Origin of the sequence: Streptomyces sp. NPDC087440 (assembly GCF_044744005.1) — a bacterium.
Classification (GTDB): domain Bacteria; phylum Actinomycetota; class Actinomycetes; order Streptomycetales; family Streptomycetaceae; genus Streptomyces.
Genome location: NZ_JBIUXN010000035.1, coordinates 14947 through 68264 on the forward strand (window position 1 = coordinate 14947; position 53318 = coordinate 68264).

The following is a 53318-nucleotide window of genomic DNA, read 5'->3' on the forward strand; positions in this document are numbered from 1 at the left end:
GTACGGGGGGGGGGGGGGGGGGGGGGGGGGGTTGGGGGGGGGGGGGGGGGGGGGGGGGGGGGGGGGGGGGGGGGGGGGGGGGGGGCCGGTTGGGGGGGGGGGGGGGGGGGGGGTCCGGGCGGGGGGCGCGCCCCCGGCCCCCCCGGATTTCGCCCCGGTCCCGCCCCTTCACCTAAAGCGCTTGCCGCGCGGCTTGTGTGTGGCTGCTCGCGCAGTTCCCCGCGCCCCTGAAGGGGCGCTCCTGAGGGGAGCGGGATTCTTGCGGGACGGTTCGTATCGTCTCGTGGGGGGATAGGTTGGGGGGATGGTGAACCAGAAGAGTCCTGATTCCTCGCGGCGCAGTGAGCGGTCGCGGCGGGCCATTTTTGAGGCCGCCCTCGGGCTCGTGGGGGAGGTGGGGTACCAGAAGACCACCATCGAGGGGATCGCCGCCCGGGCGGGGGTGGGGAAGCAGACCATCTACCGGTGGTGGCCCTCCAGGGCCGCCGTCCTGCTCGACGCCTACTCCGACCTCGCCGATCAGGCCGCGGCCGCCGTCGGCGAGGTCGGTGCGGCCATCCCCGACACCGGTGACCTCGCCGCCGACCTCCGCCTCGTCCTGCGGGCGACCGTGGACGAACTCGTCGACCCCACGTACGACATCCCCACCCGCGCCCTCACGGCGGAGGGCGTCGTCGACGCCGAGCTGTGCGCGCAGTACGTCGACCGGCTGCTGCGCCCTTCGCTGAAGCTGTACGTCGACCGGCTCGCCGCCTCCCGGGAGCGCGGCGAGGTGCGGGCCGACCTGGATCTGGACACCGCCGTGGAGATGTTCACCGGGCCGCTGTCGGGGCGGTGGCTGATGCGCACGGGGCCGCTCACCCACGCGTACGCCGACCGGCTCGTCGACTACGCCCTGAATGGTCTGGCACCCCGGTGAAGGACCGCTGAAATCCCGCGGAGCACCCGTCCCGGCGACCCCGGATGCGGACACCGGCCACCCGGGGCGCAGGATGGTGCGAGCATGGTGGGGTCCCCAGGGGCCGAGGCGTGAGGGTGAGGAGCCAGATGGGCGCGGAGTTCAACAGCGGTGCCGACGGCGGTCGTGGCAGCGGTGCCGGAGCGAAAGCCGGAGCGGGCGGCCGGATCGCCCAGTGGCTGCGCCGCCGCGCCCAGGGCAGGTCGGCCGGGGTCCCGGACGCCGCCGTCGAGCGCCTCGCGCTGCTGCGCGCCGCCGCGGGGGCCGGACTGCCGCTCGCCCCGGCCGCGTATCCGAACGGGTACCGATGTTCCTGCGAGCGGGTCGGCTGTCCGACGCCCGCCCGCCACCCCGTCTCCTTCGCCTGGCAGACGCAGTCGACCACCGACCGCGGCCAGATCGAGCGGTGGGCCACCGCCCAGCCGCAGGCCAACTTCATCACCGCGACCGGCATGGTCCACGACGTGCTGGACGTGCCGCTGGACGCCGGTGTCGAGGCCCTGGAGCGGCTGATCGACGCGGGCATCGAGGTCGGCCCGGTCGCCGTGTTCGGCGAGGGCGGCAGCGGCGCGGACGCCCGCATGCTGTTCTTCACCGCGACCCGGGGCACTCCCGAGGACGAGGACGAGTGGTGGCCCTGCGAGCTGGACTGCCACCCCGAGACCATGGACGAGCATCCGGGCCTGCGCTGGCACTGCCGGGGCAGCTACGTCCTCGTACCGCCCGCGAAGCTGCCCGGTGAGCTGGACGTGCACTGGGTGCGCGGTCTTGAGCACTCCCTGCCCGACCCGCTGACCCTCCTGGAGACCCTCACCGACGCCTGCGCCCGGTACGCCGCCGCGGCCGACGAGGCGGGCGCGGACACCGACCCGCACGCGGTGGCCTGGCCGATCGGACGCTGAACCCCTACAAGGGGGCTACGACCCCGTCGCCGCCACCAGGCCCTGCACCCGCGAGGCCACCCGTACCGTCCCCGCGCCCTTCTTCGGGACCAGCGCCAACTGGCTGGAGACCCGCTCCTTCAGCAGCGAGGTCTTCGGTGTGCCCGTCATCAGCGCCCGCACGTCCGGGTTGATGTCCAGCAGCGGCACGCCCGGTGCCGCCGTCTGCTTCTCGAAGTGCCGGGAGGCGAAGAACACGAGTGCCCCGCCGTCCTTCGTCGCCAGTCCCACCGGCGCGAACGCGTCCGCCACCAGCTCCTGGTCGACGTACTGCATCGACCGCCCCACCCGCTGCGCGGCCCGCGTGCGCTGGGCCAGCCACAGCGTGGTGTCCTGCCCGGGGGCGAACACCGGGGGCCTGCCCCTGTTCTGGAGGTACGAGGCGTAGTCGGCGCTCAGCCGGCGGGGCGCGACCGCGAGGCTCGCGTCGTCCTCGGCGACCGGCTTCGCGAAGCCCTCGCCGTCGAGGGCGAGGGCGGGGACCTGGTTCGCCTGGAGCGTCAACAGGTGGGAGGCTTCCCAGAGTTGGTTCGGACCGCCGCGCACGAACACCAGCAGCCAGCGCGAGTCGGCCCGGCCGCCGTCGTCGGTGTCCCGGTTGCTGTCGGCGTCCGCCACGAACCAGCGCGGCCAGCCCGCCTTCTTGGGTATGAGGAAGCGCGCGTCCGTCAACTCCAGTGGAGTGAAGGCGGGATTGCCGCCCGGACGCTGTTTCTGACGGGCCTTCAGGCCGCCCTGGTTGATCGCGGCGAGCGCGCCGGTGACCCGGCCCGCGACGGCGGCCGGATCGTACGCCTTGTCCGCCTTGTTGGACGCCTCCGTGAAGTCCTTCAGCGCCCGCGCGGCCTCAGCCTTCGTCGCCGTCGGTACGATCTCCAGCTCGCCGTGCACCGTCACGCACCCGCTCGCCGTCAGCGCCAGGGCCGTCGCCGCCGCCAGGGACGCCGTCAGGCGCCGCAGTCTCCGTGTGCGCGTTGCCATCAGCAGCCCTTGCCGTCCCTGTCGTCCCCGCCGTCACCGACGACCGGAACCCTACCGGGGCGAAGAAGAGCACGAGCATGGGGACCAGATACAGCGCCCACACCGTGACCTGGAGGACGGTCGGGTCCGGCTGGAAGTTGAAGACGCCCTTGAGGAGGGTGCCGTACCAACTGTCCGGCGGGATCTGCTCGCTGATGTCGAAGGCCTTGTTGGAGAGGCCGCCGAGGAAGCGGGCCTCCTGGAGGTCGTGGACGCCGTACGCGAGCACGCCCGCCGCGACGACCAGCAGCATCGCGCCGGTCCAGGTGAAGAACTTCGCCAGGTTGATGCGGACCGCGCCCTTGTAGAACAGCCAGCCCAGCGCCACCGCCGTCAGCAGGCCCAGCGTCACGCCGATCACCGGGCCGTGGGTGCCGTCGCTCAGCGCCCGTACCGACGACCACACGAACAGCGCGGTCTCCAGCCCCTCCCGGCCCACCGCCAGGAACGCCGTCGCCACCAGCGCGAACGTGCCCATCTGGAGCGCCGCGTCCAGCTTTCCGGTCAGCTCCGCCTTCAGGTGCCGGGCGGTGCGCCGCATCCAGAACACCATCCACGACACCAGGCCCACCGCGACGATCGACAGCGAACCGCCGAGCGCCTCCTGCGCCTCGAAGGTCAGCTCCTGCGAGCCGTAGGTGAGCGCCGCGCCGAAGCCCAGCGCGAGCAGCACCGCCACCGCGATGCCGATCCACACCGGCTTCAGGGCGTCCCTGCGGCCGGTCTTGACCAGGTAGGCGACCAGGATGCAGACGACGAGGCTGGCTTCGAGGCCCTCGCGCAGGCCGGTCAGGTAGTTCGCGAACACGTCGGTTCCCTTCGGTGAAGCTTTACGAGAACAGCGCCCGGCCCCACCAGTCGTCCTTGTCGCGGACGCCCGGCGGGACGGCGAAGTGCGCCGAACCCACGTGCTGGATGTATTCGTTGAGCGCGTCGGAGCGTGCGAGAGAGCGCTGTACGGGAATGAAGGCGTCCCGTGCGTCGCGCTGGTAGGCCAGGAAGAACAGTCCCGCGTCCAGGCGGCCCAGCCCGTCCGTGCCGTCGGTGAAGGAGTAGCCCCGACGCAGCATCCGGGCACCGGAGTTGGCGTCCGGGTGGGCCAGGCGCACGTGCGAGGTCGGCAGCATCGCCTTCAGCAGCGGCTCGTCGTGCTCCTTGGACTTGCCGACCGCGGCGCCCTCGCCCTTGTCGCGGCCGAAGACGTCCTCCTGCTCCTGGAGCGAGGTGCGGTCCCAGGTCTCGATGTTCATCCGGATGCGCCGGGCCACCAGGTAGGAGCCGCCCGCCATCCACGCGGACCCGTCCTTCTCCGCCGCCCACACGTGCTTGTCGAGCGAGGCCGTGTCGGTGCCCGCGATGTTGCGGGTGCCGTCCTTGAAGCCGAAGAGGTTACGAGGGGTCTGCGCGTCCGGCGTCGTCGAGGACGTCTTGCCGAAGCCCAGCTGCGACCAGCGCACGGCGACCTTGCCGAAGCCGATGCGGGCCAGGTTGCGGATCGCGTGCACGGCGACCTGGGGGTCGTCCGCACAGGCCTGCACGCACAGGTCGCCGCCGCTGCGCGCCGCGTCGAGGTTGTCGCCCGGGAACTTCGGCAGGTCGACCAGGGCGGCGGGGCGCTTGTCCTTCAGCCCGAAGCGGCCGTCGAAGAGGGCGGGCCCGAAGCCGACGGTCAGGGTCAGCCGGGACGGCTTGAGGCCGAGCGCCTCACCGGTGTCGTCCGGCGGGGCCTCCGGCAGACCGCCGTACGCGCCCGCGCCGACGGCGTGGCCCGCCGTCAGCAGGGCGGCCGCCGCCGTCCAGTCCTTCAGCAGCCGGACGAGGTCCGCCCGGTCCTTGGTCGTCACGTCGAACGCGGCGAAGTGCAGCCGGTCCGGGACGGCCGTGGCGATGCCCGCCTGGTGCGGGCCGTGGAAGGGCACGGCCGCACCGCCGGACGCGGCGGGCGCCGGGTCCTCGTCGCGGTTCAGCACGACGGCGGCCCCGCCCGCCGCGACGGCGCCGAGCGCGAGCCCGGCCCCGCCCCAGCCGATCACCGAACGGCGGGACGGGGAGGGGGAGTTCACTTCGTCCGGCATGGGGGACGCCTTCTCTCCGGGGCTTGCTTCGACTTACTTCGTGACGGCTGCGGCGAGCTTCGACAGCGGCTCCGCGAGCGCGTTGACGCCGTCGGAGAGCTCCTTGCGGTCCGCCGTGGAGACCTTGTCGTACGAGGTGAACTCGTACGAGGAGGTGTTCGGGCGGTGCTTGTCGAGCAGCTTGTTCAGCGCGGCGAACTGCCTGTCCAGGTCCCCGGTGAGCTTCGGGTCGGTCTTCGCGGTGATCGGCTTGAGCAGCGTGTACGCCTTCTCCGCGCCCTCGACGTTCGCCTTGAAGTCGACCAGGTCGGTGTGGCTGTAGCGCTCCTCCTCACCGGTGACCTTGCCGGTGGCGACCTCGTCGAGGAGCTCCTTGGCACCGTTGGCCATCGAGGAGGGGGTGATCTCGGCGGTACCGACCTTCTTCACCCAGGTGTTGAGGTCCTTCATCAGGGTGTCGGCGAGCTTCTTCTCCTCGTCGCCGATCTTCTTGTCCTGCCACAGCGCCTTCTCCAGGCGGTGCCAGCCGGTCCACGGCTTGCCGGACTCCTCGACGCCGTCCTCGCGCAGGTCGACCATCGGGTCGATGTCGCCGAAGGACTCCGCGACGGGCTCCGTGCGCTCCCAGCCGATGCGCGAGGGCGCGTACGCCTTCTTCGCGGCCTCCAGGTCGCCCGCCTTCACCGCGTCGGCGAACACCTGCGCCTTGGGAAGGGTCTGCTCGGCCTGCTCGCGCACATAGGTGCGGTACGCGGCGACCGCCGCGTCCTTCTCCGGGCTGCGCTTGGCGGCCGCGCCGCCGCCGGTCACGGTGACCTTCTGGCGGATGCCGTCGCCCTTCATGCCGGGCTTGCAGGCGATCTCGTACGCACCGGCCTTGATCTCGGCGGTGAGGTCGGCCTTGGTGCCCGGGCCGATGTTCTCGCGCTCGGTGACGATCCGGTCGTCGGGGAACAGCACGTACACCTCGGTGACCTTGGAGCCCTTGTTCTCCACGGCCAGTTCGACCTTGCCGGCCGGGAACTCCTTCTTCGACACCTCGCAGGAGTCGTCCTTGGCGATCACCTGGATCGCGCCGCCGCTCGCGTCGCCCTTCGTGTCCTTGCTCTTCTGGGTGCAGCCGGTCATGGCGGTGACGGCGGTCGCGACGGCGATCGCGGACAGGGCGGTGAGACGGAGGGGACGCATAAGGGGACTCCACGCGGGGTGAAAGATCTACGAGGCCCACAGGTCTACTGAGGCTTACCTAAGTTAAGCGCGCCTTACCCCGGACATAACCACCCGGGAGGTGATTCAGATCTCACTCCCGCCCCACGAGTACGGGGCGGTCACGGGAGCCCCATGACCGCCCCTGCGCAGGGTCAAATCCAGGTCAAGCGCCGGGGTGCGCCGCCCTCTTGGGGATCACCAGCGGGGCGCCCGTGCGCGGGTGCGGCAGCACCTCGACCGGCTGCCGGTAGACCCGGGACAGCAGGTCCTCGCCGAACACCTCGGCGGGCGGGCCGCAGACGGCGATCCGGCCGTCGTGCAGCACGGCCGCCCGGTCCGCGTACGCCGCCGCCAGGCCCAGGTCGTGCAGGACGACCACGACCGCGTCCCCGGCCGCCGCCCGCTCCCGGCAGATCCGCAGGACCAGTTCCTGGTGGCGCAGGTCCAGCGCGGCGGTCGGCTCGTCGAGCAGGAGTACGGGTGCGCGCTGGGCCAGTACGCGGGCGAGCGCGACCCGGGCGCGCTCGCCGCCGGACAGCGCGGAGAAGGGGCGCGGCCCGAAATCGGTGACCTCGGTGGCGGCCATCGCCTCGGCCACCGCGAGGTCGTCCTCGTCCTCCTGCTCGGTGCCCGCCCAGGGCGCGCGGCCCATCCGTACGACGTCCTCGACCGGGAAGGGGAAGGACAGCGCGGCGGACTGCGGGAGCACGGAGCGGCGCACGGCCAGTTCGGCGGCGGTCCACGCGCCGACGGGGCGGCCGTCGATCCGTACCGTCCCGTGCGTCGCGGCCAGATCGGCGGCGACGGCGGCCAGCAGGGTGGACTTGCCCGCGCCGTTGGGCCCGACCAGGGCGAGCACCTCACCGGCCCGGGCGGTCAGGTCGATGCCGGACAGCACCTCGCGCTGCCCCAGCCGCACATGCAGCCCGTCGACCTCGACGGCGGCGGCGCCCCGGCGGAGGGGAGCGGGGAACGTACGGGAACGGCCGGACGAGAACAGTGACTTCAGGGCGCTCATGCCCCACCACCTTGCTGAGGACGGGGCGTGCGGGCCGGGCGGTGACGGGGGAGGGTCGTCATGCCCAGCCTCCCTGCTTGCGGCGGGTCCGGCGCAGCAGCCAACTGTGCTTTCCCGGGGGACGACCCCCGGACCCCCGGCCGGACGGACGGGGTGTGCGGGCCGGGCGGTGACGGGAGAGGGGCGTCATGCCCAGCCTCCCTGCTTGCGGCGGGTCCGGCGCAGCAGCCAGAAGAAGAACGGGCTGCCGAAGAGGGCGGTGAGGACGCCGAGGGGGAGTTCGGCGGGGTTGGCGACCGTGCGGGCCGCGAGGTCGCCCGCGAGCAGGACGATCGCGCCGCCCAGCGCGCTGCCGGGGACCAGGAAGCGGTGGCCGGGGCCGTTCGCCATGCGCAGCAGGTGCGGGACGAGCAGCCCGACGAAGGTGATGATGCCTGCGACGGCCACGGCGGCGGCCGTCAGCAGCGCCACCACCAGCACCAGTGCCATCCGCATCTTCTCGACGTCCACGCCCAGGTGCCGGGCCGGGCGCTCGCCGAGCGCGAGGAGGTCCAGCTTGCGGGCGTAGAAGGGGGCGACGAGCAGGCCGAGCAGCGCGCAGGGCAGCACGGCGAGGACCTTCGGCCAGGTGGCCCCGGCGAGGGAGCCGAGCTGCCAGAAGGTGATCTGGGTGATCTGCGCGTTGTCCGCGAAGAAGATCGCCAGGCCGATCAGCGCTCCGGCGAAGGCGTTCACCGCGATGCCGGTGAGGATCAGCGTGACCACTTCGGTCTTGCCGCCGGAGCGGGACAGGACGTACACGAGCAGCACGGTGACCAGGCCCGCGACGAACGCGCAGAACGTCACCGTCCAGTTGCCGAAGAAGCTCAGCCCCAACGCGATCGAGGCGACCGCGCCGACCGCCGCACCGGCGGAGATGCCGATGACGCCGGGCTCGGCGAGGGGGTTGCCGAACACGCCCTGCATGAGCGCGCCCGCGCAGCCCAGCGAGGCGCCGACCAGGAGGGCGAGGACGACCCGGGGCAGCCGGATGTTCCACAGCACGCTCTCGCCGACCCGGTCCAGCGGCGCGCCACCGAGCCCGAGCCGGTTCTGCACGGAGGCCAGGACGTCGCCGGGCGAGATGTGGTACGTCCCGAGCCCGGCCGAAACCAGGGCCAGCACGAGCAGGGCGACGGCGAGGCCGACGGTGAGCGTGAAGGTGGTGCCGCGGCGGCCCTTGGCGGGGGGCTTCCCGGCGGATTCCCTTGCGGGGGAGGCGGGTTGGGACGCGGGCTCCGCCCCGCCCGTGGGGGCCTGCGACCCGGCTGCCGGGACCTCTGCACCGGGGGCGCTGCGCGGTGCGTCGGCCGGTCCGGTGGTGGGGGAGCGGACCGGTTCGGGTGCCGGGGGCGTGGGCCGGAGGCCCGCCACCGGGGAGGGCGCGGGGGCGTGCGCGCCACCGGTGTCGGCGGGCACGGGGGCCCGAGGCGGGGCTTCGGTGGTCGCGGCGGTCCGGCCAGGGGTGTCGGCCGTGCCGCCGGGTGAGGGTGCGGCGTCCGCCGGGACGGCGAGGGCGGCGGCCTCGGTCGTGGGAAGCGTGAGGCCGGCGGGGCGGGGCGGGTGGCCCGTGTCCGGGGCGGGGGTGTCTGCGTGCTTCGTGTCCGGGGCGGGGATGCCTGCGCGCTCCGTGTCCGGTGCGGGGGTGTCTGCGTGCTCCGTGCCCGGGGCGGTGAAACCTGCGCGCTCGGTGTCCGGGGCGGGGGTGTTTGCGGGTTCCTTGTCCGATGCGGGGATGCCTGCGCGCTCCGTGCCCGGGGCGGGGAAACCTGCGCGCTCCGTGTCCGGTGCGGGGGTGCCTGCGTGTTCCGTGTCCGGCGCCCGGACGTCTGCGTGCTCCGTGCCGGAGGCTCTCGTGGCGGTCACCGGGTCACTTGTCCTTCGGGTAGAGCTGGTCGACCAGGGACGTGAGCACCTGGTCCGTGCGGGGGCCGTAGTTGAGCAGCACGCCGTCCGGGATCGAGACGATGCGGCGGTCCAGGCCCGCCGGGGTCTCGGCGACGCCCGGGACCTTGAGGAGGCCGTCGATTCCGTTGACGGACTCCAGGCCCTTGGACATGACGAGGATCGCGTCGGGGGCCGCCTTGACCAGGGCCTCGCTGGTGATCGCGGTGAAGTCCTTGGCCAGGCCCGAGTCCTTGCCCGCGTCGATCGCGCCCGCCGCCTCCAGCAGCGAACTCGCCCCGGAGTCCCGGCCGCCCAGCAGGTAGACCGAGGCCGAGCCGCGCAGGTAGAGGAAGCTCACCCGGGGCTTCTTGCCGTCCGCGGGCTTCGGGATGTCCTTCTGGACGGCGGCCAGGCGCGCCTGCGTGCGCTGCTTCAGCTCCGCGCCCGCGGGCTGCACGCCCAGCGCCGAGGCCACCGCGTCGATCCGCCTGTCGACGTCGGCGAGTTCCTTGGCCGGGTTCACCACGACCAGCGGGATGCCCGCGTCGCGGATCTGCTCGATGGCCTCGACCGGGCCGGTGGTGGTGTCGGCGAGGACGACCGTCGGCTTCAGGGACAGGACGCTCTCCGCCGACACGTCGTGAGCACGTGTCACCACGGGGAGGTCCTTGGCCTGTTCGAAGGTGGCGGTGATGTCACGGGCGACGACGTTCTTCCCCAGGCCGAGCGTGAAGACGATCTCGTTGAGGCTGCCGGTGAGCGGCACGATCCGGTCGGTCGACGTGACCTTCACCTCCTTGCCGTCGGCGGAGGCGGCCGTCACCGGAAGGACCGGCTTCGGGGTCGCGGCGAGCGGCTCGACGCGGTCGGCGGCCTGCTGGGCCCCGGCCTTCACGCCGCCGCCCGAGGAGGGGGCCGCGCCCGTCGTCGTACCGCCGCAGCCCGTGGCGGCGACGGCGAGGGCGAGCACGGACACCAGGGCGCCTGCCAGGCGTGAGGAGCGCGGGGACACGGCTGGCGTTCGCACGGAGCGCACCGTCCTGTTCGTTTCCGGGCGGCCGAAGTGGCCGGGGTGATGGGGGAGTTCCGCCCGTCCGGGTCCTCCGTGAGGGTGCGAAGGGTTCCGAACGAGGTCAGGCATACCTTAGGTTAGCCTTACCTTGCTCGCTAGACCTCGGAGGGGTCCTCATGCTGTCGTCCACCACGGCCCGGTCGTCCAGACCGGCCCGCGCGTATGCCGTCGCGCTCATCGCGGCCGTGCTGGGAGCGCTGCTCCCGGCCTCGACCGCCAGTGCGGCACCGCGCACCGTCCAGGGCGGCAGGCTCGACTGGGGGATCAAGTCCTCCTTCCAGAGTTACGTCACCGGGCCCATCGCCCAGGGCACCTTCACCCTCCAGGGCGGCGCCGCGACCGTCGGCGGCAGCCAGTTCCGCTTCCACTCGGCCAGCGGTTCGTACGACCCGGACAGCGGGGCCCTCAACTCCGGCTTCTCCGGCGGGGTGCGCTTCACCGGCCACAAGAAGCCGGACGGTTCGTTCGACCTCGACCTCGTCATCAGCCGGCCCACCGTCCGCATATCCGGCGGTACGGGAACGCTCTTCGCCGATGTGACGAGCAAGGCCAAGGGCACCGGCAAGGTGACCCGCTCCAGCCAGATCGCGCTCGCCGCACTGGCCGTCGGCGGCATCAACATGAAGGGCGGCGGCAGCCCGGTCGCCCTCAACAACGTTCCCGCGACGCTGACTTCGCAGGGCGCGAGCGCCTTCGCCGGGTACTACACGGCGGGCACCCGGCTCGACCCGGTCAGCCTGTCGGCGGACGTGGCGGCGGGCGAGAAGGCGCCGCAGAAGCAGCCGGACGCGCAGCAGCCCGCGGAGAAGGCGCCCGAGGAGAAGGGCAAGGGCGACGAAAAGGGCAAGGGCGACGAGAAGGCGTCCGGCGCCTTCCAGGACGCGGCCGTCGACTGGGGCGTGCGGCGCACCTTCCGCGAGTACGTCACCGGCCCCATCTCCAAGGGCAAGTGGGACCTGGCCGAGGGCGCGCTGGACGGCGGGGCGCTGTTCCGCTTCCCGCAGGGCAAGGGCGCGTACGACAGCGGGAAGAAGACCCTCGACGCCACCTTCGCGGGCAGCGTCCGCTTCTCCGGAGCCCACCTCGACCTGACCCTCGCCAAGGTGGGCGTGAAGGTCGCCGACGGCAAGGGCACCCTCGTCGCGGACGTCACGAGCAAGGACCCGGCCACGAAGAAGGACGTGCGGACGACCGCCGTCCCGCTGGTCACCTTCGAGGCAAAGACGCTGGACGCCAAGGACGGCCTGGTCAACCTGACCGAGGCCCCGGCCACCCTCACCGAGGACGGCGCGAAGGCGTTCGGCTCGATGTACAAGGCGGGCACCGAGATGGACCCGGTGTCGCTCGCCGTCGCCGTCGACGCCAAGGCGAAGCTGCCCGCGCTGCCCGACCTGGGCAGTGACGCCAAGTCCTCCGCGACGCCCGCCCCGGCGGCGGACAAGAAGACCTCCGCGGAGCCGAAGACGGCGAAGACCGCCGCGGCCTCCGACTCCTCCCACACCGTGATGTACGTCGCCGCGGGCGCCGTCGTCCTGGTGCTCGCCGGGGCCGCGTTCTTCGTGGTCCGCAGGCGGGGAAGCGGCGCGCAGGGCTGAGGCCCGCGCCTCCTGGCACTGCTTCTGTACGTCCGTGCCGCTGCCCGTGAGGGAGCGGCGGCGCGGGTCCCCTCCCCTCCCTCGCACGTGTCACCCCCCCCGTTCCTCGCTGTTCCTTCCGACAGGAGTCCCCCGACCATGGCAGCAACCCGCCGCCGCATCTCGCTCGTCGCGGCAGCCGCGACCGCGGCCGCACTCGGTACGACCGTCCTCGCGCTTCCGGCCTTCGCCGCCGGTGAGCCCGCGGCGGCCAAGCCGCTCGACCTGAAGAACGCCACCCTGGAGTGGGGCGTCAAGGAGTCCCTGCGGACGCACATCGCGGGCGGCGCGGGCAAGCCCGCCGCCGGTTCGATCGTCGCCGCCGACGGCGCGTCGCAGGCCGACCCCAACGGTGTCTTCACCTTCACCGGGGGCAAGGGTTCCTACGCCGAGAAGGGCGCGGTGGACGCGGCGTTCACCGGGTCGGTGCTCTTCGACGCCACCAAGTACGGCTACGCCTACAAGTTCTCCGACCTGAAGGTGCGGTCGACGGACGGGGCCAAGGGCTCGCTGGTGGCCGACGTCGACTTCACGATGGCGGGCAAGACCACCAAGGCCGACGACATCGAGTTCGCCACGCTCGACCTCGCGAAGGCGGAGACCGGCAAGGACGCCGCGGGCAAGACCGTCGTCAAGGCGGTTCCGGCCGCGATCACGGCGGCGGGCCTCCAGGCGCTCGGCGGGCGGGGGTACGAGGTCGGCGACGCCTTCGACACGCTCACGCTGAACACGGGTGCGGAGGCCGCGAAGCCCGACCCGGACCCGAAGCCCGACCCGAAGCCCGATCCCAAGCCGGACCCGAAGCCCGACCCGGACCCCAAGCCCAACCCGGACCCGAAGCCGGACCCCAAGCCCGACCCGAAGCCGCCGGTCGAGGACGTCAAGGGCGCCATCGTGGACGGCAACCTCGACTGGGGCGTCCACGAGCGCTTCCTGAAGTACGTCAACGGGCCCATCGCCCACGGCAAGTCCGAGCTGTCCGGCGGCGCGGTCAAGGCCGGCGACGGCTTCCGCTTCCCGAAGGGCAAGGGCACCCTCGACGCCGAGAAGCAGAACCTCTCCGCGGCCTTCGACGGCAAGGTCCGCTTCGTGGGCCACGAGACGAACGGCGTCTACGCCCTCGACCTCAGCTTCTCCGCGTTCAAGGTGGAGGTGAAGGGCGGCAAGGCCGGTCTGGTCGCCGACGTCGCGACCAAGGAGCGCAACGCGGACAACTCGCCCGGCAAGGACGTCGCGTACAAGGGCGTGACCATCGCCGAGCTGTCGCCCCAGGGCAAGCTGAACGTGGTCGACGGCGTCGTCAAGCTGACCGGGGTCCCGGCGAAGCTGACGGCGGACGGGTCGAAGGCGTTCGGCGGGATGTACCCGGCGGGTGAGCAGATGGCTCCGCTGACGGTGGCGGTCTCGGTGGACAAGGGTGCGCAGCTGCCGGAGCCGGGTGGCTCGGGCGGTACGGGGTCCACCGGGTCCACGGGCTCCACCGGCTCCACGGGTTCCACGGGTGGCGAGGGTGGTACGACCGGTGGCGGTGACACCACCGGTGGCGCGGGCAGTGTGGGCGGTGCGGGCGCCACGGGCGGTGCCTCGGCCGGTTCGGTCGGCGGTGGGGCGGCTGCGGGCAACTTGGCCGCGACCGGGGCGTCGACGCCGACGGGGGCGCTGCTGGGTGCAGCGGGGGCGCTGGCGGTGGCCGGTGGCGCGGTGGTCTTCGCGGCGCGTCGCCGCAAGGCGGGCTCCGAGGCCTGATCCCTCTCGACCTTCCGTAGGGCCGCACCCCCGTGTTCGGGGTGCGGCCCTACGGGGCTTTCCGGGCCCAGCCCCTCAACATCCGCCCCCGGCACCAAACTTGTTCCCGCCCCAGCCCCACCCCTTCACCTAAAGCGCTCGCCGCGCGGCTTTGTGGTGGGTTGCTCGCGCAGTTCCCCGCGCCCCTCAAGGGGCGCGGGGAACTGCGCAAAACGCCAGCCACACTCCACCCGCACGAACCCGTTCACAGCCCCGCAGGGTTACGGGAAGGGGCGGGTAGGGGAAGAACCCGCCCCGGCACCGGGTGCCGACACCCCACCGGCTCCGCGCAGCGCCCCGGCACCGGGTGCCGACACCCCACCGGCTCCGCGCAGCGCCCCCGCACCGGGTGCCGACACCCCACCGGCTCCGCGCAGCGCCCCCGCCCCGCACAGCACCCCCGCCCCGCACCGTCCCCACACCCCCCCCGGAGGGACCCGGCAGAATGCCCGGCGTGAATAGCCTCGACCTTGTGCACGTGTTCTGCGGCCCCACCGGCCACCACGGCAACCCCCTCGCCGTCGTCCGCGACGCCCCCCGCACCCACCCCACCCCCTCCTCCCGTCAGGCCCTCGCCCGCGAACTCGGCCTCAGCGAGACCGTGTTCGTCGACGACCCCGAGCGCGGGGTGCTCGACATCTACACCCCCACCACCCGGCTCCCCTTCGCCGGGCACCCCCTCGTCGGCGCCGCCTGGCTCCTCGACATCGAGGTGCTGGAGCTGTCCGTGGGCGACGTCGTCGCCCGCCAGGACGGGGAGTTCACCTGGATCACCGCCCGCGCCGACTGGGCCCCGCCGCGCACGCTCCGGCAGTACGCGACCGTGCGGGAGGTCGACGCCCTGCCCGCGCCCCCGCCCGGCGAGGGCTGGCTCTACGCGTGGGCCTGGGAGGACGAGGCCGCGGGCCGGGTGCGGGCCCGTGCCTTCCCGCGCCGGGACGACGGCATCGCCGAGGACGAGGCGACCGGGGCCGCCGCCCTCCTCCTCACCGCCGAACTCGGCCGCGCCCTCAACATCCGCCAGGGCAAGGGGTCCCAGCTCCTCACCGCGCCCGGCCCCGGCGGCCTGATCGAGATCGGCGGCCGCGTCCGCTTCGCCGAGCACCCCCGCCCCTGAGGGAACGCGCGCGGGCCCGCACCGTACCCGGCGCGGGCCCACATCACGAACGTACCGTCAAGAACTACGCACTCAGCGGGAATTCGCCGCCCAGCTCGCGGAAGACCGACCCGTTGAAGTCGAAGGCCTTCTTGCACTCCTCGATGATGCGCTTCTTCTCCAGCTCGTCCGCCGGGATCGCGTCCAGCAGCTCGCGGTAGTTGCGCTTGAACGCGGCCGGGTTGGAGACGCCCTCGAAGACGTAGAAGCGCACGCCGTCGCCCTTGCGCTCGAAGCCCCAGGTCTTCTCCGCCTTGTCGCGGATGATCTGGCCGCCGGAGAGGTCGCCGAGGTAGCGGGTGTAGTGGTGGGCCACGTAACCGCCGGGCCAGGTGGCCGCGCACTCGGTGACACGTGCCGCGTATGCCGCTGTCGAGGGGAGGGCGACGAGGCCGTCGCGCCAGTTCTCGCCGCGCAGGTGCGCCAGGTCGCGCTCCAGCTCCGCGGTGCGCATCAGCTCGGACTGTATGAAGGGGCCCGCGACCGGGTCGGCGGCGAGCGAAGGCGCCGCGTCCTCAAGGGCCTTGTAGACGAACCACAGCTGCTCGGTGTAGCGCGTGTACGCGTCCACGCCGAGCTTGCCGCCGAGGAGGTCGCTCATGAACGTCGAGGTCTCCGCCTCCGTGTGCTGCTCGTGCGAGGCGACACGGATCTGGGTGGAGAAGAGGGTGTCCAAAGCGGACCTCCGGGGACAGATGGGACAAGGGCGACAGTAAAAGGGGAGCGGTGGTGGCAGCAATGGCACCCGCCACCACCGATCTTCGCTGCTTAGGCTTACCTAAGTCAACTGGTTCCCGACGACCTGTCGGTAAAAAATCCCGGACCCGGCCCGGGGGTCAGGGCAGCGTCAGGATGTCCGCGCCGGTCTCCGTCACCACCAGCGTGTGCTCGAACTGGGCAGTGCGCTTGCGGTCCTTGGTGACGACCGTCCAGCCGTCCTCCCACATGTCGTACTCGTGCGTGCCGAGCGTGAGCATCGGCTCGATGGTGAAGGTCATGCCGGGCTGCATCACGGTCGTCGCGTGCGGGCTGTCGTAGTGCGGGACGATGAGCCCGGAGTGGAAGGACGTCGAGATGCCGTGACCGGTGAAGTCCCGGACGACGCCGTAGCCGAAGCGCTTGGCGTACGACTCGATGACACGCCCGATCACGTTGATCTGGCGGCCCGGCTTGACCGCCTTGATGGCCCGGTTGAGGGACTCGCGGGTGCGCTCCACGAGCAGCTTCGACTCCTCGTCGACGTCGCCGCAGAGGTAGGTGGCGTTGTTGTCGCCGTGCACGCCGTTGAGGTACGCGGTCACGTCGAGGTTCACGATGTCGCCGTCGTTGAGGACGGTCGAGTCGGGGATGCCGTGGCAGATGACCTCGTTGACCGAGCTGCACAGCGACTTGGGGAAGCCCCGGTAGCCGAGGGTCGAGGGGTACGCCCCGTGGTCGAGCATGAACTCGTGCGCGACCCGGTCGAGCTCGTCGGTGGTCACGCCGGGAGCGATGTGCCGGGCGGCCTCCTCCATCGCCTGCGCGGCGATACGGCCCGCGATGCGCATGCGCTCGATCGTGTCGGAGTCCTGGACCTCGGGCCCTGTGTACGGGGTCGGCGCGGGTTTCCCGACGTACTCGGGGCGCCGGATGTTGCCGGGGACGGAACGGACGGGAGTGAGCTCGCCTGGTACGAGCAGCGACTGGCCAGACATGCGGACGAGTGTAGTCAGCGCTCCGGGGGCACTATGGCGGCAGAAACGAGTGCGCGAACGCCGCGCGCCGGAGCGAGGAGTACAAGGTCATGGCCCTGTTCAAGCGACGTACCACCGGCAAGCCCGGCGAGTGGTTCTACTGCCTGGAGCACAAGACCGTCGAGGAGGGCCCCCAGTGCCCGTCCAAGGACCGCTTCGGCCCGTACGCGACCCGCGAGGAGGCCCAGCACGCAATGGAGACGGCCCGCGAGCGGAACCTGGACTGGGAGAACGACCCGAAGTGGCACGACAAGGGGGGCTCCGCGGGCACGCCGGAGAACTGACCGGGGGCCGTCCGGGGGCGCTGTCCGGGGACGGCCCGGACCGACCGGGAGCCGACCCGACGGCCGGGGGAGGGCCGAGCCCTCCCCCGGCCCCCTGGCCTCTCGGGCCCAGGCCATGCGCCCGGCCCCTGGCCCGGTTCCTGGCCCCGGCCCCGGCCTCGGCCCTCGGCCCCCGGCCCCGGTCCCTGGCCCCGGTCCCTGGCCCTGGCCTCGGCCCCTGGCCCCCGGCCCCGGCCCCTGGCCCCGGACCCGGCCGCTGGTCCTGGCTCCCGGCCCCCGTAGCCACGGGGTCGGGCACCTCCGGTTCCTCCGGCCTTCGGCTGTCCGCACCTGCGTCTACGCCGCCGCGGGTGCGCTCTCGCCCTCGTCCGGCACGGGCGTCGGCTTCGCCCCAGCTCCAGCCCCCGCTTCCGCCTCGCGCTGGGCGCGGCGGCGCACCGCGTCCTCGTCCGTCTCCGCGTCGTACGACATGAGCTTGGGCAGTACGGCCGCCAGCAGCCCCACCGCCACCACGCACGCCGCGCCGCCGCTCCACACCGCGCCCCGCACGCCCGTCCAGCTCGCCACCGCGCCCGCGCGGACCTGGCCGAGCTGGGGGCCGCAGCTGTAGGAGAGGATCTCTATCCCGGCGAGCCTGCCGCGCAGCTCCTCCGGAATGGTCTGGTTCCAGATGGTGGAGCGGGCGAGCCCGCTGATCATGTCGCCGCCGCCGGCCGCCGCGATGAGCAGCAGCACCAGCCAGATGTTGCTGGTCAGCCCGATGGCGGCCATCGAGAGGCCCCATCCCATGGCGCCCAGCACGACCATTCGCCCGTGCCGGCGAACCTTCGACGCCCAGCCGCTGGTGAGGCCGACCAGGCACGCGCCGAGCGGCATCGCCGCGTACATCAGCCCGAGCGCCCACTCGGCCCCGAGGTCCTTCGCCAGGAAGGGGAAGATCGCGTTCGGGAACGCCAGCAGCATCGCGGCCAGGTCGATTCCGTACGTTCCGAGCAGGACCGGCTTGCTCCAGGCGTAGCGCGCGCCCTCCGCGATGCCGCGCAGCGAGGGCTTCTCGGCGTTCTCGGCGGCGGGTGCGGGGGACAGCCGCAGACACATCAGGACGGACGCGGCGAAGCCGACGACGGTGACGGAGTACGCGGTCGGGGTGCCCGCGTACGCGACGACGACGCCCGCGAGCGCCGGGCCCGCGATGGCCCCGATCTGCCAGCGCAGCGCGTTGAGCGCGGCGGCGGCGGTGAGCTGGTCGTGCGGGACGATGCGGGCCATCAGGGAGTCGAGGGCGGGCCGCTGGAGCCCGGACAGTGCGGCGACGCCCGCCGCGACGACGTACAGCGGCCAGAGCATCGGCTGCGGCAGCAGCGCGTTCACCAGCAGCACCACGGCCAGCACCCCGAGCCCGACCTCGGTCAGCAGGATGATCCGCTTGCGGTCGACGGCGTCGGCCAGCGCCCCTCCGTACAGCCCGAAGACGATCAGCGGCACCAGCTCGACGGCCCCGATCGCGCCGACGGCGAGCGGCGAGTCGGTGAGGTGGGCGATCTGGAGCGGCATGGCGACCAGCGCCATGGAACTGCCGAAGAAGGCGACGATCCCCTGCACCCACAGCAGCCGGAAATCGGCCGAGGAGCGCCAGGGGGAGAGATCGGGAAGGAGGGCGGAGAGCTTTCGGGACACGAGGTGCCATATTCCGTGCCCGCACGGCGGGAGGCAACTCCATTTCCCCGCCGTCAGGGAGCGCCCCGTCAGGGGCGCGGGGAACTGCGCGAGCAACCCCCCACCCACCCGCACGGAACCGTCCACAGCCCCGCGGGTTTAGGTGAAGGGGCGGGGCTGGGGACCCCCTGCCCAGGCAGCCCGGGGCCGCACGTACTCCGCACCGGAGTACCCCGCCCCCGCCCCCGAACGGGAGGCCCCTCGGCCCCGGCGGGCCAGGGCCGCACCCCCGGCGCCGGATGCGGGGGACCCGGCGAGGGAACCCCCGTGCCGGGTCCGGGCGTTCTACCCCGTACACGGGTACGGTCGACGCCCCGCACCACCCCCCGCCCCCCCCCAGGAGCCGCCCCCATGACCACCGCCATCAGCCGCCAGGACCGCCGGATCTCCCCGGTCTTCCTCGGCATCGTCGCCGTCATGGCGGCCTCCGGCTGGGCCGTCTGGACGGGCTTCGCGGCCTCCACGGGCTTCGCCGTGTTCCTCTTCGTGACGGCGGCCTGGATCGTCTCCCTCTGCCTGCACGAGTACGCACACGCCCGCACCGCCCTGCACAGCGGCGACATCACCATCGGCGCGAAGGGCTACCTCACCCTCAACCCGCTCAAGTACACGCACGTCCTGCTCAGCATCGTGCTGCCGCTGGTCTTCGTGATCATGGGCGGCATCGGCCTGCCCGGCGGCGCGGTCTTCATCGAGCGGGGCCGCATCCAGGGCCGCTGGAAGCACAGCCTGATCTCGGCGGCGGGCCCGCTCACGAACGTCCTGTTCGCGATCGTGTGCACCGCGCCGTTCTGGCTGGGCGCGCTGGACGGCGTCCCGACGCCCTTCCGGTACGCGCTGGCGTTCCTCGCCCTGCTCCAGGTCTCGGCGGCGCTGCTGAACTTCCTGCCCGTCCCCGGGCTCGACGGGTACGGCGTGCTGGAGCCCTGGCTCTCGTACAAGATCCGTCGCCAGATCGAGCCGTACGCGCCGTTCGGCCTGTTCTTCGTCTTCGCGCTGCTGTGGGTGCCGGAGGTCAACCGGGTCTTCTTCGACGTGATCTACGCGATCACGGGCGGCCTCGGCGTGAACGAGCTGGAGTCGTACTGCGGCCGCGACCTGTTCCAGTTCTGGCAGACCGGAGCCCCGATCTGCACCGCGCCCTGAGAAGCCGAGACCTAGGAGGCCGCGGCCTCCTTCTCGACCTTGGCCTTGCGCAGGTAGTACCAGGCCATGTTCGAGGAGACGCCCGCGAGCAGAATCCACACGATCCCGAGCAGGTTGCCCTCCACGAAGGAGACCACGGCCGCGACGACCGAGAGGACGCAGACGACCAGGGCGTACAGAGCGAGGCGGGGCATGGGGGACGACTCCTGTCGGAACGGACGGCGTGCGAGTACAACCCGTCCAGTGTCCCCCATGCCCGGATCGCCTTATACGTCGGTCACGCGCAGCCCGGCGTGGGCCTTGTAGCGGCGGTTCACCGAGATCAGGTTGGCCACCAGGGACTCCACCTGGTGGGCGTTGCGCAGCCGGCCCGCGAAGACGCCGCGCATGCCCGGGATGCGGGCGGCCAGCGCCTGCACCAGGTCGGTGTCGGCGCGGGCCTCGCCCAGCACCATCACGTCGGTGTCGATCTCCTCGACCGCCGGGTCCTGGAGCAGGACGGCGGACAGGTGGTGGAAGGCGGCGGTCACCCGCGAGTCGGGCAGCAGGGCGGCGGCCTGCTCGGCGGCGCTGCCCTCTTCCGGCTTCAGCGCGTACGCGCCCTTCTTGTCGAAGCCGAGCGGGTTGACGCAGTCGATGACGAGCTTCCCCGCCAGCTCCTCCCGCAGCGACTCCAGCGTCTTGGCGTGCCCGTCCCAGGGCACGGCCACGATCACGACGTCGCTGCGCCGCGCGCACTCGGCGTTGTCGGCGCCCTCGACGCCCAGCCCGAGCTCCCCGGCGGCCGCCTCGGCCCGCTCGGCCGCACGGGAACCGATGATCACCTTCTGCCCGGCCCGCGCCAGCCGGTACGCGAGGCCGCGGCCCTGGTCGCCGGTGCCGCCGAGGACGCCGACGACGAGCCCGGAGACGTCGGGCAGGTCCCACGGGTCCTTGAGGGGCTTCTTCGGGGCCTCGGTCTGCGGAGTGTCTGAAGTGGAAGTCATGGCCCGACCCTACTTGCAGGTAGTCCGCTCGTCCGGGTGAGCCGGGGCCTTCTCCGGTACGGGATCCGCCCCGGGCGGCGAGGATCGCGCGCATGGATGCCGTGAGGGTCGCACTGCTGCGAGAGGTCCTGGCCGGTACGGAGTGGCTGGGCGCCACGAGACGCTTCGCCGGGGTGCTGCGCGCCTCGGTCTCGCCGCCGGGCAGCGGCGGCCTCCTCCTGGTCGGCACCAAGGCGTACGAACCCTGGCACCTGGCCGCCCACCTCATGGACGAGGCGGCCTGGGCCGGACTGCCGACCCTGGCCCCCACGCTCGTACGGCACGAGGTGGGCCCGCACGACCCCGCGCACCTCTCGGTGGGCCTGGGGCGGCTGGCGGCGGCGGGCCGCGGCGAGACGCTGCTGGTGGTGTCCGGCCCCACCGGCCCGGACGCGGACCTGCTGGAACGCGTCCACGACGTCCGCCGCGCCGGAACCACGGTCCTCGCCCTTTCCGGCTCCCCCTCCGACACCGAACTTCCCTCCCTCGCCCACGAGATGCTCTCCGTCCCACCCGACGGAGAGGTGGACCTGGACACGGCCCAGCACCTGGTGAGCGCGGCGGCGGGCGAGAACACGGTCCGGGCCCACCGCGGCCGCAGCCGCCTCCGGCACCTCCTGGAGGGCCTCCTGGGCCCCGGTCCAGAACGCTGGTGAAGGGCGGCGGGGCCGTACCGGTCCGCGGCCCCGCCCAGCAGCCGCACCGCCGTCAGGGAAGCGCCCCTTCAGGGGCGCGGGGCTGTGCCGATCTGCGGCTCCGCCGCGCGGGCGCGCCCAGCAGCCGCACCGCCGTCGGGGAAGCGCCCCGTCAGGGGCGCGGGGAACTGCGCGACCAGCCACCCACCCACCCGCACGGACCCCCCTCATTGCCCCGCAGGGTTTAGGTGAAGGGGCGGGGCTGGGGCAAAAACAGCCCGGCGCCGGGGACGGCGCGAAGGAGCCCCGCCCCGCCAGCCACCCCCACGCCGGCACCAGCCCCCCCGACGGGCCGAACCCGCACACCCCCACCCCGGGAGGAGCCCGCCCGCGGCCCCCCACCCCCGAACACCCGAACCCCAGGGACAATGACCCGGTGCGCTACCAGATCCTCGGCCCCGCCCGAGCCCTCCGCGACGACGGCACCGCCGTCCCCCTCGGCGGCCCCCGCCTGCGCGCGGCCCTCACCGTGCTGGCGCTGCGCCCGGGCCGGGCCGTCCCGGTGCCCGTGCTGGTGGACGAGGTGTGGGGGGAGGCCGACGCCCCGCCCGCCGACGCCCCCGCCGCCGCCCAGGCCCTGATCGCCCGCCTGCGCCGGGCGCTCGGCCGGGACGCCGTCGCCTCCCGGCACGGCGGGTACGCCCTGGTGGCCGACCCCGACGACGTCGACCTGCACCGTTTCGAGCGGCTCACCGCGGAGGGCGTCCGCGCCCTCGCCGAGGACGACCCGGCGAAGGCCGTCGCCCTCCTCGACGACGCGCTCGCCCTGTGGCAGAGCACCGACGGCCCCGCCCTCGCCGACCTCCCCGCCCTGACCGCCGACGCGGCCCGCTGGGACGCCCGCCGCCTGGACGCCCGCCGCGCCCGGCTGGCCGCCTCCCTCCCGCTGGGCCGCGCGCAGGAGGTGCTGCCGGAGCTCACCGCGCTGTGCGCCGAGCACCCCCTGGACGAGCCGCTCCAGGTGCTGCGCCTGCGCGCCCTGCACGCGACGGGCCGTACCGCCGAGGCGCTGGACGCGTACGAGACCGTACGCAGACAGCTCGCCGACCGCCTGGGCATCGATCCCTCCGCCGAACTGCGCGCCCTGCACGGGGAGTTGCTGTCCGAGCCCGAACCCCAAGCCGCCCCGCCCGCACCCCCGCCGCCGCCCCCGCCCACCGGCAACCTCCGCGCCCGCCTCACCTCCTTCGTCGGCCGCGAGAGCGACATCGGGGTGATCCGCGACGACCTGGCCCGCGCCCGCCTGGTGACCCTGCTGGGCCCCGGCGGCGCGGGCAAGACCCGCCTCTCGCAGGAGGCGGCCGAGGGCTGCGACGCCCGCTGGCCCGACGGCGTCTGGCTGGTCGAACTGGCCCCCGTCGACGACCCCGAGGGCGTTCCGGACGTCGTCCTCACCGCGCTCGGCGCCCGCGAGACGCTCCTGCGCGGCGCGGGCGCCGAAAGCATCCGGGCCTCCGGCCGGAAGGCCGACGACCCCCTCGTGCGCCTGGTCGAGCACTGCGCGCACCGCCGCATGCTCCTGCTGCTGGACAACTGCGAGCACCTGCTGGACGCCGCCGCCCACCTGGTCGAGCTGCTCCTCGCCCACTGCCCCGGCCTCACCGTCCTCGCGACGAGCCGCGAACCCCTGGGCGTGCCGGGGGAGTTGGTGCGCCCGGTGGACCCGCTGCCGCAGCCCGTCGCGCTGGAGCTGTTCGCCGAGCGGGGGGCCGCCGCCAGGCCCGGGTTCCGGGTCGACGCGGACATGGCGGCCGCCGCCGAGATCTGCCGCCGTCTGGACGGGCTGCCGCTCGCCATCGAGCTCGCCGCCGCCCGCCTGCGCATATTGACGCCGCGTCAGATCGCGGACCGGCTGGACGACCGGTTCCGGCTGCTCACCGCGGGCTCGCGGACCGTACTGCCGAGGCAGCAGACACTGCGCGCGGTCGTCGACTGGTCGTGGGAGCTGCTGGACGAGCCCGAACGGGCGGTGCTGAGCGCCCTGTCGACGTTCTCCGGCGGCTGTGACCTGGCCGCCGCCGAAGCCGTCTGCGGAAGCGACGCCCTGGAACTGCTGGGCTCCCTGGTCGACAAGTCCCTCGTTGTCGCCGCCCCCGCCGAACCGGACGGCGAGATGCGCTACCGGCTGCTGGAGACCGTCTCGGAGTACGCCGCCGAGCGCCTCGCCGAGTCCGGCGCACAGGCGGCCGTCGAACGCCGCCACCTGGTCCACTACCGCGAACTCGCCCGCAAGGGCGACACGTTGCTGCGCGGCCGCGAGCAACTCCACTGGATGGGCCGCTTCCAGAGCGAGTACGAGAACCTGCGCACCGCCCTGCGCCGTGCCGTCGCCGCGAAGGACGAGCACGAGGCGCTGTGCCTGGTGCACGCCCTGTCCTGGTACTGGCACGTCCGCGACCTGCGCCCCGACCAGCGGCACTGGACCGCCGCCGCCATGGAGCTGAGCCGCGACCCGTTCGCGCTCTCGGAACCCGTCGAACCCGCCCCCGCCGTGTTCGAGCAGTGCACCGACGCACCCCCGCCGATGAGCCCGGACGTCCTCCAGGAGGCCCGGCGCGGTGTCCGGCTGCTCAACCTGATCAGCATGAACCACGACCTGGACGTCTGGTTCACCGACGACGCCAAGGAGTGGCTGGAGCGGGTCGTCGCCACCTACCGGCCCGGGCTGCCGCAGACCTGCCGGGTCCCCGGCTCCATGTGGATCATGGCGTTGCTGATGACCAGCGAGAGCAGCGAACCGCTGCGCGAGGCGATCAACGCGACCGTCCGGGCCTGCCGCGACTTCGGTTACGAATGGGAGCTGGCCGCGGCCCTGGAGATGCGGGCCAACATCTTCGCCAACCACACCGCCTGGGTCGGCGACGCCCGCCGGGACGCCGACGAGTCGCTGGCCATCTTCGAGCGGCTCGGCGACTCCTGGGGCGCGGCCGAATCGCTCTCCGCGCGCGGTGAGGCGTACGAGCGCATCGGCGACTACGCGGCGGCGGCCGACGCCTACCGGGACGCCATCGCCCACACCCAGCGGCTCGACGCCCGCTCGCAGACCATGCTGCTGAAGGTGCGGCTGGCGGGCACCCTCGTCGAACTCGGCGACGGCGCCGAGGGCGAGACCATCCTGCGCACGGTCCTGTCCGACACCGAGAACCAGCGCGTCGAGGTCCGCCCGGCCGCCCACCTCTTCCTCGGCATCCGCCTCGCCCGCACCGGCCGCCTGGCCGAGGCCCGCGAGCAACTCGGCCTGCTGCGCAACAACTTCGACAACGGCAACCTGATGATCTTCGACGGCTTCTCGCTCGGCCTGCTCGCTTGGGTCGCCAATATGGAGGAGTCGTACGAGGAGGCGATCGGCCTCGTCGCGTACGCCCTGGAACGCTCGCACGCCCAGCTCTCCCTGATGGTCGCCCCGCAGATGCCCGCGGTGCACCTGATGACCGCGGCGGGAACACTGGCCGGACTGGCCGGCCGGGAGCCCGACCCGGCCCGGCGCGCCGTCCTGGCCACTGACGCGGCCAGGCTGCTGGGCGCGTACGAGAAGCACCTCCCCGACGGCCACTTCGTCAACGGGCAGGAGTCCGACGCCCGGGACGAGGCGGTCCGCCTGGCCCGCACGCTCCTGGACGACGACGCCTACGCGCGTGCGCACGCCGAAGGCGGCGGCCTTCCCCTCGGGGAGGCCACCGCCCTGGTGTATGCGCGACGCGACGAGTATCGGAAGGACGGGGAAGGGGCGGCTCACCCCTGAGTGCCCGTCAGGTCTTGTTGCGGAACTTGCGGATCGCCAGCGGTGCGGTCGCCAGCGTGATCGCCGCCGACCAGGCCAGCACCATCCACACGTCGTGCGCGATCGGCATGTCGCCCCGGAAGAGGCCGCGCGCCGCGTCGGCGAGGTTGGACAGCGGGTTGTAGTTGGTGAAGGTCTCCAGCCAGCCCGGCATCGTGGAGGTCGGAGTGAAGATCGACGAGCCGAACTGGAGCGGCATCAGCACGATCATCGCCATGCCCTGCACGGCCTGGGCCGTCTTCACGGTGAGCCCGATCAGGATGAAGATCCACATCAGGGAGGCGCCGAACAGCAGCGAGAGACCGACCGCCGCCAGCACGTGCAGCCAGGAGGTCCCGATCGTCAGGCCCAGGATCAGGCCGACGACCAGCAGGATCGTGAAGGCGACCAGCATGCGGCCGACCTCGACGACGATCTTCGCGATGAGGACCGAGGAGCGGGCGATGGGCATCGTCCGGAAACGGTCCATGACCCCCTTCTGGAAGTCCTCGTTGACTCCGGTGCCCACCGACATCGACACGTTCATGCCCATCATGGCCATCAGGCCGGGCACCAGGTAGCTGACGTACTCGCTCTGGTTGCCCTTGCCCATCATCGCGCCGCCGAAGACGAACGTGAACAGCAGCGTGAAGACGATCGGCATGAACAGGACGTCGAACATCGACTCCGGGTCCTGCTTGATCTGGAGCGTGTTGCGCCGGGCGAGCGCGCCGATGTGGCGCAGATTGGCGCGCAGGCCGATCCGGCCCTCCGCGTTCTCGGCCACGGCGGGCCGGGTGGGGCCGCTCTGCCCGGCGTCGGGCTTCGTCAGGGTGGCCGTACTCATGCCGCTACCTCTTCCTTCGTCTCGCGGAGCGCGTCGCTCTCGCTGCTCTTCTCGCCGGTGATCGCCAGGAACACCTCGTCCAGGCTGGGCAGGTGGGTGCCGATGTCGGCGATCGCGAAGCCCTGCGCGCCCAACAGCCCGACCACGGAGGTCAGTTGCTCGTCGCTGAGGATCGGCACGTACAGCAGGCCCTCCGCGGGCAGCACCTGTGCGCCGGCCACCCCGTCCAGGCCCGCCCCGCGGACGGCGTCCGCCATCGCGGACAGCTGCGCCGGGTCCGACGGCCGGATCTGGAGCGTGCGCCCGCCGACCTTCGCCTTCAGCTCGTGGATCTTGCCCTCCGCGACGACCCGCCCCCGGTCGATCACGGTCAGCTCGCTGGCGAGCTGCTCGGCCTCCTCCATGTACTGCGTGGTGAGCAGCACGGTGACGCCCTCGCCGACCATGCGCTGGACCTCGCCCCACACCTCGTTGCGGGTGCGCGGGTCGAGACCGGTGGTCGGCTCGTCGAGGTACAGCACGGCGGGCTGCCCGATCATGGACGCCGCGAGGTCGAGCCGCCGCCGCATGCCGCCGGAGTACTGCGCGGCGGGCTTCTTGGCGGCCTCGGTGAGCGAGAACCGCTCCAGCAGGTCGTCGGACCTGCGGCGGGCGTCCTTGCGGGACAGGTCGAGCAGCCGCCCGATCATGTAGAGGTTCTCCCAGCCGGAGAGCTTCTCGTCGACCGAGGCGTACTGGCCGGTCAGCCCTATCGTGCGGCGCAGCTGGCGGGGCTGGCGGACCACGTCGTACCCGGCGACGGTCGCGGTCCCCGCGTCCGGCCGGATCAGGGTGGACAGGCATCGTACGAGCGTGGTCTTGCCCGCTCCGTTCGGCCCCAGAACCCCGAGGACGGTGCCCTCGCGGACGTTGAGATCGACTCCGTCCAGGGCTTTGGTCTCGCCGTAATGCTTGACGAGGCCTCGGACCTCGATGGCGTGTGGTGTGTTGTCGTGTCGCGTCATGTCCCACAGTGGAGCACCCGCCACTGACAATCGGCCGACAGCCTGTGCACAGCCCGTGCGGCCCACCGACAAACCACCGACAGCACCACCGACAGAACCGCCCCCGGACACGCCGACGGCCCACCGAGGGGGAAGGCGGTGGGCCGTCGTCTGCGCGACAGTGGTTCAGAGGGGCCTGGCAGGGCCTAGTGGAAGGTGTGCTCCTCGCGCGGGAAGGCCCCGCCCGCGACCTCCTCGGCGAACGCCTTGGCGGCGTCCCCCAGGGTCTGCCGCAAGTTCGCGTACTGCTTCGTGAAGCGCGGCACCTTCCCGCCGGTCAGCCCCACCATGTCGGTGTAGACCAGCACCTGCGCGTCGGTGTCCGGGCCCGCCCCGATCCCGATCGTGGGGATCGACAGGCTCCGGGTGACCTCCGCCGCCAGCTCCGCCGGAACCAGCTCCAGCACCAGCGCGAACGCCCCCGCGTTCTCCGCGGCCTTCGCGTCCCGCAGCAGCTGGTGCGCGGCCTCGTCGCCCCGCCCCTGCACCCGGTACCCGAGCGTGTTCACCGACTGGGGCGTGAGCCCCAGGTGCGACATCACCGGAATCCCGGAGGCCACCAGCAGCTCGGTCTGCGGCAGCGACCGCTCGCCGCCCTCCAGCTTGACGGCGCCGACCCCGGACTCCTTGATCAGCCGGGTGGCGTTGCGCAGGGCCTGTACGGGCCCTTCCTGGTACGACCCGAACGGCAGGTCGGCGACGACCATCGCGCGCCGGGTCCCCCGGACGACGGCCGCCGACAGGAAGGCCATCTCGTCCATGGTGACCGGCACGGTCGTCTCGTACCCGAGGTGGCAGTTGCCCATCGAGTCGCCGACGAGCAGCACCGGTACCCCGGCCTCGTCGAACACGGACGCCGTCATGGCGTCGTACGCGGTGAGCATGGGCCACTTCTCGCCGCGCTGCTTGGCGGCGGCGATCTGGTGGACGGTGATCCGGCGCGTGCCGGTCCCGCCGTACAGGGCCTTCGGGTCGGCCTGGGCGGGGGTGGGCCCCTGGGGGGCGGAATCGGGGGTGCGCCCCTCGGGGGCGGAATTCTGGGCAGCCTGAAGCGTCATGGCTGGTACGGCTCCTTCGTCATCTCGAAGCGCCCTTACGGCGTCTCCGGACCGCGTCCATGGTGGCATCCCGTGCCGCCTCGCGGGAAGTGCGCGGTCACAAGACGCTCCCCACCTGCCCTTTTATGCGCGTTTCGTCACAGCCACGCATTCCGGGCCCACCTGCGGAACTGCCCACAGGACCCCGTCGTCCTTCCCGCAGTACGCCCGACGCGGATGGCGGCGGAGCTGCGTCCCGGGGTCATCGCCTAGGGTCAAGGGCGGGGCGGGGACGGCGTACGAGCAAGGCAAGCGGGCAAGGCAGTGAGGACAGCGGAATGGCGCAGGCGTACAGGCCGGACACCGGTAACCACGGACCGGAGCCCGATCCCTCCGAGCCCTTCACGACCCCCGGAACCCCCCGTACCCCCAGCACTCCCGGCGCCGCCCGCTCGCCCCTGCGCCGCTTCGCCGACGGCTGGCGCGGCGACCGCCGGATCTGGCGGCGCGGAATCGTCCTCGCCGTGCTCGGCCTGCTGCTCACGGTCGTCATGGTCTTCCACGCGGAGATCCCCAACACGGTCGGCAACCTCGGCAGCCTCACCGAGACCTTCTTGCCGTGGTTCGGCCTCGGCATCCCGCTGCTGCTGATCCTGGCCCTGATGCGCCGCTCCGCGCTGGCGCTGGTCGTGCTGATCCTCCCGGCGGTCGTCTGGCTCAACCTCTTCGCGGGCCTGTACACCGACAAGTCGACCCCGGGCGGCGACCTCACCGTCGCCACCCACAATGTGAACGCCGAGAACAACGACCCCGCCGGAACCGTCGCCACCCTCGCCGCGTCCGGCGCCGACGTCGTGGCCCTGGAGGAGATCGCGGGCGACAACCTCGCCGGGTACGAGAAGGCGATGGCCGCCGCCTCCTACCGGCACCACACGGTGCAGGGCACGGTCGGCCTGTGGAGCAAGTACCCCCTCACCGACGTGCGCAAGGTCGACATCCGGCTCGGCTGGGCCCGCGCCCTGCGCGCCACGGTCGCCACCCCCCAGGGCGAGGTCGCGGTGTACGTCGCCCACATGCCGTCGGTACGGGTCAAGCTCAACGCGGGCTTCACCGCCGGGCAGCGCGACGCCAGCGCCGACGCCCTCGGCGAGGCCATCGCCCGTGAGCCGCTGCGCCGCGTCGTCCTGCTCGGCGACCTCAACGGCACCATGAACGACCGCGCCCTCAACGGCATCACCGCCCAGATGCGCTCCACCCAGGGCGCGGCGGGCGACGGCTTCGGCTTCAGCTGGCCGGCCGCGTTCCCGATGGCGCGCATCGACCAGATCATGGTCAAGGGCGTCGAGCCGACGTCCTCCTGGACACTGCCGCGCACCGCGAGCGACCACCTGCCGATCGCAGCCAGGGTGAAGTTCTAGCCGTACGCACGGGGAAGGGGCCGCCCGCATGCAGCGCGGGCGGCGCCTTTCCCGTACCGCAGTACTTACTGCGCCCCCTCGCGCCACCTGTTGGTGACCGGCAGCCTGCGGTCCTTGCCGAAGCCCTTGGGGGAGATCTTGGTCCCCGGCGGGTACTGGCGGCGCTTGTACTCCGCCGTGTCGACCATCCGCAGCGTCCGCGCGACGAGCTCCCGCTCGAAGCCCTGCGCGACGATCGCCTCCAGGCCCTGGTCCCGGTCGACGTACAGCTCCAGAATCCGGTCGAGGACGTCGTAGTCGGGCAGCGAGTCGGTGTCGACCTGGCCGGGGCGCAGCTCCGCGCTCGGCGGCTTGGAGATCGAGTTCTCCGGGATCGGCGGGGTCTGGCCGCGTTCCTCGGCGGCCTTGTTGCGCCAGCGGGCGAGGGCGAAGATCCAGGTCTTGTAGACGTCCTTGACCGGCCCGTAGGCGCCCACCGAGTCGCCGTACAGGGTCGAATAGCCCACCGCCAACTCGGACTTGTTGCCGGGGGCCAGCACCAGGTGGCCCTCCTGGTTGGAGAGCCCCATCAGGGTGGTGCCGCGCAGCCGGGACTGGAGGTTCTCCTCGGCGAGCCCGGTCAGGCCCAGCGCCGCCGTGTACGCGTCGAACATCGGGGCGATCTCGACGGTGCGGAGGTTCAGGCCGGTCCGGCGGGCCAGTTCGGCGGCGTCGTCCCGCGAGTGCTGGGAGCTGTACTTCGACGGCATGGAGACGCCGTACACGTGCTGCGCGCCCACCGCGTCGCAGGCGATCGCGGCGACCAGGGCGGAGTCGATGCCGCCGGAGAGGCCGATCAGGACCGAGCGGAAACCGTTCTTCGCGAGGTACGCGCGCAGGCCCACCACCAGCGCCGTGTAGATCTCCTCGGTGTCCTCCAGGCGCTCCGCGTACCCTCCGGCCAGCTCGGCGTCGTACGGGGCGAGCGGCTCGGCCCGGAGCACCACGCGGTCCACCCGCAGCCCGTCGTCCACGACCCCGGTGACCGGGTCGGTCGAGGCGGCGGGCAGGTCCAGGTCGAGCAGCATGCAGCCCTCGCTGAACTGCGGGGCCCGGGCGATCACCTCGCCGTCCCTGTCGCAGACGATCGAGTCGCCGTCGTAGACCAGCTCGTCCTGGCCGCCGATCATCGCGACGTACGCGGTGGTGCAGCCCGCCTCGCGGGCCCGCCTGCGCACCAGGTCGAGGCGGGTGTCGTCCTTGTCCACCTCGTACGGCGAGGCGTTGACCGACAGCAGCAGCCCGGCCCCGGCCGTCCTGGCGGCGGGCACCCGGCCGCCGTCCTGCCAGAGGTCCTCGCAGATTGCGAGGGCGACGTCGACGCCGTGCACGCGCACCACCGGCAGGGTCTCGCCCGGCACGAAGTACCGGAACTCGTCGAACACCCCGTAGTTGGGCAGGTGGTGCTTGGCGAAGGACAGCGCCACCTCGCCCCCGTACAGCACGGCGGCGGCGTTCTGAGGCGCCCCGGCGGGCTGGCCGTACCGGGCGGCCCGCTCGGACCGGTCCAGGTACCCGACGACCACCGGAACCTCCCCGAACCCCTCCACCTCCAGCCGCACCGCGAGCGCGCGCACGGCCTCGCGGGAGGCCTCGACGAACGAGGAGCGCAGGGCGAGGTCCTCGACCGGATAGCCGGTGAGGGCCATCTCCGGGAAGGCGACCAGGTGCGCGCCCTGCTCGGCGGCGTGCCGGGTCCAGTGGACGATCGCCTCGGCGTTGCCGGTGAGATCGCCGACGGTGGAGTCGATCTGGCTGAGGGCGAGGCGTAGTTGAGGCACGCACGCCACTCTAATCGTCTACTTGACGCGATGTCCCGGGAAGGGCTGGCGGAAGGCCCTATGCGGTGGGGCCGGTCCAGGTCACGTCCTCCATGACGGCCAGGTCCGGGTTGAAGATGACCTCCAGCGAGCCGGTCGCACCCTCCGGCATGGCGTACGCGGTCTTGCCGACCTTCTTCGTGCCCGGGCCGACCTTGCCGGAGATGATCTCCTGGCGGCCGCTGCCGTCGATCACCAGATCCGCGTCGTTGCCCTGCGCGTCGGTCACCTGGGGGAGGCTGGTCTTGAAGTCGATCGGCTCGGGGCTGCCGTTGACCACCGTCACGACGACCTGGAGAGCCTTCTTGCCCTTGGTGTCCTTGATCGAGACGTTGTAGTCGTCGAAGGCGTACGGGACCGGCTTGGCGACCGTGACCTTGAGCCCGCTCGGGTAGGTGTACGTTTCGCCGAACTTCAGGTGCCGGGCCTTCTCCGCGGCCTGCTTCTCGGCCGCCTTCTTCGACCGGGCGTCGGCGGCTTCCCGACTCTCGGGCGCCTCCACCTGGAGGACTCGGTCGTGCCCGTCGGCGCCCTTCTTGACCATGAAGACGGTGATGAAGCCGCCGCCCACCGCGAGGAGCACGCCGAGCACGCCGAGGACCAGGCCGCTCACTGCCAGGCCCTTGCTGTCCGAGGTGCCCCTCTTGACCTGGCCGAGGCCGACGAGGCCGAAGATCACGGCCAGTACCGCGGGCAGCCAGCTCAGCCAGAAGAACAGGATGAGGAAGCCCGCCAGGAAGCCGACGACGCCGAGCACCAGGGAGGCGATGCTCATGCCGTTCTTCGGGCGCTCCGGCGGCGGGGCGTAGCCGCCGAAGGGGTACGGGGTCTGCGGTCCGTATCCGTAGCCCGGGCCCGGTGCGTGCGGGGCGGGAGGCGGGTCGCCGATCCGGGTCTGCTGGTCCGCTGCGCCCTCCTGCGGCGGGGCCCAGGGGTTCGGCTCGAAGGGGGAGGGGGGCTGGCTCATGCGCGGGTCCTCGGAGGGCGGGGCGAATGCGAGTTCGATATCGCGGGCTCCGGCGAGCCTAACAGCGCCTTCACTTCGTCCTTACGTCTGCTGGGGGCCCGGTACTCCCGGGGAGAGGGGGGACTCCCGGGGCGGGGTTGCTCACCCCCACCCCGGGCCTCACCCGCCCCCGCTCAGCGCCGGTAGCCCAGCACCGTCATCATCCCGGCCTCCGCGTGGTACACGTTGTGGCAGTGCACCATCCACAGGCCCGGATTGTCCGCGTCGAAGTCCACGGTCAGCCGCCCGTTCGGCAGCACGATCGCGGTGTCCTTGCGGGCGCCGCCCGCCGCGGCCCCGAGCGCGAAGGTGTGCCCGTGCAGGTGCACCGGGTGCCACATCGCCGTCGCGTTGGCGACCTCCAGCCGCACCCGCTCGCCCGCCCGCACCGGGTGCCGCTGATCGGGGGTGTACGGCTTCCCGTCGAAGGCCCAGTCGTACTTCGCCATCCCGCCGGTCAGCCGGAGCCGGATCGTCCGGTCCGGCGCGCGCGACGGCAGGGCCGCCGACTTCGTGGCCCGCAGCCGCTCGGCCGTCACCAGCTTCCCGGTCAGCTCCCTGGGCCGTACGTCGGCGGAGGGCGCGGCCCCGCCGCCGGTCCGCAGCAGCGCGAGCCCCGACGCCTTCTTGCCCTCCGCGACCGCCGTCAGCGGGAACACCCCGTCCTTCGCGGTCACCAGCACGTCGTACCGCTCGCCCATCCCCAGCAGCAGCGCGTCCGTCGTGGCGTGCTCGACCGGGAAGCCGTCGGTGTGCGTCACCGTCATCCGGTGCCCGCCGAGCGCGACCCGGAAGGCGGTGTCACCGCCCGCATTCACGATCCGCAGCCTGATCCGCTCGCCGGGCCTGGCGCGGTACGTCGAGGGGTCGGCCGGGACGCGCCCGTTGACCAGGTAGTACGGGTAGGCGACGTCGCCCGCGTCGGCGCCCAGCAGCTCGCTGGTGGCGCCCATCAGCATGCGGGAGGGGCCCTTGGGGGCATCGGTGGGGGCGGGCATGCCGTGGCCCTCGTGACCGCCACCGGTGCCGGTGCCTCCGCCGTGGTCCATGCCACCGGTGCCGGTGCTCCCGCCGTGGTCCATGCCGCCCATGCCCTTGCTGAGCTCGGCCAGCACCGCGTCCGGGGTGGAGCCCGCCACCCCGTCCACCCAGTCGTCCAGCACCACGACCCACTCCCGGTCGTACGCCAGGGGCTCCTTCGGGTCCTCGACGATCAGCGGCGCGTACAGCCCCCGGTCCTGCTGCACGCCGGAGTGCGGGTGGAACCAGTACGTCCCCGGGTGCGGGACCTTGAAGCGGTACGTGAACTCCGCGCCCGGCGCGACGTCCCGCTGCGTGAGCCCCGGTACGCCGTCCATGTCGTTGCGCAGGGCGAGGCCGTGCCAGTGCAGGGAGGTGGCGGCGGGGAGGTGGTTGGCGAGGGTCAGCGCGAGGGTGTCGCCCGCCGTCACCCGCACCTCCTTGCCGGGCAGGGCGTCCCCGTACGCCCATGACTTCACGGTGACGCCGCCGCCCAGGTCGAGCGGGCCGGGCGTGGCGGTGAGCCTGACGGTGCGGGTGGGGCCGTCGCCCCGGGCGGCCTCGGCGGCGGCGACCTCCTTGTCGTACGGGGAGACGTAGCCCCGGGGGGCGGGCGGCGGGGTGGACCCGCCGTGGCCCGCGCCCGCGTGCCCGGTGGCGTCGCCGGACGAACATGCGGTCAGGAAACCGGCGCCGGTGGCGGCGGCGATGCCCGCGCCCAGCACGGAACGGCGCGTGTGATGCGTACGCATGACGAAGTACCTCGTGTGTCTGTCGGTGTGTGCCCGGCTCCCGTGGGCCGCGCGGGCGCGCGGGAGCGGCGGAGGGACGAAGCGGGGAGGGGGCCGCTTCTAGATCCGCAGGACCGACAGACGGGCGAGCGCCACGCGCAGGCGTGGCGGATGGGGCCACAGGGAGCGCAACAGGCCACTGTCGCGCACCGGTTCGGCCCACCCTTGCGGGCGTCGCGACAGTGCGAGCGCGCACAGGAGCGCGATGCCCCACACCGTCAGGACGGCGAGACACACGGACATGGGGTCCATGCCGTGCACGGGGGGCTCGGAGGTCGTCGCAAGGGTGCTCGCGGAGGCGGGCACAAGGGTGCTCGTGGAGGCGGTCGCACGGGCGCTTGCTGTCGCCTCTTTGTGGTGGGGCGCGCCGGACCCCGGGTGATGCACCGTCACGGAGGCCGTGTCCCCGTGCTCCTCGGCCGGATGTCCCAGCGTGTGCATCGTGACGATGCCGAACAGGAGCACGGCGAGCAGCAGCAGCCGCCCGCCCCACGTTTCCCGCCCGCGCCTCGTCGTCACGCCACGCACCTTACCCCCGGCGGGTATTGCTCACGGAGGAGGCGGGAGGGCCGAATTAGCATCTATCGCACTATGTCCAGATTCGACGTCAACTCTGCGCCCACACCCCCTGACTCCACACCCCCCGACTCCACACCCCCCGGCTCCAGGCCCTCGCCCTCCGGCTCCACGCCTCCGCCCTCCGACTCCTCCCGCCCGATTTCCCTGCTCCTCGGCCTCGGCGCGGCCGCGTACACCGCGTGGGTGGTCGAGGTCCTCGTGTGGACCGGCCTGAACCCCATCAACACGTACGTCAGTGAACTGGCCGCCGCCGACCAGCCGTTGGGAGGCGTCTTCCGCGCCACCGACCTGGCGGCCGGCACGCTGCTGTTCCTCGGCGCGCTCTGGGCCCTGCTGCGCACCCCGCGCCGCCCCTGGCTCGTCACCGGCTGGTCGGGACTGGTCCTCTTCGGCGCGGCCACCGTCGCCGACTCCCGGCTGCCGCTGAGCTGCGCGCCGACCGTCGACCCGGTGTGCGCCGCCCGGGAGACCGCCGGGCTCGTCCCCGCCACCCACGCGGCGCACGCCTGGAGCAGCAGCCTGGCGATGGTGGGCGCGCTCGCCGGGGTCGTCGCGCTCACCGTCGCCGCCCGCCGGTACCGGCAGTGGACGCCGCTGCTGCGGCGCGGCCCGCTGCTGGCCGGTCTCGTCCTGGCCGCCACCGCCTGGACCCTGACCTCCGTCGCCCTCTTCCAGGCGGGCCGGGGCACCTGGGCGCTGGGCGCCGGGCAGCGGCTCCAGGTGCTGCTGGTGGCGATCTGGCTGGCGGTTCTCGCGTACTCGGTCCGGCGCGAGAAGCTGTCCCCATGACGATCACGGGAGAGTTCGTACGGATCGCGGGGGTGCCCCACCACGTGGTGGTGGAGGGCAGCGGCCCGGTGTGCGTGCTGAGCGCGGGGCTGGCGATGAGCTGGTACGACTGGGAGCCGGTCGTGCCGCTGCTCGCGCCGCACCGCACGGTGGTGCGCTTCGACCGGCCGGGCCACGGGCTCTCGGGCCCGGCGCCGGTGCCTCCGACGGCGGCGGGGGAGGCGCACCGGATCGTGGCACTGCTGGACGCGCTGGGACTGCGTAACCCTGTCACCGTCGTCGGACACTCCATCGCCGGATTCCACGCGGAGGCCTTCGCCCGGCTGCACCCGGAGCGGGCGGCGGGCGTCGTCCTGGTGGACTCCAGCGCGGAGCCCCACGCGCGCGTGCCCGCGGCTCCCGCCGTACGGACCGGCGCGACGCGCGCACTGGGCACGGCGCTGGCCGCGGCCGGACTGCCCGCGCTGCTGGGCCCCGCCGTCCGCCGCGCGGTCGTACGGGCCTCCCGCGCCCGGCACGCCCACGACCCGGCGCCCACCCCGCTGGTGCGCCGCACCTACCGGACGGTCCGGGTGCTGCGCGGCACCCTGCTGGAGAACAGTTCCTACCGGGCGGTCGCCGCCGAACTCCTCGCCCTGCGCACCACGCACCCGCTCGCCGCGACCCTGCCGGTGACGGTGCTCGCCGCGTACGACGGCCGTGCCACGCTCTCCGCCCTCCACTGGCTGGACCTCCAGCGCGACCTGGCCGACGCGCTGGCCGCACGCTTCGAGATCGTCCCCGGGGCCGGGCACCTGCTGATGCTGGACCGACCCGAACGGGTCGCGGAAGCGGTCCTCTGCCAGATGTCAGACCCGCGTGCTCTGATGAACCCATGACGGACACGACGGAGCTGAAGCTGAGACTCATCGGGGACGACCTGCCGGGCGCGGACTGCGGCGAGTTCCGGAACGTGCACGTGGCGGTGCAGCGCAAGAAGGACCCGGAGGGCCTGGTGCGCGGGGACGCGGCCGAGGCGGTCTGGGACCTCACGCTGGACGTCCTGCCCGGCCCGGACTTCCGCGGCCCGTACGTCCACGGCCGCCCGGGGGAGCGGTTCCTCTACCTGACGTGGGGCGAGGTGGGCCCGGACGGCACCTTCGCGATGTTCCGCCGCGCCAAGATCTTCTGCGCGGACATCCCGGCGGAGCTGGTCGCCCGGGGGCGGGCGGAGGGCCGCATGCCGTCCCTGACGGACCCCAAGGGCATGCCCCTGTGCGCGGCGATCCGCCCCCCGACCACCATCACCTGGAGCTAACCGCCCCGGGCCTGAGGTGCCGTCAGCCGGGAGCGCCCCCCGGCTACTGCCCCCGCTCCCGCAGCATCCCCTCCATCAGCTCCACCTCCGCCTGCTGCGCGTCCACCATCCCCTGTGCCAGGTCCTTCTCCACCGGCACCGAGCACAGCCGCACGCACCCCCGGGCCATCTCCACCCCGCCCTTGTGGTGCGCGATCATCAACGTCAGGTACCGCACCTCGGCCGCCCGCCCCGAAGCCCTGCCCAGGTCGGCGAGTTGGGCCCGGGTGGCCATCCCCGGCATCAGTCCCTCGGGGTTCTGCGCGTGTCCCGCGTGCCCCATCCACCCCATCGGTGCGGTGCCCGTCTTCGGCAGCCCCCACAGGTCCAGCCAGCCCAGCATCATGCCCCGCTGGTTGGCCTGCGTGTTGGCGATGTCGTACGCGAGACGCCGTACGTCCGCGTCCTTCGTCCGGTCCCTGACCAGGAACGACATCTCCACCGCCTGCTGGTGGTGCGCCGCCATGTCCCGGGCGAACCCGGCGTCCGCCGAGTCCCCCCGAGGCCCGCCGGGCACCCCCGGCCCGGCCCCGGACGACGCGGCCTCCGACGGCGCGGACACTCCGGACCCCCCGGACACTCCGGAAGACGACGTCATCGCCGCCCGCGTCACCGTCACCGTCCCGGCCACCACCAGCAGCGCGAACACCACCGCCCCGACGGCCTGCCACGCCGTACGGCTCACCCCATGCCCCCGCCCAGCACCGGCGCGCCCGCCGCGTCCAGCGTCACGCCGTTCGAGCAGGCCGCGCCCGGCTCCGGGGTCTGCTTGCCCATCACGTACCGGGTGAAGAACTGGTCGACCCGCGGGTCGTCCGCCCCGTCGACGGTGACCTGCTTGCCCCACGCGCTCAGCATGATCGCCCCGGACTGCTCCTGCACCGGGCTCATCAGCGAGTACTGCGTCTTCTTGACCTTCGCCGCCAGCTTGTCGACATCGCCCTTGGCGGCCTTGTCGTTGTACGTCACCCACACCGCGCCGTGCTCCAGCGAGTGCACCGCGTGCTTGGCCGGGACCGGCTTCGGATAGACGTCGCCCTGGCAGTTCATCCACGCCTGGTGGTGGTCGCCGCCCACCGGCGGGGTCATCGGGTACGTGACCTCCTTGGCCACGTGGGTACGGCCCAGCTTCTTCGCGTCCCAGACCTTCTCGTCCTTGATCGGGGCGTTCGCCGCCGCGATCTCGGCGTCCTTCTTGTCGGACTCCTTGCCGAAGACGTACACCCCGAAGCCGATCACCCCGGCGAGGACGGCCCCGCCGACGCCGAACGCGATGATCTTGTTGCGGCGGTCGCGGGTCTTCTCGGCGCGCCGCATCTCCTCTATTCGGGCCTTGCGGGAACTGCTGGGGGACGAGGTGGCGGTCATGGCTGGTCTTCCTTCTCTGAAACTTCTCTGAAAGGGGAGTTGTGGTGTGTACGGAGACGATCCGCAGCCGGGAACGGGCGCGCCGAAGCCCGCCCTCGGCCTCCTACCTCCGCAGCACGCCCAGCACATGCGCCCCCGGCGCCCGGGCCCGCACCTCGCCCGACCGCCGCACCCTCGGCCTCTCGTCACCGCCCGCGTGCCGCACCGCGAGCACGGCGGTGCCCGGGGCGGAATCCTGCGGCGGGGCGGTCAGCACGGCGGGCGACAGGTGCGGAAACACCCCGCAGCCCTCCTGCTCGTACGGGCAGTTGTACGCGGCCCCGGCCACCCCGGCGGTGACGCGGTGCGAATCCCTTCCCTCCCCGCCACCCCCGACGGGCCCCAGACAGGCGAGCAGAGCCCCGAGCAGTGCCGCGGCAGCACACAAAAGCGCCACACCCCGCCGCACCCCGCCCTCGGTCCGCCACACGCCGCCCGCACCGGACCGCGCGCGCCGGACGGGACCTGCGCCGGACCGTGTGCGCCGGACGGACCCTGCGCCGCATCGTGCGTGCCGGACGATGTCCGCGCCGCCCCGCGCGCGAGGCACGATGCCCACGAGGAGCCGCCCACGCCGTACGACGCCTGCGCCGCCCCGCACCCGCCCCACGGCGCGCACGCCGCGCCGCGCAGCGCCCCGCGCGTGACGCACGGTGCCTGCGATACGGATGTGCCGGGCTCCCCTCATGGCCCGAGATGCTAATCGCCCCCTCGCCCCACGTCCCGCTTTCCTCCGCACCAACTCACCCGCCCCCGGCCCCCCTTGCCCCCGACATGCCGGTCGCGTCCCCCACGTACGCCACCGACCGGCCCCACGACCGCCTCGCCCCGCACACCCTCCGCGACACCGCCCAGAACGCATGCGTCGCCCTCCTCCCCGCCGCCGCCCTGCTGCGTACGGTGTACGTGGTGATCCGTACACCGTGATCCCGGGCGTGAGCCGCGAACTTTCCCCGGTTCTTTCCCCGGCGGGAGGGGCACTGCGCAACCTGCGCGAAACCGTGTGGTGGGATGCTGGAAGCCCCGAGTGTGTCCCGAGGCGCGGGAGCAGGCGGCCTGACCAGCAAGGATGGAAGTGAAAATGGACAAGCAGCAGGAATTCGTGCTCCGTACCCTGGAGGAGCGTGACATCCGCTTCGTGCGCCTGTGGTTCACCGATGTGCTCGGCTTCCTGAAATCGGTCGCGGTGGCCCCGGCCGAGCTGGAGCAGGCCTTCGACGAGGGCATCGGCTTCGACGGCTCCGCCATCGAGGGCTTCGCCCGGGTCTACGAGTCCGACATGATCGCCAAGCCGGACCCCAGCACCTTCCAGATCCTCCCGTGGCGCGCGGAGGCCCCCGGCACCGCCCGCATGTTCTGCGACATCCTGATGCCGGACGGCTCGCCGTCCTTCGCCGACCCGCGTTACGTCCTCAAGCGCATCCTGAACAAGACCTCCGACCTCGGCTTCACCTTCTACACCCACCCCGAGATCGAGTTCTTCCTGCTCAAGGACAAGCCGCTCGACGGGTCGAAGCCGGTTCCGGCCGACAACTCCGGGTACTTCGACCACACCCCGCAGAACGTCGGCATGGACTTCCGCCGCCAGGCCATCACCATGCTGGAGTCGATGGGCATCTCGGTCGAGTTCAGCCATCACGAGGGTGCGCCGGGGCAGCAGGAGATCGACCTGCGGTACGCCGACGCGCTCTCCACGGCCGACAACATCATGACCTTCCGCCTGGTCATGAAGCAGGTGGCCCTCGAACAGGGCGTGCAGGCGACCTTCATGCCGAAGCCGTTCAGCGAGTTCCCGGGCTCGGGCATGCACACCCATCTCTCGCTCTTCGAGGGGGACAGGAACGCCTTCTACGAGTCGGGGGCGGAGTACCAACTGTCCAAGGTGGGACGGTCGTTCATCGCGGGCCTGCTCAAGCACGCCGCCGAGATCTCCGCCGTGACCAACCAGTGGGTCAACTCGTACAAGAGGATCTGGGGCGGTTCCGCGCGCACGGCGGGTTCGGGCGGCGAGGCCCCCTCGTACATCTGCTGGGGGCACAACAACCGTTCCGCCCTCATCCGCGTCCCCATGTACAAGCCCGGCAAGACGGGCTCCTCGCGGGTCGAGGTCCGCTCGATCGACTCGGGTGCGAACCCGTACCTGACGTACGCGGTGCTGCTGGCCGCCGGTCTCAAGGGGATCGAGGAGGGGTACGAACTCCCGCCGGGCGCCGACGACGACGTCTGGGCGCTGTCCGACGCCGAGCGCCGCGCCATGGGCATCGAGCCGCTGCCGCAGAACCTCGGCGAGGCGATCGCGCTCATGGAGCGCAGCGAGCTGGTCGCCGAGACGCTGGGCGAGCACGTCTTCGACTTCTTCCTGCGGAACAAGAAGCAGGAGTGGGAGGAGTACCGCAGCGAGGTCACGGCGTTTGAGCTGCGGAAGAACTTGCCCGTGCTGTAGAGGGACGGATCAACGTCGGCGTCCGTCGCACCTGTTGGGGATAAGTGGGTGCGGCGGGCGGGCGCGGGTGAGACCCTGCGCGGATGGATCGTTCACTCAAGTCACAGCTGGCACACGTGCTCCACCCCATCGCGGCGCCGCTCGACGACTCGGCCGTACGCAGGGTGCTCGACCGCGCGGTCGTGCGCGACGGGGCGCGCCTTCTCGACCTCGGCTGCGGCCAGGCGGAATGGCTGATCAGGGCGCTGGAGGCGAACCCCGGGGCGACCGCCGTCGGGGTCGACATCGCGGCGAACGCCCTGGAGGAGGCGCGGGCGCAGGCCGTGGCGCGCGGGGTGGGGGACCGGCTGGAGCTGCATGCCGGTGATGCCGCCAACGCGACCTTGGGCGGGGCCTTCGACGTCGTCCTGAGTGTCGGCGCCACGCACGCCTTCGGTGGGGTGCTGGGCACGCTGGCCGCCGCCCGCCAGCACCTCGCGCCCGGCGGTGCGGTGGTCATCGGTGACGCGTACTGGCTGAGCGAGCCGACCGCCGAGGCCGTCGAGATGCTCGGCGAGTACGAGGACCTGGCGACGACGGTGGAGAACATCGCCGCCGACGGGTGGGTTCCCGTGTACGGGCACCTCAGCACGCGGCACGAGCTCGACGACTACGAGTGGCACTGGACGGGCTCGCTCGCGGAGTGGGCGGTGAACCATCCGGAGCACCCGGACGCGGCGGAGGCCCTGGAGGCGTCCGCCGTGCACCGCACCGAGTGGCTGCGCGTGTACCGGGACAGTTTTGGGTTCCACACGCTCGTGCTGCGGTCGACGAAGGAATCAGAGGGTTCGCGATGAACGCTGGGACCGACCGCCCCGAGCCGCCCCTGCGGGGCGACGAGCGGGAGACGTTGCGTACGTTTCTCGACTTCCACCGGGCCACCCTCGCCATGAAGTGCGAGGGGCTGACGGACGAGCAGCTCAGGACGCAGTCCATGCCGCCGTCGACGCTGTCGCTGCTGGGCCTCGTACGGCACATGGCGGAGGTCGAGCGGACCTGGTTCCGGCGGGTCGTCGCGGGGGAGGCCGATCTTCCCTTCGTCTGGTCCGAGAAGCAGGACTACCAGGAGGCGTACGACGCCACGGGCGCGACCCGGGCGGAGGCGTTCGCGGCCTGGGAGGCGGAGGTCGAGCAGGCGCGGCGCATCGAGCGGGAGGCGGAGTCGCTGGAGGTGACGGGGTATCAGGCGCGCTGGGGCGAGGACGTGTCGTTGCGGCTCGTCATGCTTCATCTGATCCACGAGTACGCCCGTCACAACGGGCATGCGGATCTCCTCCGGGAGGGGATTGACGGGGTGGTGGGGGCGTAGGGCTTCTTGCCAGGGCGCCACCCCGTTCCCGCCCCGCATGTCTCACGCCCCGTAGAAGAGGTCCTCCATGACTGCCCGCGCCCTGCGCGTCATGCGGCGGTAGTCGTCCAGCATGTCGCCCACGTGGCCCTCTCCGTAGCCCAAGTAGCGGCCCATCGCCGCCAGTTCGCGGCCGTCGGAGGGGAAGGTGTCCCCGGCCCGGCCGCGCACCAGCATCACTCCGTTGCGGACGCGGGAGGCCAGGACCCACGCGTCGTCCAGGATCTGGGCCTCCTCGGCCGGGATCAGGCCCGCCGCGTGCGCCGCGCGCAGGGCTTCGCGGGTGCGGGTGGTGCGCAGGCCGGGTTCGGCCCAGCCGTGCTGCATCTGGAGGAGCTGGACGGTCCATTCGACGTCGCTCAGGCCGCCCCGGCCGAGTTTCGTGTGGAGGGTGGGGTCGGCGCCGCGCGGCATGCGCTCGGACTCCATCCGGGCCTTCAGGCGGCGGATCTCGCGGACCGCGTCGTCGCCCAGGCCCTCCGCCGGGTAGCGCAAGGGGTCGATGAGGTCGACGAAGCGGCGGCCGAGGTCCACGTCGCCCGCCATGGGTTCGGCACGGAGGAGGGCCTGGCTCTCCCAGACCAGCGACCAGCGGCGGTAGTAGGCCTCGTAGGACTTCAGGGAGCGGACGAGCGGGCCACTCTTGCCCTCCGGGCGCAGGTCCGCGTCGATCAGCAACGGCGGGTCCGAGGTGGGGAGTTGGAGCAGGCGGCGCATCTCGGCGACGACCTTGTTGGCTGCCTGTGCCGCCTCGTGGTCGTCGACGCCCTCACGGGGTTCGTGGACGAAGAGGACGTCGGCGTCGGAGCCGTAGGCGAGTTCGTGGCCGCCGAAGCGGCCCATGCCGATGACGGCGAAGCGGGTGGGGAGTTCGTCGCCCCACTGGGCGCGGACGGCCGCGCGCAGGGCGCCGGCGAGGGTGGCCGCATTGAGCGCGGTGACCGCGCTGCCGACGCGGTCGACCAGGGCGCCGGGATCGGATTCCGCCGGGCTGTCCTCCGTACCGTACGAGCCGATGATGTCGGCGGCCGTGGTGCGGAAGAGTTCGCGGCGGCGTACGCCACGGGCCGCCGCGACGGCCGCCTCCGCGCCGTCCGCGCGGCCGACCGCCGCCAGGACTTCCTGCTCCAGGTGCTCGCGGGTGCGCGGGGTGAGGCCCTTGGGGTCGCCGAGGATGGCGACGGCCTCGGGGGCGCGCAGCAGGAGGTCGGGGGCGAGACGGCCGGCGGACAGGACGCGGGCCAGGTTCTCCGCCGCCGCGCCCTCGTCGCGCAGCAGCCGCAGGTACCACGGTGTCTTGCCGAGCGCGTCGGAGACCTTGCGGAAGCCGAGCAGGCCCGCGTCCGGGTCGGCGGAGTCCGCGAACCAGCCGAGCAGCACGGGGAGCAGGGTGCGCTGGATGGCGGCCTTGCGGGTGACGCCGGAGGAGAGGGCCTCCAGGTGGCGCAGGGCGCCGACCGGGTCCGCGTAACCGAGCGCCTGGAGGCGCTGGCCCGCCGCACGCGGGCTCAACCGGGCCTCGCCCGGGGCGAGTTGGGCCACCGCGTCGAGCAGCGGCCGGTAGAAGAGCTTCTCGTGCAGACGGCGTACGACGGAGGCGTGCCGCCGCCACGCCTGCTGGAGCTCGGTCACCGGCTCCCCGCGCAGCCCCAGCGAACGGCCGAGACGGCGCAGGTCGCCCTCGTCCTCCGGTACGAGATGGGTGCGGCGCAGCCGGTAGAGCTGGATGCGGTGCTCCATCTTGCGCAGGAAGCGGTACGACGCGTCGAGCTGGGCGGCGTCCGCCCGGCCGACGTACCCCCCGGCGGCGAGCGCCTGAAGCGCTTCGAGGGTGGTCCCGCTGTGCAGGGACGCGTCACTCCTGCCGTGCACCAACTGCAGGAGCTGTACGGCGAATTCGACGTCCCGCAGCCCGCCCGGACCGAGCTTGAGCTCGCGCTCGACCTGACCGGCGGGGATGTTGTCGACGACCCGGCGGCGCATCTTCTGCACGTCGGAGACGAAGTTCTCGCGCTCGGCGGCCTGCCAGACCATGGGGGAGAGGGCCTCGACGTACTCCTCGCCGAGGGAGAGGCCACCGGCCACCGGGCGGGCCTTCAGGAGGGCCTGGAACTCCCAGGTCTTCGCCCAGCGGTGGTAGTACGCGACATGGCTGGAGAGGCTGCGGACGAGGGGCCCGTTGCGGCCCTCGGGGCGGAGGTTGGCGTCGACCGGCCAGATCGTGCCCTCCACCGTGGTCTCCGAGCAGATCCGCATGAGGTGCGAGGCGAGGCGGGTCGCGGCCCGCATGGCCTTGTCCTCGTCGACGCCCTCGATCGCCTCGCCGACGAAGATGACGTCCACGTCGGAGACGTAATTCAGCTCGTGGCCGCCGCACTTGCCCATCGCGATCACGGCGAGACGGCACAGGGCGGCGTCGTCGGGGGCGGCGCGGCGGGCGATGGCGAGGGCGGCCCGGAGGGTGGCCGTCGCGAGGTCGGCCAGCTCGGCCGCCGTCTCCGCCACGTCGGTGGTCCCGCACACGTCCCGTGCCGCTATCGACAGCAGGCAGCGGCGGTACGCGACGCGGAGGGCGACCGGGTCCTCGGCGACGGCGAGGTGCCGCTCGAACTCCGCCACCCCGGGGTGCAGGTCGGCGGCCTCGTACGTGAGGAGGGCGTGCCAGTCGCCGGGGTGGCGGGCCAGGTGGTCGGCGAGGGCCTCGGAGGCGCCCATCACCCCGAGCAGCCGGTCCCGCAACGGCTTCGCGGACACGAGGGTGCGCAGGAACTCGTGCCGCTGCACCTCGTCCTCCTGCGCCTCGGCGAGGCGGACGAGGCCGAGCAGGGCCAGGTCGGGGTCGGCGGTGGCGCCGAGGGCGTCGAGGAGGACGGGGTCGTGGCGCACGAGGGCGAGGGAGTCCTCGCCGAGGAGGCGCTCGGCGGTGGAGGGGTCGGTGAAGCCGTGCCGGATGAGACGGGTGAAGGTGCTGCTGCGGCGGCCTGGCACGGTCATGCGGGTCCCTTGGGCGGTGGGCGTGCGGGGGTACGACTCCTGAGCCTAGTCGCGCGGGCCGCTGGGGGCCCGGGGCCGGGCCCTGTTGACGGTGCGGTGCTGCGCTCAGCCTGCGGCTCCGCCGCGCGGGCTGTGCACCTCGCTTCCGCCGGGGGCGCACCCTAGGGGCGCGGGGAACTGCGCGCCCAGCCACGACGCACCCGCAGGGAACCGTCCAATAGCCGCGCGGCGAGCGCTTTAGGTGGAGGGGCGGGTCCGGGGCCTCTTCTGCCTGGGCAGGGCGGGGTCGCATGTCCGGTACGGGGGCGGGCCGGGGCCCTCTTGGACGCGCACCCGGCGCAGGTGCTCGGCCAGGGGCGGCACCCGGGTGAGCCGGGAGCGGGAGGGGCCGCCCCCTTGCCCGCCCGTCCCGCCCCCGGGGGGCGGCCCCGCCGCCCAAGGGGGCTACGGGGGAGGAGGGTGAGGGCGGCCCCGCCGCCAAGGGGGGGCTACGGGGGAGGGTGGGGAGGGCAGTCCCGCCGCCCAAGGGGGCTCGGGCGGAGTCCGAGGGGGGCGGGGCGGCGAGAGGCGGAGCCCGAGGGGGCCGAGTGGCCCGAGAGGGCGGGGTGGCACAGGGCGGAGCCCGAGGGGGCGGGGCGGCAAGAGGGGGGAGTCGAGGGGGTGGCTGTGAACCGTACGGGCGGACGGCCCCGGGAGGGGCAGGGGGCCCGGGAGAGAGGGTCAGGCGCGGGCCGGGAGGAGGCCTCGGCCCGGGCCGGAGGAGACCAGTTTGGGGAGGCGGTGGGGCAGGGACCCGTACCACGCGTAAGCCACCGCGTATCCGAAGGAGAGACAGAGGAGCCCCCCGACGGCGTCCAGCCAGAAGTGGTTGGCGGTGGCCACGATCACGACCAGCGTGAGGGTCGGATAGAGGAGCCCGAGGATCCGCGCCCACGGCGCCGACGCCAGGAAGAAGATCGTCAGCCCGCACCACGTCGACCACCCGATGTGCATCGACGGCATCGCCGCGTACTGGTTCGACATGTGCTTGAGGTCGCCCGACGCCATCGACCCCCACGTGTGGTGCACCAGCACGGTGTCGACGAACCCGCCGCCGTTCATGAGACGGGGAGGGGCCAGCGGGTACAGGTAGTAGCCGACCAGGGCGACACCGGTCGTCGCGAAGAGGATCGTGCGCGCCGCCGCGTACCGCCCCGGCTGCCACCGGTACAGCCACACCAGCACGCCGATCGTCACGATGAAGTGCAGCGTCGCGTAGTAGTAGTTCATGCCGACGATCAGCCAGGTCACGGAGTCGACCGCGTGGTTGATCGTCTTTTCGACGGCGATCCCGAGGTCGTTCTCGACCTTCCAGATCCAGTCGGCGTTGGCGAGCGCCTTTGCCTTCTGCTCGGGGACGGCGTTGCGGATCATCGAGTAGATCCAGTAGCTGACGAGGATCAGCAGGATCTCGAACCAGATGCGCGGCCGCCGCGGCGAGCGTACCCGCCCGGCCAGCGCGACGACGGCACGGCCCGCGCGGGCCAGGCGACCGGACGGCGCGGAGCCGGACGCACCGGCCCCGTCCTCGCTCACCTTGGGTGACGGAATGGTGGCACGCCTGCCCTGGTCGGGGCCTGCCTCCTGGCCTGCCTCGGTTCTCGTCGTCGCTTCACCCATGGCACGAGAGTCTGCCAGATCGTTATCCGCGCACGATCATCCCTCGGAGGGTTCTGGCCTGCCCGGTCTACGACTCAGGTACTACTCACTGCCGGGGACCGGAGGCCGTGGACCCCCGGACCACCAGCTCGGGCATGAACACGAATTCGCTGTGCGGCGCGGGCGTCCCGCCGACCTCTTCGAGCAGGGCCCGTACGGCCGCCTGGCCCATGGCCGTCACCGGTTTGCGGATGGTGGTCAGCGGCGGGTCGGTGAACGCTATGAGCGGCGAGTCGTCGAACCCGACCACCGACACGTCCTTCGGCACCTCAAGACCCAGCCGCCGGGCGGCCCGGATCGCGCCGAGCGCCATCATGTCGCTGGCGCAGACGATCGCCGTGCAGCCCCGCTCGATGAGCGCGGACGCGGCGGCCTGCCCGCCCTCCAGCGTGTAGAGGGAGTGCTGGATGAGCTCCTCGGCCTCCTCCGCCGACAGCCCGAGCCGCTCCTGCATGCTGGCCCGGAAGCCCTCGATCTTGCGCAGTACGGGAACGAACCGTTTCGGCCCGACCGCCAGCCCGATCCGGGTGTGCCCGAGCGCCGCGAGATGCGTGACCGCCAGCCGCATGGCCGCCCGGTCGTCCGGCGAGATGAACGGGGCCTGCACCTTCGGCGAGAAGCCGTCGACCAGGACGAAGGGCACGCCCTGGGCGCGCAGCTGCTCGTAGCGCTGCATGTCGGCGGTGGTGTCGGCGTGCAGCCCGGAGACGAAGATGATCCCGGAGACCCCCCGGGCCACCAGCATCTCGGTCAGCTCGTCCTCGGTGGAGCCGCCCGGCGTCTGGGTGGCGAGCACCGGGGTGTAGCCCTGGCGGGTCAGCGCCTGCCCTATCACCTGGGCGAGCGCCGGGAAGATCGGGTTCTCGAGTTCGGGGGTTATCAGCCCGACGAGGCCCGCGCTCAGCCGGCGCAGCCGGACCGGGCGCTCGTACCCGAGGACGTCGAGTGCGGCGAGTACGGATTCGCGGGTGCCCGAGGCAACACCGGGCTTGCCGTTCAGGACCCGGCTGACCGTCGCTTCGCTGACCCCCGCCTGGGCTGCGATGTCGGCTAGCCGTGCGGTCATGACCGTTGACCTTACCGGGCGCGTGTCAGATTGCCCACCAAGCGCAGGTATCGGCCGGGAGCACGACGCCCGTACCCGGGCCGTCCGCGACCTCGGCGGATGCGACCAGCAGCCGTCCGGGGGAGGGGAGTTCGACGGGGGCGGAGCCGGCGTTGAGGGTGCAGCGGAAGCCGTCCCGTACGAAATCGAGCAGCCCGTCCGCCGACGGCCGCCACCGCATCGCGCCGTCCCCGAGGCCGGGCAGTTCCTTCCGTACGGTCAGGGCCTTGCGGTAGAGCTCCAGGGTGGAGTCCGCCACGCCCTGCTGCGCCGCCGCGCTCAGCCGCTTCCACTCCTCGGGCTGCGGGAGCCAGCTGCCGCCGTCGCCGAATCCGTACGAGGGTCCCTCGGGTGTCCAGGGGAGCGGCACCCGGCAGCCGTCGCGCAGTCCGTCCTGGCCGTCGCTGCGGAAGAAGGACGGGTCCTGGCGGACGGCGTCGGGCAGGTCGCTCACCTCGGGCAGGCCCAGCTCCTCGCCCTGGTAGAGGTACGTGGAGCCGGGCAGCGCCAGCATGAGCAGCGCGGCGGCGCGGGCCCGGCGCAGGCCCCGCGCGTGGTCGTCGCCGCCGTAGCGGGTGAGGTGGCGTACGACGTCGTGGTTGGACAGCACCCAGGTGGTGGGCGCGCCGACCGAGCCGGTCGCGGCGAGTGAGGCGTCGATGACGGTGCGCATCGCCGCCGCGTCCCAGGGGCAGGTCAGGAACTGGAAGTTGAACGCCTGGTGCAGCTCGTCGGGGCGCACGTACAGGGCGAGCCGCTCGGCGGAGGGGGCCCAGGCCTCCGCGACGCCGATCCGCTCGCCGTCGTACGTGTCCAGGAGGCGGCGCCAGGCGCGGTGGATGGTGTGGACGCCGTCCTGGTCGAAGAAGGGCAGCACCTGGGAGCCGATCATCTTGGCCTGCTCGCGGGCCCCGATGTCCGGCATTCCGGCGGCCTTGACCATGCCGTGGGCGACGTCGATCCGGAAGCCGTCGACGCCTCTGTCGAGCCAGAAGCGCAGGACGGAGTCGAACTCGGCGTGCACGGCGGGGTCGTCCCAGTTGAGGTCGGGCTGCTGGGGGGCGAAGAGGTGGAGGTACCAGTCGCCGGGGGTGCCGTCGGGACGGGTGGTGCGGGTCCAGGCGGGGCCACCGAAGACGGACTCCCAGTCGTTCGGGGGGAGTTCGCCGTCCGTGCCCCGTCCGGGGCGGAAGTGGTAGCGGGTGCGCTCGGGGCCCTGGGCGAGGGCCGCGCGGAACCAGGGGTGCTGCTCGGAGGTGTGGTTGGGGACCACGTCGACGATGACCCGGATGCCCAACTCATGGGCGCGGTCGATGAGTTCGACGGCGTCGTCCAGGGTGCCGAAGAGCGGGTCGACGGCCCGGTAGTCGGCGACGTCGTAGCCGCCGTCCGCCTGCGGGGAGGCGTAGAAGGGGGTCAGCCACACCGCGTCCACGCCGAGGGCGGCCAGGTGCGGGAGGCGCTCGCGCACTCCCGGCAGATCTCCCACGCCGTCCCCATTGCTGTCGGCGAAGGACCGGACGTACACCTGATAGATGACGGCGTCGCGCCACCACCCCGAGGAGCCCGACGGGGCGGTGCGGGGATCGGTGGGGGGCGTGGGGCGGCGCGTCATGGGGACGGTCCCTTTCGTGCGGAGGCGGGGGCGAGGAGCGGGGGAGTGGGTCCGGCTCCCGGATCAACGCCGGGCGGGGCTGAAAGTAACCCGTCCTGCAAGTTCTTGCGAAGGTGACACCGAACACTTCCGAAAGCCCGCGAAACCCGCTCTGGCCTGTGAATCAAGGCATCCGACGGACACCGTCCGGTCTCGTGGCGGTAACGTCCGACCGCTTCTTGCAGAAATTTCCCGCAAACTCTTTCGGTCTTCTTTCAGGCTTGTTACGTTCCTCCACGACCCGGCGCCGCGACGGAGCGGTACGGCAGTTGAAGGAGTTCAGATGCGACGTGGCATAGCAGCCACCGCCCTGGTCGCGACCCTGGCGCTCGCGGCGACCGCGTGCGGCGGCGGCGACGGCGACAAGCAGTCCAAGGGCTCGGGCGGCGAGCTCTCCGGTGAGGTCACCTGGTGGGACACCTCGACCGTCGGCAGCGAGGACAAGGTCTTCAAGAAGATCGCCGAGGACTTCACCAAGAAGCACCCCAAGGTCACCGTCAAGTACATCAACGTGCCCTTCGGCGACGCCCAGAACAAGTTCAAGAACGCGGCGCAGGCGGGCTCGGGCGCCCCCGACGTGATCCGCTCCGAGGTCGCCTGGACCCCGGACTTCGCGGACCTCGGCTACCTGGCCCCGCTCGACGGCACCACCGCCCTGAAGAACGCGGACGACTTCCTTCCGCAGGCTGCGGCGTCCACGAAGTACAAGGACAAGACGTACGCCGTCCCGCAGGTCATCGACTCGCTCGGCATCTTCTACAACAAGAAGATGCTCAAGGAAGCGGGCGCGGACGTCCCCAAGGACATCCCCTCGCTGAAGGAGACCGCGAAGAAGGTCAAGGAGAAGTCCGGCAAGACCGGTCTCTACCTGCGCGGCGACGACGCGTACTTCTTCCTGCCGTTCCTCTACGGCGAGGGCGGCGACCTGGTCGACGCCAAGACCAAGACCGTCACCATCGACAACGCGGCCGGCGTCAAGGCCATGAAGGTCGCCAAGGACCTCGTCGACTCGGGCACCGCCAAGACGGACGCCACCGACGGCTACGAGAACCAGCAGAAGGCCTTCAAGGCCGGTGACGTCGCCATGATGATCAACGGTCCGTGGGCGCTCACCGACACCTACGCGGGCGAGCAGTTCAAGGACAAGTCCAACCTGGGCATCGCCCCGGTCCCGGCCGGCTCCGTCAAGCAGGGCGCCCCGCAGGGCGGCCACAACCTGGCCGTGTACGCGGGCTCCAAGAACCTCGACGCGTCGTACGCCTTCGTGGAGTACATGTCCTCGCCCGAGGTCCAGGCCCAGGTCACCAAGGAGCTGAACCTCCTGCCGACCCGCACCTCGGTCTACGCGCAGCCCGAGGTCGCCAAGAACGAGATCGTGGGCTTCTTCAAGCCGGCCGTCGAGAAGGCCGTCGAGCGCCCGTGGATCCCGGAGACCGGCAGCCTGTTCGCGCCCCTGGTCACCGAGTACACCAAGGTCCTCACCGGCCAGACCACGCCGGAGGCGGGCACCAAGGCCGCCGGTGACGCGTACCGCAAGCTCCTCAAGGGTTGGAAGTAACACCTGATGGCTGCCGCTGACACCGGTCGGCCGGTGGCGACGGCCGCGGGAGACGCCACCGTCTCCCGCGGCCCGAACCGCGAGGCCGGTCCCACGACGAAGGGCGCCGCGCCCGGGAGGACTCCGGGCAGGCTCCGCCGGTCCTTCTCCACCCACTGGTACGCCTGGACGATGGTCGCGCCCGTCGTGGTCGTCATCGGCGTCATCATCGGATACCCCCTGGTCCGCGGCGTCTACCTGTCGCTGACCAACGCCAACGAGCGCAACGTCGAGCGCTCGATCGGCGTGAACCAGCTGCCCGCCACGTACGAGTTCGTCGGTCTGGACAACTACCAGGACGCCCTGACCGGGGACCAGTTCCTGAGCACGCTCGGGTGGACGGTCCTGTGGACCGTCGCCTGCGTGTCGATCACCTTCGCGCTGGGGCTGGCGCTGGCCAACATCCTCAACCGCAAGATCGCCGGCCGGGCCTTCTACCGGATGCTGCTGGTCCTGCCGTGGGCGGTGCCGGGCTTCGTGTCGGTCTTCGCCTGGCGGTTCCTCTACAACCAGGACAACGGGCTCCTCAACAAGCTCCTCGCGGGCGGCGGCATCGACGCGGTGCCGTGGCTGAACGACCCGACGTGGGCCAAGTTCGCGGTGATCTCCGTGAACGTCTGGCTCGGGATTCCGTTCATGATGGTCGCGCTGCTGGGTGGACTCCAGTCCATTCCGGGGGAGTTGTACGAGGCTGCGGAGATGGACGGGGCCTCGCCCTGGCAGCGCTTCCGGCACATCACGATGCCGGGACTGCGGCCGGTGAGCACGACGGTGGTGCTGCTGTCGACGATCTGGACCTTCAACATGTTCCCGGTGATCTTCCTGCTCACCCGGGGCGGGCCCGGCGAGGCGACACAGATCCTCGTCACGCAGGCCTACAAGTTCTCGTTCGAGATCAGCCCGCGCGACTTCGCGCAGTCCTCCACGTGGGGCGTGCTGATCCTGGTGCTGTTGATGCTCTTCGCCGCCGTGTACCGGCGAGTGCTCCGTAAGCAGGGAGACGTCTGGTGACCACCTCTACTTTGGTGACGGGGCAGAAGGCCAACGTCCAGTTGCGGGAACGGCGGTCGCCGCTGGCCTCCTTCGGGCTGCACGCCACGCTGGTCGTCGCGTCGATCGTCGCCGTCTTCCCCGTGCTGTGGGTGCTGCTGACGTCGCTCAAGCCCGCGAAGTACGCGACGACCACGGACTTCGTCCGCGAGACGACCTTCGAGAACTACACGCGGCTGATCGGTGACACGCCGTTCCTGACGTGGTTCGGCAACTCGCTGCTGATCGCCGGGCTTTCGACGGTCATCGGTGTCTTCGTCTCGGCGACGACGGGGTACGCGATCAGCCGGTTCCGCTTCCCCGGGAAGCGGGGGCTGATGTGGACGCTGCTCATCACGCAGATGTTCCCGGTGGCCGTGCTGATCGTGCCGATCTACAACATCATGGCGAAGCTGGGGCTGCTGAATCAGCCCATGGGGCTGGTCATTACGTATCTGACGATCTCGGTGCCCTTCTGCGCCTGGATGATGAAGGGCTTCTTCGACGGGATTCCGCAGGAGATCGACGAGTCGGGGATGGTCGACGGGCTGACCCCGTTCGGGACCTTCTGGCGGCTGATCCTCCCGCTGGCGAAGCCGGGGATCGCGGTGACGGCGTTCTACTCGTTCATCACGGCGTGGGGCGAGGTGGCGTACGCGTCGGCGTTCCTGGTCGGGGACGAGAACATGACGCTGGCGGGCGGGCTGCAGAAGTTCGTGAACCAGTACAGCAGTCAGTGGGGGCCGATGGCGGCGGCGTCGGTGCTGATTGCGATTCCGGCGGGGGTGGTGTTTGTGTTCGCCCAGAAGCATTTGGTCAGTGGGATGACGGCGGGTGCCACCAAGGGCTGACACCGGAGGGCTCGGGCCTGCTGCCCCAGGCCCCCGAGCCCCCCGCCCGGCTCCCTGTGGCGGAGCCCCGCCCCCTGGGCTTCGCTCTGCGCCGTCCCGCCCCCTTGGGCGGCGGGACCGCCTTCCCCCGCTTCCCTAGCCGCCTTGGGCGGCGGGGCCGCCTCACCCCCTCTCCCTCGTCGCCTTGGGCGGCGGGGCCGCCCCCCGGGGGCGGGACGGGCGGGCAAGGGGGCGGCCCCTCCCGCTCCCGGCCCACCCGGGTGCCGCCCCTGGCC

General features: G+C 72.4%; 46 protein-coding genes. 20 read left to right on the plus strand and 26 right to left on the minus strand.

All coding sequences use genetic code 11. The features are described 5' to 3' along the window. Positions 1–304 precede the first annotated feature (304 nt). Together ACIO3O_RS40695 and ACIO3O_RS40700 are read left to right on the plus strand one after the other, a co-directional pair. Positions 305–919: a TetR/AcrR family transcriptional regulator gene (locus ACIO3O_RS40695; RefSeq protein WP_401755367.1), complete on the plus strand. Its 615-nt coding sequence runs from the start codon at positions 305–307 to the stop codon at positions 917–919. A gap of 128 nt (positions 920–1047) precedes the next feature. Then, positions 1048–1860, plus strand: coding sequence for a bifunctional DNA primase/polymerase (locus ACIO3O_RS40700; RefSeq protein ID WP_401755493.1), 813 nt, complete (start codon positions 1048–1050; stop codon positions 1858–1860). A gap of 15 nt (positions 1861–1875) precedes the next feature. Here the strand turns inward: ACIO3O_RS40700 and ACIO3O_RS40705 are convergent, their stop codons facing one another. The 7 genes from ACIO3O_RS40705 to ACIO3O_RS40735 all read right to left on the minus strand — a co-directional run bounded on the left by ACIO3O_RS40705 (position 1876) and on the right by ACIO3O_RS40735 (position 10174). Continuing rightward, positions 1876–2796, minus strand: a complete 921-nt coding sequence (locus ACIO3O_RS40705; RefSeq protein ID WP_401755369.1) for a hypothetical protein — start codon at positions 2794–2796, stop codon at positions 1876–1878. Next, positions 2747–3727 (minus strand): iron uptake transporter permease EfeU, encoded by a 981-nt coding sequence (gene efeU, locus ACIO3O_RS40710; protein WP_401755372.1) that lies wholly within the window; start codon positions 3725–3727, stop codon positions 2747–2749. The genes ACIO3O_RS40705 and efeU overlap by 50 nt, the downstream gene beginning before the upstream one ends. A 22-nt stretch (positions 3728–3749) precedes the next feature. After that, a complete protein-coding gene (gene efeB, locus ACIO3O_RS40715) occupies positions 3750–4994 on the minus strand; it encodes an iron uptake transporter deferrochelatase/peroxidase subunit (RefSeq protein WP_401755375.1) in 1245 nt (414 codons plus the stop codon). A gap of 33 nt (positions 4995–5027) precedes the next feature. Next, positions 5028–6182, minus strand: coding sequence for an iron uptake system protein EfeO (gene efeO, locus ACIO3O_RS40720; RefSeq protein ID WP_401755378.1), 1155 nt, complete (start codon positions 6180–6182; stop codon positions 5028–5030). A 184-nt stretch (positions 6183–6366) separates the two neighbouring features. Then, positions 6367–7221 carry a heme ABC transporter ATP-binding protein gene (locus tag ACIO3O_RS40725; RefSeq protein ID WP_401755381.1) on the minus strand — a complete coding sequence of 285 codons (855 nt, stop codon included), beginning with the start codon at positions 7219–7221 and terminating at the stop codon, positions 6367–6369. Between the two features lie 186 nt (positions 7222–7407). Then, a complete protein-coding gene (locus ACIO3O_RS40730; protein ID WP_401755496.1) occupies positions 7408–8634 on the minus strand; it encodes an iron chelate uptake ABC transporter family permease subunit in 1227 nt (408 codons plus the stop codon). A gap of 496 nt (positions 8635–9130) precedes the next feature. Next, entirely contained in the window at positions 9131–10174 is a 1044-nt protein-coding gene (locus ACIO3O_RS40735; protein WP_401755383.1) for a hemin ABC transporter substrate-binding protein, read from the minus strand. Between the two features lie 161 nt (positions 10175–10335). Here ACIO3O_RS40735 and ACIO3O_RS40740 point away from each other — a divergent pair, with 161 nt between their 5' ends. The 3 genes from ACIO3O_RS40740 to ACIO3O_RS40750 all read left to right on the plus strand — a co-directional run bounded on the left by ACIO3O_RS40740 (position 10336) and on the right by ACIO3O_RS40750 (position 14755). After that, a complete protein-coding gene (locus ACIO3O_RS40740; protein WP_401755386.1) occupies positions 10336–11814 on the plus strand; it encodes an HtaA domain-containing protein in 1479 nt (492 codons plus the stop codon). 138 nt (positions 11815–11952) lie between these two features. After that, positions 11953–13599 carry an HtaA domain-containing protein gene (locus ACIO3O_RS40745; protein ID WP_401755388.1) on the plus strand — a complete coding sequence of 549 codons (1647 nt, stop codon included), beginning with the start codon at positions 11953–11955 and terminating at the stop codon, positions 13597–13599. Positions 13600–14092: 493 nt separating this feature from the next. Next, on the plus strand, positions 14093–14755 hold the full coding sequence (locus ACIO3O_RS40750; protein ID WP_401755391.1) for a PhzF family phenazine biosynthesis protein: 663 nt from the start codon (positions 14093–14095) through the stop codon (positions 14753–14755). 64 nt (positions 14756–14819) lie between these two features. Here the strand turns inward: ACIO3O_RS40750 and ACIO3O_RS40755 are convergent, their stop codons facing one another. Together ACIO3O_RS40755 and map are read right to left on the minus strand one after the other, a co-directional pair. Further along, the gene (locus ACIO3O_RS40755; RefSeq protein ID WP_401755393.1) at positions 14820–15470 is read right to left on the minus strand and encodes a heme oxygenase (biliverdin-producing); all 651 of its coding nucleotides are present in this window, start codon (positions 15468–15470) and stop codon (positions 14820–14822) included. A 160-nt stretch (positions 15471–15630) separates the two neighbouring features. Continuing rightward, entirely contained in the window at positions 15631–16488 is an 858-nt protein-coding gene (gene map / locus ACIO3O_RS40760) for a type I methionyl aminopeptidase (RefSeq protein WP_401755396.1), read from the minus strand. A gap of 89 nt (positions 16489–16577) precedes the next feature. Here map and ACIO3O_RS40765 point away from each other — a divergent pair, with 89 nt between their 5' ends. Beyond that, positions 16578–16811, plus strand: coding sequence for a hypothetical protein (locus ACIO3O_RS40765; protein WP_401755399.1), 234 nt, complete (start codon positions 16578–16580; stop codon positions 16809–16811). A gap of 336 nt (positions 16812–17147) precedes the next feature. On the opposite strand, the gene ACIO3O_RS40770 is transcribed toward ACIO3O_RS40765, so the two are convergent. Next, the gene (locus ACIO3O_RS40770; protein WP_401755402.1) at positions 17148–18488 is read right to left on the minus strand and encodes an MFS transporter; all 1341 of its coding nucleotides are present in this window, start codon (positions 18486–18488) and stop codon (positions 17148–17150) included. 390 nt (positions 18489–18878) lie between these two features. Here ACIO3O_RS40770 and ACIO3O_RS40775 point away from each other — a divergent pair, with 390 nt between their 5' ends. Next, on the plus strand, positions 18879–19673 hold the full coding sequence (locus tag ACIO3O_RS40775) for a site-2 protease family protein (protein WP_401755405.1): 795 nt from the start codon (positions 18879–18881) through the stop codon (positions 19671–19673). 11 nt (positions 19674–19684) lie between these two features. On the opposite strand, the gene ACIO3O_RS40780 is transcribed toward ACIO3O_RS40775, so the two are convergent. Together ACIO3O_RS40780 and npdG are read right to left on the minus strand one after the other, a co-directional pair. Continuing rightward, positions 19685–19867 (minus strand): hypothetical protein, encoded by a 183-nt coding sequence (locus tag ACIO3O_RS40780; protein WP_401755408.1) that lies wholly within the window; start codon positions 19865–19867, stop codon positions 19685–19687. 72 nt (positions 19868–19939) lie between these two features. Next, positions 19940–20659, minus strand: a complete 720-nt coding sequence (npdG, locus tag ACIO3O_RS40785) for an NADPH-dependent F420 reductase (protein ID WP_401755411.1) — start codon at positions 20657–20659, stop codon at positions 19940–19942. 92 nt (positions 20660–20751) lie between these two features. Here npdG and ACIO3O_RS40790 point away from each other — a divergent pair, with 92 nt between their 5' ends. Next, positions 20752–21354 (plus strand): hypothetical protein, encoded by a 603-nt coding sequence (locus ACIO3O_RS40790; protein WP_401755414.1) that lies wholly within the window; start codon positions 20752–20754, stop codon positions 21352–21354. A gap of 415 nt (positions 21355–21769) precedes the next feature. After that, positions 21770–25135: a BTAD domain-containing putative transcriptional regulator gene (locus tag ACIO3O_RS40795; protein ID WP_401755417.1), complete on the plus strand. Its 3366-nt coding sequence runs from the start codon at positions 21770–21772 to the stop codon at positions 25133–25135. Positions 25136–25142: 7 nt separating this feature from the next. Here ACIO3O_RS40795 and ACIO3O_RS40800 read toward each other — a convergent pair whose 3' ends face one another. The 3 genes from ACIO3O_RS40800 to panB all read right to left on the minus strand — a co-directional run bounded on the left by ACIO3O_RS40800 (position 25143) and on the right by panB (position 28101). Beyond that, positions 25143–26000: an ABC transporter permease gene (locus ACIO3O_RS40800; protein ID WP_401755420.1), complete on the minus strand. Its 858-nt coding sequence runs from the start codon at positions 25998–26000 to the stop codon at positions 25143–25145. Then, positions 25997–27004: an ATP-binding cassette domain-containing protein gene (locus ACIO3O_RS40805; RefSeq protein WP_401755423.1), complete on the minus strand. Its 1008-nt coding sequence runs from the start codon at positions 27002–27004 to the stop codon at positions 25997–25999. Before ACIO3O_RS40805 ends, ACIO3O_RS40800 begins: the two co-directional genes overlap by 4 nt. A 185-nt stretch (positions 27005–27189) precedes the next feature. Beyond that, positions 27190–28101, minus strand: a complete 912-nt coding sequence (gene panB / locus ACIO3O_RS40810) for a 3-methyl-2-oxobutanoate hydroxymethyltransferase (RefSeq protein ID WP_401755426.1) — start codon at positions 28099–28101, stop codon at positions 27190–27192. Positions 28102–28418: 317 nt separating this feature from the next. Between panB and ACIO3O_RS40815 the strand changes: the two genes are divergently transcribed. Continuing rightward, the gene (locus ACIO3O_RS40815) at positions 28419–29498 is read left to right on the plus strand and encodes an endonuclease/exonuclease/phosphatase family protein (RefSeq protein ID WP_401755429.1); all 1080 of its coding nucleotides are present in this window, start codon (positions 28419–28421) and stop codon (positions 29496–29498) included. 65 nt (positions 29499–29563) lie between these two features. Here ACIO3O_RS40815 and ACIO3O_RS40820 read toward each other — a convergent pair whose 3' ends face one another. From ACIO3O_RS40820 to ACIO3O_RS40835, 4 genes are all read right to left on the minus strand, one after another. Further along, positions 29564–31318: an NAD+ synthase gene (locus ACIO3O_RS40820; protein WP_401755432.1), complete on the minus strand. Its 1755-nt coding sequence runs from the start codon at positions 31316–31318 to the stop codon at positions 29564–29566. A 58-nt stretch (positions 31319–31376) separates the two neighbouring features. After that, a complete protein-coding gene (locus ACIO3O_RS40825; protein WP_401755435.1) occupies positions 31377–32324 on the minus strand; it encodes a DUF4190 domain-containing protein in 948 nt (315 codons plus the stop codon). Between the two features lie 173 nt (positions 32325–32497). Next, positions 32498–34135, minus strand: a complete 1638-nt coding sequence (locus tag ACIO3O_RS40830; RefSeq protein ID WP_401755438.1) for a multicopper oxidase family protein — start codon at positions 34133–34135, stop codon at positions 32498–32500. A gap of 99 nt (positions 34136–34234) precedes the next feature. Continuing rightward, positions 34235–34693, minus strand: coding sequence for a hypothetical protein (locus ACIO3O_RS40835; RefSeq protein ID WP_401755441.1), 459 nt, complete (start codon positions 34691–34693; stop codon positions 34235–34237). Positions 34694–34765: 72 nt separating this feature from the next. On the opposite strand from ACIO3O_RS40835, the gene ACIO3O_RS40840 reads away from it, so the two are divergent. The 3 genes from ACIO3O_RS40840 to ACIO3O_RS40850 are packed head-to-tail and all read left to right on the plus strand — an operon-like array spanning position 34766 to position 36839. Beyond that, positions 34766–35542, plus strand: coding sequence for a DUF998 domain-containing protein (locus ACIO3O_RS40840; RefSeq protein ID WP_401755443.1), 777 nt, complete (start codon positions 34766–34768; stop codon positions 35540–35542). Beyond that, the gene (locus ACIO3O_RS40845) at positions 35539–36420 is read left to right on the plus strand and encodes an alpha/beta fold hydrolase (RefSeq protein ID WP_401755446.1); all 882 of its coding nucleotides are present in this window, start codon (positions 35539–35541) and stop codon (positions 36418–36420) included. The genes ACIO3O_RS40840 and ACIO3O_RS40845 overlap by 4 nt, the downstream gene beginning before the upstream one ends. Further along, the gene (locus tag ACIO3O_RS40850; protein ID WP_401755449.1) at positions 36417–36839 is read left to right on the plus strand and encodes a DUF5990 family protein; all 423 of its coding nucleotides are present in this window, start codon (positions 36417–36419) and stop codon (positions 36837–36839) included. Before ACIO3O_RS40845 ends, ACIO3O_RS40850 begins: the two co-directional genes overlap by 4 nt. 43 nt (positions 36840–36882) lie before the next feature. On the opposite strand, the gene ACIO3O_RS40855 is transcribed toward ACIO3O_RS40850, so the two are convergent. The 3 genes from ACIO3O_RS40855 to ACIO3O_RS40865 form a co-directional block, all read right to left on the minus strand. Continuing rightward, on the minus strand, positions 36883–37563 hold the full coding sequence (locus tag ACIO3O_RS40855; protein ID WP_401755452.1) for a DUF305 domain-containing protein: 681 nt from the start codon (positions 37561–37563) through the stop codon (positions 36883–36885). Beyond that, positions 37560–38246, minus strand: coding sequence for a DUF3105 domain-containing protein (locus ACIO3O_RS40860; RefSeq protein ID WP_401755455.1), 687 nt, complete (start codon positions 38244–38246; stop codon positions 37560–37562). The genes ACIO3O_RS40855 and ACIO3O_RS40860 overlap by 4 nt, the downstream gene beginning before the upstream one ends. Positions 38247–38349: 103 nt before the next feature. Next, entirely contained in the window at positions 38350–38715 is a 366-nt protein-coding gene (locus ACIO3O_RS40865; RefSeq protein WP_401755458.1) for a hypothetical protein, read from the minus strand. Between the two features lie 344 nt (positions 38716–39059). Between ACIO3O_RS40865 and ACIO3O_RS40870 the strand changes: the two genes are divergently transcribed. The 4 genes from ACIO3O_RS40870 to ACIO3O_RS40885 all read left to right on the plus strand — a co-directional run bounded on the left by ACIO3O_RS40870 (position 39060) and on the right by ACIO3O_RS40885 (position 42076). Next, entirely contained in the window at positions 39060–39212 is a 153-nt protein-coding gene (locus ACIO3O_RS40870; protein ID WP_401755461.1) for a hypothetical protein, read from the plus strand. Between the two features lie 154 nt (positions 39213–39366). Continuing rightward, complete coding sequence (locus tag ACIO3O_RS40875) at positions 39367–40728, plus strand: glutamine synthetase family protein (RefSeq protein WP_189821854.1); 1362 nt, start codon at positions 39367–39369, stop codon at positions 40726–40728. 83 nt (positions 40729–40811) lie between these two features. Continuing rightward, positions 40812–41564: an SAM-dependent methyltransferase gene (locus tag ACIO3O_RS40880; RefSeq protein ID WP_401755464.1), complete on the plus strand. Its 753-nt coding sequence runs from the start codon at positions 40812–40814 to the stop codon at positions 41562–41564. Next, a complete protein-coding gene (locus tag ACIO3O_RS40885) occupies positions 41561–42076 on the plus strand; it encodes a DinB family protein (protein ID WP_401755467.1) in 516 nt (171 codons plus the stop codon). Before ACIO3O_RS40880 ends, ACIO3O_RS40885 begins: the two co-directional genes overlap by 4 nt. A gap of 42 nt (positions 42077–42118) precedes the next feature. On the opposite strand, the gene ACIO3O_RS40890 is transcribed toward ACIO3O_RS40885, so the two are convergent. The 4 genes from ACIO3O_RS40890 to ACIO3O_RS40905 form a co-directional block, all read right to left on the minus strand. Then, positions 42119–45109: a bifunctional [glutamine synthetase] adenylyltransferase/[glutamine synthetase]-adenylyl-L-tyrosine phosphorylase gene (locus ACIO3O_RS40890; RefSeq protein ID WP_401755470.1), complete on the minus strand. Its 2991-nt coding sequence runs from the start codon at positions 45107–45109 to the stop codon at positions 42119–42121. A gap of 720 nt (positions 45110–45829) precedes the next feature. Beyond that, a complete protein-coding gene (locus ACIO3O_RS40895) occupies positions 45830–46768 on the minus strand; it encodes a phosphatase PAP2 family protein (protein WP_401755473.1) in 939 nt (312 codons plus the stop codon). A gap of 85 nt (positions 46769–46853) precedes the next feature. Beyond that, entirely contained in the window at positions 46854–47873 is a 1020-nt protein-coding gene (locus ACIO3O_RS40900; protein ID WP_401755475.1) for a LacI family DNA-binding transcriptional regulator, read from the minus strand. 25 nt (positions 47874–47898) lie between these two features. Further along, positions 47899–49527, minus strand: a complete 1629-nt coding sequence (locus tag ACIO3O_RS40905; protein ID WP_401755478.1) for an alpha-amylase family glycosyl hydrolase — start codon at positions 49525–49527, stop codon at positions 47899–47901. 322 nt (positions 49528–49849) lie between these two features. On the opposite strand from ACIO3O_RS40905, the gene ACIO3O_RS40910 reads away from it, so the two are divergent. Genes ACIO3O_RS40910 through ACIO3O_RS40920 form a run of 3 tightly spaced genes read left to right on the plus strand, consistent with a single transcriptional unit; the run spans position 49850 to position 53043 of the window. Next, positions 49850–51124 carry an extracellular solute-binding protein gene (locus ACIO3O_RS40910; protein WP_401755481.1) on the plus strand — a complete coding sequence of 425 codons (1275 nt, stop codon included), beginning with the start codon at positions 49850–49852 and terminating at the stop codon, positions 51122–51124. A gap of 6 nt (positions 51125–51130) precedes the next feature. After that, entirely contained in the window at positions 51131–52174 is a 1044-nt protein-coding gene (locus ACIO3O_RS40915; protein ID WP_401755484.1) for a carbohydrate ABC transporter permease, read from the plus strand. Beyond that, entirely contained in the window at positions 52168–53043 is an 876-nt protein-coding gene (locus ACIO3O_RS40920) for a sugar ABC transporter permease (RefSeq protein ID WP_401755498.1), read from the plus strand. The genes ACIO3O_RS40915 and ACIO3O_RS40920 overlap by 7 nt, the downstream gene beginning before the upstream one ends. Positions 53044–53318 lie beyond the last annotated feature (275 nt).

Coding starts and splice junctions, on each gene's coding strand:
- ACIO3O_RS40885 (WP_401755467.1), top strand. CDS start 41,561: ATGAACGCTGGGACCGACCGCCCCGAGCCGCCCCTGCGGGGCGACGAG.
- ACIO3O_RS40870 (WP_401755461.1), top strand. CDS start 39,060: ATGCCGGTCGCGTCCCCCACGTACGCCACCGACCGGCCCCACGACCGC.
- map (WP_401755396.1), bottom strand. CDS start 16,488: ATGTCTGGCCAGTCGCTGCTCGTACCAGGCGAGCTCACTCCCGTCCGT.
- ACIO3O_RS40745 (WP_401755388.1), top strand. CDS start 11,953: ATGGCAGCAACCCGCCGCCGCATCTCGCTCGTCGCGGCAGCCGCGACC.
- ACIO3O_RS40850 (WP_401755449.1), top strand. CDS start 36,417: ATGACGGACACGACGGAGCTGAAGCTGAGACTCATCGGGGACGACCTG.
- ACIO3O_RS40860 (WP_401755455.1), bottom strand. CDS start 38,246: ATGACCGCCACCTCGTCCCCCAGCAGTTCCCGCAAGGCCCGAATAGAG.
- ACIO3O_RS40880 (WP_401755464.1), top strand. CDS start 40,812: ATGGATCGTTCACTCAAGTCACAGCTGGCACACGTGCTCCACCCCATC.
- ACIO3O_RS40825 (WP_401755435.1), bottom strand. CDS start 32,324: ATGAGCCAGCCCCCCTCCCCCTTCGAGCCGAACCCCTGGGCCCCGCCG.
- ACIO3O_RS40740 (WP_401755386.1), top strand. CDS start 10,336: ATGCTGTCGTCCACCACGGCCCGGTCGTCCAGACCGGCCCGCGCGTAT.
- ACIO3O_RS40725 (WP_401755381.1), bottom strand. CDS start 7,221: ATGAGCGCCCTGAAGTCACTGTTCTCGTCCGGCCGTTCCCGTACGTTC.
- npdG (WP_401755411.1), bottom strand. CDS start 20,659: ATGACTTCCACTTCAGACACTCCGCAGACCGAGGCCCCGAAGAAGCCC.
- ACIO3O_RS40800 (WP_401755420.1), bottom strand. CDS start 26,000: ATGAGTACGGCCACCCTGACGAAGCCCGACGCCGGGCAGAGCGGCCCC.
- ACIO3O_RS40815 (WP_401755429.1), top strand. CDS start 28,419: ATGGCGCAGGCGTACAGGCCGGACACCGGTAACCACGGACCGGAGCCC.
- ACIO3O_RS40905 (WP_401755478.1), bottom strand. CDS start 49,527: ATGACGCGCCGCCCCACGCCCCCCACCGATCCCCGCACCGCCCCGTCG.
- ACIO3O_RS40875 (WP_189821854.1), top strand. CDS start 39,367: ATGGACAAGCAGCAGGAATTCGTGCTCCGTACCCTGGAGGAGCGTGAC.
- panB (WP_401755426.1), bottom strand. CDS start 28,101: ATGACGCTTCAGGCTGCCCAGAATTCCGCCCCCGAGGGGCGCACCCCC.
- ACIO3O_RS40910 (WP_401755481.1), top strand. CDS start 49,850: ATGCGACGTGGCATAGCAGCCACCGCCCTGGTCGCGACCCTGGCGCTC.
- ACIO3O_RS40840 (WP_401755443.1), top strand. CDS start 34,766: ATGTCCAGATTCGACGTCAACTCTGCGCCCACACCCCCTGACTCCACA.
- ACIO3O_RS40765 (WP_401755399.1), top strand. CDS start 16,578: ATGGCCCTGTTCAAGCGACGTACCACCGGCAAGCCCGGCGAGTGGTTC.
- ACIO3O_RS40805 (WP_401755423.1), bottom strand. CDS start 27,004: ATGACGCGACACGACAACACACCACACGCCATCGAGGTCCGAGGCCTC.
- efeO (WP_401755378.1), bottom strand. CDS start 6,182: ATGCGTCCCCTCCGTCTCACCGCCCTGTCCGCGATCGCCGTCGCGACC.
- ACIO3O_RS40700 (WP_401755493.1), top strand. CDS start 1,048: ATGGGCGCGGAGTTCAACAGCGGTGCCGACGGCGGTCGTGGCAGCGGT.
- ACIO3O_RS40915 (WP_401755484.1), top strand. CDS start 51,131: ATGGCTGCCGCTGACACCGGTCGGCCGGTGGCGACGGCCGCGGGAGAC.
- efeB (WP_401755375.1), bottom strand. CDS start 4,994: ATGCCGGACGAAGTGAACTCCCCCTCCCCGTCCCGCCGTTCGGTGATC.
- ACIO3O_RS40780 (WP_401755408.1), bottom strand. CDS start 19,867: ATGCCCCGCCTCGCTCTGTACGCCCTGGTCGTCTGCGTCCTCTCGGTC.
- ACIO3O_RS40895 (WP_401755473.1), bottom strand. CDS start 46,768: ATGGGTGAAGCGACGACGAGAACCGAGGCAGGCCAGGAGGCAGGCCCC.
- ACIO3O_RS40845 (WP_401755446.1), top strand. CDS start 35,539: ATGACGATCACGGGAGAGTTCGTACGGATCGCGGGGGTGCCCCACCAC.
- ACIO3O_RS40900 (WP_401755475.1), bottom strand. CDS start 47,873: ATGACCGCACGGCTAGCCGACATCGCAGCCCAGGCGGGGGTCAGCGAA.
- ACIO3O_RS40830 (WP_401755438.1), bottom strand. CDS start 34,135: ATGCGTACGCATCACACGCGCCGTTCCGTGCTGGGCGCGGGCATCGCC.
- ACIO3O_RS40790 (WP_401755414.1), top strand. CDS start 20,752: ATGGATGCCGTGAGGGTCGCACTGCTGCGAGAGGTCCTGGCCGGTACG.
- ACIO3O_RS40890 (WP_401755470.1), bottom strand. CDS start 45,109: ATGACCGTGCCAGGCCGCCGCAGCAGCACCTTCACCCGTCTCATCCGG.
- ACIO3O_RS40775 (WP_401755405.1), top strand. CDS start 18,879: ATGACCACCGCCATCAGCCGCCAGGACCGCCGGATCTCCCCGGTCTTC.
- ACIO3O_RS40695 (WP_401755367.1), top strand. CDS start 305: ATGGTGAACCAGAAGAGTCCTGATTCCTCGCGGCGCAGTGAGCGGTCG.